At 73.0% G+C, this 41,170-nt stretch carries 37 protein-coding genes and 1 riboswitch (1 of these 38 cut by a window edge); of the genes, 27 read left to right on the top strand and 10 right to left on the bottom strand.

What is annotated here, in order from left to right; translation table 11 throughout:
* Window positions 1-1,192, top strand: a 1,192-nt coding sequence (locus AB4Y78_RS10565) for a peptidoglycan-binding domain-containing protein (RefSeq protein ID WP_441737112.1), incomplete at its 5' end; no start/stop codon positions are given.
* A gap of 38 nt (window positions 1,193-1,230) precedes the next feature.
* Here the strand turns inward: AB4Y78_RS10565 and AB4Y78_RS10560 are convergent.
* On the bottom strand, window positions 1,231-1,926 hold the full coding sequence (locus tag AB4Y78_RS10560) for a TIGR03089 family protein (RefSeq protein ID WP_007926630.1): 696 nt from the start codon (window positions 1,924-1,926) through the stop codon (window positions 1,231-1,233).
* On the opposite strand from AB4Y78_RS10560, the gene AB4Y78_RS10555 reads away from it, so the two are divergent.
* From AB4Y78_RS10555 to AB4Y78_RS10540, 4 genes are read left to right on the top strand one after another with little or no spacing between them, the layout of a single operon-like run.
* Entirely contained in the window at window positions 1,925-4,063 is a 2,139-nt protein-coding gene (locus tag AB4Y78_RS10555; RefSeq protein ID WP_441737109.1) for a hypothetical protein, read from the top strand. The genes AB4Y78_RS10560 and AB4Y78_RS10555 overlap by 2 nt on opposite strands.
* 28 nt (window positions 4,064-4,091) lie before the next feature.
* Window positions 4,092-6,029 carry a glycosyltransferase family 4 protein gene (locus tag AB4Y78_RS10550; protein WP_265229874.1) on the top strand — a complete coding sequence of 646 codons (1,938 nt, stop codon included), beginning with the start codon at window positions 4,092-4,094 and terminating at the stop codon, window positions 6,027-6,029.
* Window positions 6,026-7,021, top strand: coding sequence for a lysylphosphatidylglycerol synthase domain-containing protein (locus tag AB4Y78_RS10545; RefSeq protein WP_007929835.1), 996 nt, complete (start codon window positions 6,026-6,028; stop codon window positions 7,019-7,021). Before AB4Y78_RS10550 ends, AB4Y78_RS10545 begins: the two co-directional genes overlap by 4 nt.
* A gap of 11 nt (window positions 7,022-7,032) precedes the next feature.
* Complete coding sequence (locus AB4Y78_RS10540; RefSeq protein ID WP_265229873.1) at window positions 7,033-7,881, top strand: class I SAM-dependent methyltransferase; 849 nt, start codon at window positions 7,033-7,035, stop codon at window positions 7,879-7,881.
* 4 nt (window positions 7,882-7,885) lie between these two features.
* Here the strand turns inward: AB4Y78_RS10540 and AB4Y78_RS10535 are convergent, their stop codons facing one another.
* Window positions 7,886-8,701, bottom strand: coding sequence for an aminoglycoside phosphotransferase (locus tag AB4Y78_RS10535; RefSeq protein ID WP_265229872.1), 816 nt, complete (start codon window positions 8,699-8,701; stop codon window positions 7,886-7,888).
* 41 nt (window positions 8,702-8,742) lie between these two features.
* On the opposite strand from AB4Y78_RS10535, the gene AB4Y78_RS10530 reads away from it, so the two are divergent.
* Complete coding sequence (locus AB4Y78_RS10530; protein ID WP_265229871.1) at window positions 8,743-9,669, top strand: DNA-3-methyladenine glycosylase family protein; 927 nt, start codon at window positions 8,743-8,745, stop codon at window positions 9,667-9,669.
* A gap of 52 nt (window positions 9,670-9,721) precedes the next feature.
* On the opposite strand, the gene AB4Y78_RS10525 is transcribed toward AB4Y78_RS10530, so the two are convergent.
* Window positions 9,722-10,546, bottom strand: a complete 825-nt coding sequence (locus tag AB4Y78_RS10525; RefSeq protein ID WP_265229870.1) for a 2-phospho-L-lactate transferase CofD family protein — start codon at window positions 10,544-10,546, stop codon at window positions 9,722-9,724.
* Window positions 10,547-10,723: 177 nt separating this feature from the next.
* On the opposite strand from AB4Y78_RS10525, the gene AB4Y78_RS10520 reads away from it, so the two are divergent.
* From AB4Y78_RS10520 to AB4Y78_RS10510, 3 genes are read left to right on the top strand one after another with little or no spacing between them, the layout of a single operon-like run.
* Window positions 10,724-10,993, top strand: a complete 270-nt coding sequence (locus tag AB4Y78_RS10520; RefSeq protein WP_265229869.1) for a WhiB family transcriptional regulator — start codon at window positions 10,724-10,726, stop codon at window positions 10,991-10,993.
* 14 nt (window positions 10,994-11,007) lie between these two features.
* A complete protein-coding gene (locus AB4Y78_RS10515; protein WP_441713419.1) occupies window positions 11,008-14,070 on the top strand; it encodes a glycosyltransferase in 3,063 nt (1,020 codons plus the stop codon).
* Window positions 14,067-15,539, top strand: coding sequence for a DUF5719 family protein (locus AB4Y78_RS10510; protein WP_441713420.1), 1,473 nt, complete (start codon window positions 14,067-14,069; stop codon window positions 15,537-15,539). The genes AB4Y78_RS10515 and AB4Y78_RS10510 overlap by 4 nt, the downstream gene beginning before the upstream one ends.
* Window positions 15,540-15,575: 36 nt before the next feature.
* Here AB4Y78_RS10510 and AB4Y78_RS10505 read toward each other — a convergent pair whose 3' ends face one another.
* Window positions 15,576-15,905, bottom strand: coding sequence for a metallopeptidase family protein (locus AB4Y78_RS10505; protein ID WP_441713421.1), 330 nt, complete (start codon window positions 15,903-15,905; stop codon window positions 15,576-15,578).
* Between the two features lie 140 nt (window positions 15,906-16,045).
* On the opposite strand from AB4Y78_RS10505, the gene AB4Y78_RS10500 reads away from it, so the two are divergent.
* The 7 genes from AB4Y78_RS10500 to ahcY all read left to right on the top strand — a co-directional run bounded on the left by AB4Y78_RS10500 (window position 16,046) and on the right by ahcY (window position 23,734).
* Window positions 16,046-16,429 carry a DUF3499 domain-containing protein gene (locus AB4Y78_RS10500; RefSeq protein WP_259909496.1) on the top strand — a complete coding sequence of 128 codons (384 nt, stop codon included), beginning with the start codon at window positions 16,046-16,048 and terminating at the stop codon, window positions 16,427-16,429.
* A gap of 44 nt (window positions 16,430-16,473) precedes the next feature.
* Window positions 16,474-17,904: a phosphomannomutase/phosphoglucomutase gene (locus AB4Y78_RS10495; protein ID WP_265229863.1), complete on the top strand. Its 1,431-nt coding sequence runs from the start codon at window positions 16,474-16,476 to the stop codon at window positions 17,902-17,904.
* A 1-nt stretch (window position 17,905) separates the two neighbouring features.
* Window positions 17,906-18,097, top strand: coding sequence for a Trm112 family protein (locus AB4Y78_RS10490; protein ID WP_259909498.1), 192 nt, complete (start codon window positions 17,906-17,908; stop codon window positions 18,095-18,097).
* Between the two features lie 7 nt (window positions 18,098-18,104).
* Complete coding sequence (locus tag AB4Y78_RS10485) at window positions 18,105-19,283, top strand: SIS domain-containing protein (protein WP_441713422.1); 1,179 nt, start codon at window positions 18,105-18,107, stop codon at window positions 19,281-19,283.
* Entirely contained in the window at window positions 19,280-20,704 is a 1,425-nt protein-coding gene (locus tag AB4Y78_RS10480; protein ID WP_441713423.1) for a mycothione reductase, read from the top strand. Before AB4Y78_RS10485 ends, AB4Y78_RS10480 begins: the two co-directional genes overlap by 4 nt.
* Window positions 20,705-20,774: 70 nt before the next feature.
* Window positions 20,775-21,737, top strand: coding sequence for a DUF808 domain-containing protein (locus AB4Y78_RS10475; protein ID WP_441713424.1), 963 nt, complete (start codon window positions 20,775-20,777; stop codon window positions 21,735-21,737).
* A gap of 551 nt (window positions 21,738-22,288) precedes the next feature.
* The gene (gene ahcY / locus AB4Y78_RS10470) at window positions 22,289-23,734 is read left to right on the top strand and encodes an adenosylhomocysteinase (RefSeq protein WP_441713426.1); all 1,446 of its coding nucleotides are present in this window, start codon (window positions 22,289-22,291) and stop codon (window positions 23,732-23,734) included.
* A gap of 56 nt (window positions 23,735-23,790) precedes the next feature.
* Here the strand turns inward: ahcY and AB4Y78_RS10465 are convergent, their stop codons facing one another.
* The gene (locus AB4Y78_RS10465; RefSeq protein ID WP_441713427.1) at window positions 23,791-24,759 is read right to left on the bottom strand and encodes an MsnO8 family LLM class oxidoreductase; all 969 of its coding nucleotides are present in this window, start codon (window positions 24,757-24,759) and stop codon (window positions 23,791-23,793) included.
* A gap of 9 nt (window positions 24,760-24,768) precedes the next feature.
* Window positions 24,769-24,951, bottom strand: a complete 183-nt coding sequence (locus AB4Y78_RS10460) for an SMR family transporter (protein ID WP_128276791.1) — start codon at window positions 24,949-24,951, stop codon at window positions 24,769-24,771.
* Window positions 24,952-24,960: 9 nt separating this feature from the next.
* Window positions 24,961-25,027: riboswitch (guanidine-III (ykkC-III) riboswitch) on the bottom strand.
* An 88-nt stretch (window positions 25,028-25,115) separates the two neighbouring features.
* Between AB4Y78_RS10460 and mtrA the strand changes: the two genes are divergently transcribed.
* The 6 genes from mtrA to AB4Y78_RS10430 all read left to right on the top strand — a co-directional run bounded on the left by mtrA (window position 25,116) and on the right by AB4Y78_RS10430 (window position 32,413).
* Window positions 25,116-25,793, top strand: coding sequence for an MtrAB system response regulator MtrA (gene mtrA / locus AB4Y78_RS10455; RefSeq protein ID WP_007928874.1), 678 nt, complete (start codon window positions 25,116-25,118; stop codon window positions 25,791-25,793).
* A gap of 2 nt (window positions 25,794-25,795) precedes the next feature.
* A complete protein-coding gene (mtrB, locus tag AB4Y78_RS10450; RefSeq protein ID WP_441713430.1) occupies window positions 25,796-27,505 on the top strand; it encodes an MtrAB system histidine kinase MtrB in 1,710 nt (569 codons plus the stop codon).
* Window positions 27,502-29,283, top strand: coding sequence for a GerMN domain-containing protein (locus AB4Y78_RS10445; RefSeq protein WP_128276789.1), 1,782 nt, complete (start codon window positions 27,502-27,504; stop codon window positions 29,281-29,283). Before mtrB ends, AB4Y78_RS10445 begins: the two co-directional genes overlap by 4 nt.
* Before the next feature lie 86 nt (window positions 29,284-29,369).
* Entirely contained in the window at window positions 29,370-30,113 is a 744-nt protein-coding gene (locus tag AB4Y78_RS10440) for a ComF family protein (RefSeq protein ID WP_441713432.1), read from the top strand.
* A 173-nt stretch (window positions 30,114-30,286) separates the two neighbouring features.
* Window positions 30,287-30,970: a ribosome hibernation-promoting factor, HPF/YfiA family gene (gene hpf / locus AB4Y78_RS10435; protein WP_007928869.1), complete on the top strand. Its 684-nt coding sequence runs from the start codon at window positions 30,287-30,289 to the stop codon at window positions 30,968-30,970.
* Between the two features lie 252 nt (window positions 30,971-31,222).
* Window positions 31,223-32,413, top strand: coding sequence for a winged helix-turn-helix domain-containing protein (locus AB4Y78_RS10430; RefSeq protein ID WP_441713435.1), 1,191 nt, complete (start codon window positions 31,223-31,225; stop codon window positions 32,411-32,413).
* 50 nt (window positions 32,414-32,463) lie between these two features.
* Here AB4Y78_RS10430 and AB4Y78_RS10425 read toward each other — a convergent pair whose 3' ends face one another.
* Complete coding sequence (locus AB4Y78_RS10425) at window positions 32,464-32,808, bottom strand: hypothetical protein (RefSeq protein WP_441713436.1); 345 nt, start codon at window positions 32,806-32,808, stop codon at window positions 32,464-32,466.
* 382 nt (window positions 32,809-33,190) lie between these two features.
* On the opposite strand from AB4Y78_RS10425, the gene secA reads away from it, so the two are divergent.
* Window positions 33,191-35,953 carry a preprotein translocase subunit SecA gene (secA, locus tag AB4Y78_RS10420; protein ID WP_441713568.1) on the top strand — a complete coding sequence of 921 codons (2,763 nt, stop codon included), beginning with the start codon at window positions 33,191-33,193 and terminating at the stop codon, window positions 35,951-35,953.
* Between the two features lie 9 nt (window positions 35,954-35,962).
* Here the strand turns inward: secA and AB4Y78_RS10415 are convergent, their stop codons facing one another.
* Window positions 35,963-36,487, bottom strand: coding sequence for an Rv3235 family protein (locus AB4Y78_RS10415; RefSeq protein WP_441713438.1), 525 nt, complete (start codon window positions 36,485-36,487; stop codon window positions 35,963-35,965).
* Window positions 36,484-37,374, bottom strand: a complete 891-nt coding sequence (locus AB4Y78_RS10410) for a LysM peptidoglycan-binding domain-containing protein (RefSeq protein WP_128276787.1) — start codon at window positions 37,372-37,374, stop codon at window positions 36,484-36,486. The genes AB4Y78_RS10415 and AB4Y78_RS10410 overlap by 4 nt, the downstream gene beginning before the upstream one ends.
* Window positions 37,375-37,487: 113 nt before the next feature.
* Between AB4Y78_RS10410 and AB4Y78_RS10405 the strand changes: the two genes are divergently transcribed.
* Window positions 37,488-38,027, top strand: coding sequence for a hypothetical protein (locus AB4Y78_RS10405; protein WP_007928851.1), 540 nt, complete (start codon window positions 37,488-37,490; stop codon window positions 38,025-38,027).
* Window positions 38,028-38,034: 7 nt separating this feature from the next.
* On the opposite strand, the gene AB4Y78_RS10400 is transcribed toward AB4Y78_RS10405, so the two are convergent.
* The gene (locus AB4Y78_RS10400) at window positions 38,035-38,250 is read right to left on the bottom strand and encodes a helix-turn-helix domain-containing protein (protein ID WP_007928848.1); all 216 of its coding nucleotides are present in this window, start codon (window positions 38,248-38,250) and stop codon (window positions 38,035-38,037) included.
* A gap of 130 nt (window positions 38,251-38,380) precedes the next feature.
* Between AB4Y78_RS10400 and AB4Y78_RS10395 the strand changes: the two genes are divergently transcribed.
* From AB4Y78_RS10395 to AB4Y78_RS10385, 3 genes are all read left to right on the top strand, one after another.
* Window positions 38,381-39,055 carry an SAF domain-containing protein gene (locus AB4Y78_RS10395; protein ID WP_007928846.1) on the top strand — a complete coding sequence of 225 codons (675 nt, stop codon included), beginning with the start codon at window positions 38,381-38,383 and terminating at the stop codon, window positions 39,053-39,055.
* Window positions 39,055-40,362, top strand: coding sequence for an AAA family ATPase (locus tag AB4Y78_RS10390; protein WP_441713439.1), 1,308 nt, complete (start codon window positions 39,055-39,057; stop codon window positions 40,360-40,362). The genes AB4Y78_RS10395 and AB4Y78_RS10390 overlap by 1 nt, the downstream gene beginning before the upstream one ends.
* 61 nt (window positions 40,363-40,423) lie before the next feature.
* Window positions 40,424-41,170: the 5' portion of a WS/DGAT/MGAT family O-acyltransferase gene (locus tag AB4Y78_RS10385; protein WP_040881532.1), read on the top strand. It continues 681 nt past the right edge of the window; only the first 747 of its 1,428 coding nucleotides appear in the window; its start codon is at window positions 40,424-40,426; the stop codon falls past the right edge of the window.

Genomic DNA, 41,170 nt, shown 5'->3' with positions numbered 1-41,170 from the left:
TGCCGCCGTGACGGCGCTGCAGAAGAAGCTGAAGATCGACGCCGACGGCGTCTTCGGCTCCGGTACGGAGAAGGCCGTCAAGGCGTACCAGAAGTCGAAGGAGCTGGACCAGAACGGCATCGTCTCGCCGAACGTCTGGCGTGCCCTCGCSGGTCTGAAGTACACCAAGACCGACCCGGCCAAGCCGACCAAGCCGGCGACCCCGGGCGGTGACCTGGCGAAGTACCTGACCACGAAGATCCGCAAGGGCGACCGTGGTGCCGCCGTCACGGCCCTGCAGAAGAAGCTGAAGATCGACGCCGACGGCGTCTTCGGATCGGGCACGGAGCGGGCGGTCAAGGCGTACCAGAAGTCGAAGGAGCTGGACCAGAACGGCATCGTCTCGCCGAACGTCTGGCGCGCCCTCGCCGGTCTGAAGTACACCAAGACCGACCCGGCCAAGCCGACCAAGCCGGCGACCCCGGGCGGTGACCTGGCGAAGTACCTGACCACGAAGATCCGCAAGGGCGACCGAGGTGCGGCCGTCACGGCCCTGCAGAAAAAGCTGAAGATCGACGCCGACGGCGTCTTCGGATCGGGCACGGAGCGGGCGGTCAAGGCGTACCAGAAGTCCAAGCAGCTGGACCAGAACGGCATCGTCTCGCCGAACGTCTGGCTCGCCCTCGCCGGCAAGAGCTACACCAAGACCGGGGTGCGGGCTGCGGCGGCCAAGCCGGCGGCCGACCCCTCGCGCGGGGCCACCGTCTCGACGAGCACGCCCTACGACAGCGTCCGCTCGACGGTCCTGGCGAGCGGTGCCCGTGGCGCCCACGTCAAGACCCTGCAGCGTGCCCTCGGCGGCGTCGCCGTCGACGGCGTCTACGGCAGCGGCACGGTCAAGGCGGTGCGGTCCTTCCAGGCGAAGGAGGGGCTGCCGGTCACCGGGATCACCGACGACAAGGTCTGGGCTCGCCTCGAGAGCAAGGACCACCCGTCGGCCATGCACCGCACGGTGGTCCTCAAGCCGGGCTCGACCGGCGAGGCCGTGCGGGTCGTCCAGCGCACGCTGGGTCTGGAGGTCGACGGGGTCTTCTCCGACGAGACCCGTGACGCCGTCAAGGCGCTGCAGCGTCGCCACGGCCTGACGAGCACCGGCTACGTCGGGGGAGTCACCTGGCAGGCGATCGACCGAGAGGCCCGGGCCCGCCGCTGAGCGTGCACCCGGAGGGCGTCACCGTGACCGCGCATCGGTCAGGCGGTGACGCCCTCCGCCCGTGCCCGGCGCTCGAGAGTCGCCGCGTCGGTGGGGCCGAGGTGGACGACGAGCGAGCCGCCACGTGACCACACGTCGAGGGTCGTGCGCAGCAGGGCCTCGGCGGTCGGGTCGACGAGCTGGACCCGGGCCGCGGCGCCGCAGCCCGCCACGAGCTGGCCGTAGCTGCCCACCCCGCCCGCCGTGCGCAGGGCAGGGTCGTCGTCCTCGGGCTCGGCCCAGGGGGTGAAGTCATCGCCGTAGGACGCCAGGTCGGCCGCCTCGTCCATGACGCCCTCGGGCACGGGAGCGGGTGAGCGGCGGGCCAGCGAGGCCCGCGTCACGAGGACGCCCGGGCCGTCCGACGCCAGCTGCTCGAGGTCGTCGGTGACGACGAGGTCGACGGGACCGGTCCCGTCGAGGTCGACGCACGCGCCGACCGACCACACCGCCCAGGCCCAGTAGACGAGTCGCCAGTGCGGCCGCATCGCCAGCCGCACCGTCGACCCCGGCTCGAGGTCCCACTCCTCCTGCAGCGCATTGGCCGCCTTGCTCACCCAGGTGCCGATGACTCGGCCCGACAGCTCGATGCGTTCGCCGGCGGTGGGGCCGGGCACGTCGTCGTAGCAGGTGATCCGCGGGGCGGCGGAGTCGGTGCGGTTGATCTCGGCCAGGACGTGTGCGGGAGTCGGCATGGGCCCAGCCTACGAAGGGGGTGACCGCCCGCCGGATACCGTGGCCGCCGTGGAGACCCCGACGAGCACCCGCCCCGACCTCGCCCCGGCCCTGGAGCGGCTCGTCGTCGCGGCCGCTGCCTGGGTCGTGGTCCTCGGTTTCGTCGGGTCCCTCGCTGCCGCCGTCGGCGCGTGGACGCCCCTCGTCGGTGTGGTCGTCGCTGTCGTGAGCGCAGCGGGGGCGGTCGCCGTCTCGAGGTGGCTGCCCCGACCCTCAGGGCGGGCCATGGGACCCGTTGCTGCCGCCGCCCTCGTGCTCGGGGTCGTCGCGGTCACCCTGTGGACCGGTGCCACCCACTCCGAGCAGGTCATGCCCCGGCGGGACTCGGCGAGCTACCTCCAGGCGACGATCTACCTGGCCGAGACGGGCTCTCGTCCGGTCGCCGTGGACGCCGAGACCATCGGTGGTCCCGAGACCCTCGCGGAGGACGGGCTGACCCTCGAGGCGCCAGCCTTCTACGAGATCGGCTCGCCGGAGGAGCCGCAGGTCCAGCCGCAGTTCATGCCCGGGCCGGCGCTCGTGTACTCGCTGCCCTGGTGGGCCGGGGGGGCGACCCCCGTGCTGTGGGCGCCGGCCGTCGCCGGTGGCCTCGCGCTGCTCGCCATCGGTCTGCTCGTCTCGCGCGTGGTCGCGCCGGCCGCGGCGGCACCGGCGGCGGTGCTCGTCGGCGCCTGCTTCCCGTGGCTGCACACGGCCCGCTCGACCTACTCCGAGCCGCTCGCCGGCCTGACCCTCGGCGCCGGTTTCCTCGCGCTGACCCTCCTTGCTGGGGCGGGGGAGGAGGGCGAAGGGGGCCGCGCCCGGGCACTGCGCCTCGCCGCGCTCCTGGCCGGCGGCCTCGTCGGTGGCACCTCGATCGTGCGCATCGACGCGCTCCGCGAGACGATGCTGCTCGTCCCCGTGGCGGCGCTCCTCCTGGCGCGTGGGCGCGGCTGGGCCAAGCCCCTGCTCGTCGGCGCGAGCGTGACGACCCTCGCCGGCTTCGCGGTCGCCGGCGCGATGAGCTGGCGCTACCTCGGCGAGATCGGCGGCTCGCTCGTGCCGCTCGTCGGTCTCGTCGTCCTCATGTCCGGCGCCTCGTGGTGGCTGCTGCGGCGGGCCCGGGCCGGGATGAGCCTGCCGAGCGGTGTCGCCCGCCGGCTGCCCGACCTGCTCGCCGGGGCCGTGCTCGTCGTCGGGGTGCTCCTCCCCCTTCGCCCGCTCGTCATGACCACCCGGCAGGACCCGATGGACCCGGGGGCCATGTACGTCGCCCGGATGCAGGCCGAGCTCGGCCTGCCGATCGACGGCGGGCGGACCTACGCCGAGCACTCGGTGGACTGGCTCGCCTGGTGGGTCGGCCCCGCGGCGCTCGCCCTCGCCCTGCTCGCCCTCGCGGTGCTCTTCCGCCGGCTGGGCACCTGGTGGACGCGCGGTGGTGACCTGCCGGTCTGGGGTGCCGCACTCGTCGTCACGACGGGCTCGACCCTGCTCACCCTCGTGCGACCCGGCATCACGCCCGACCACCCCTGGGCGGACCGGCGGCTGCTCGTCGCGCTGCCGCTCGCCCTCGTGCTCGCCGTCGCCGCCGCCTGGTGGGGTGCCCGGCAGGCGCGGCAGCGATGGGGTCGGGTCGCCGCGGGCGGCGCCCTCGTCGCCCTGCTCGCGGCGACCGCCGTCCCGACCGGCCTGGCCACGTGGCCGCACCACGACGAGCGCGTCGAGGCCGGGGGGCTCGCGGCGGCGGAGGCCTACTGCGACGCCTTCGAGCCCGGCGACGTCGTCCTCGCCGTCGATGACTGGGCCGTCAACCACTGGACGCAGGTGACGCGCGGCATGTGCGGCGTACCCTCCGTCGCGACGACGGGACGACTGCGTGACGACCCGGAGCAGGTGCTCGCCGCGGCCCGGCGCCTCGACGAGCGGGTCCGCGCCCGCGGTGGCCAGCTCGTCCTGGTGGCCCACCGGGAGCCCGCGACGCTGCGTGACCTCGGCGCGACCGATGTCCGGACGGTCCTCGACACGGTGATCATGGAGGACCCGCACGTGCTCACCGAGCGACCCGAGGAGCTCGACCCCCTTCGCCTCGTCGTGTGGACCGGTCACGTCCCGCGATGAGTCGGGCCGGTCGCATAGGCTGCCCGCGATGAGCGCGCACCACGCCCCCGATCCCGACGGCCGTCCCGGTGACGCCTCGTTGAAGATCGCCGTCGTCGGCCCCACCCACCCCTACAAGGGGGGCGTCGCGTCGCACACGACCACCCTCGCCCACGAGCTCGAGGACGCCGGCCACGACGTCACCCTCGTGTCGTGGAGCCACCTCTACCCAAGCTTCTTCTACCCCGGCGAGCAGTCGGTGCCCAGCGCAGGGGACCCGGACGTCGAGCCCTTCCCGCGCACGGTGCGTGCCCTGTCCTGGGCTCGGCCCGACTCCCTCGTGCGTGCCGGGCGCAAGCTGCGCGACGTCGACCTCATCATCGTCGTCCACGTCATCCCGCCCGTCGTGCCGCTCCACCTCACCCTGCTGCGGGCCGCCGGTGTGGGGCGCACCGCGATGACCGGGCGCGGGCCGCGCAGCGTCGTCATCGCGCACAACGTCCTGCCCCACGAGCCGCACCCCGGTGACGCCGCGCTCATGCGCACCTTCTTTCGCCGGGTCGACGCCGTCGTCGTCCACTCCGCCGAGCAGTCGCGGCTGGCCCGTGAGCTCGACGCCGAGCACGTCGTCGTCACCGACCTGCCCCCGCACCTGCCCGGCGGCGATTCCGTGGAGCGCCGCGAGCACCGTGGACCTGCGCGGCTGCTCGCGCTCGGCCTCGTGCGCGGCTACAAGGGGATCGACGTGCTCATGCGGGCCATGCTCCGCGTGCCCGGGGTCACGCTCACGGTCGCCGGCGAGATCTGGGGCGACGCGGGCGACGAGATCCGCCGCCTCGCCGAGCACCGCGACCTGCGCGACCGCGTCGAGATCCACAGCGGCTACGTGCCCGCCGACCGCATCGCACCGCTCCTCGCCCAGCACGACGTGCTCTCCCTGACCTATCGCAGCGCGACGGCGAGCCAGAACGTGCTCCTCGCGCACCAGCACGGCCTCGCCGTGCTCGCCTCCGACGTGGGCACCTTCGGCGACCAGGTGCACGACGGCGTCGACGGCTACCTCGTGCCCCCCGAGGACGAGGACGCGATCGTCGAGGTGCTCCAGCGGCTCACCGACCCCGACGAGGTCGACCGGATCCGTCGCGGCGTCACCGCGCCCGACCTGCACGCGCCGTGGGCCCGGTACGTCGGCTCCCTCGAGGCGCTCAGCGCCGCCGGGATCGGCGCCGACCCGACCGCGCGCACCGTGCCGCGCCGTCGCTCGCGCCTTGGCCGGGTCGCCGACCGGGCAGAGGACCTCGTGGGCTTCGCGCGGGCCGCTCGGGCCAGCCGCCGCCCGCGGATCGACCTTGGCCCCGGTGACTTCCCGACCTGGGTGCGCCCGACCGACGCGCTCGTCCACGACGACGACGCGACCCGCGCGCGCGAGCTCGCCCGCGAGCTGGGCCTGCCCCGCGAGGGCGACGAGATCGCCGAGTGGGCGGCTCTGGGTGCCCTCGAGGTGCTCCTGGGGCTGCGCGACGGCGACCGGCGCGAGGCCCTCGTCGTCGACGCCTCGGGCAGCGGGTCCCCCTTCGGTCGGTGGGCCCGGTCCGTGGGCTACGCACCGGTCGAGGTCGAGCTGACCGGTGCCCGCTCCTCGATGTCCCTGCTCACCGTCGACACCGCGACCCTCGACCTCGTCACCCGGCTGCACCCGGACGACGCCAGCGCCGCAGACGTCGACGAGACTCTGACGCAGGCCGGGTGGGCGCTGCGCTCGGGCGGCCTGCTCTGCCTCACCCTGCCGGTCGGCGGCGTGGGTCAGGACGTCGTCGGGGGGCCCGCCGACCTGCAGGCCGTCGTCGCGCGGGCGGCGGACGCGGGCTTCGACCTCGTCGGGGACGTCGACGGCGACATCACCTCGCGGGTCCGTCATGCCTCCCGGGTCAGCCACGACCCGGACGCTGCGCACGCCCTCGTGCGACTGACCTTCCGGCGCCGATGACGGCGCCGACCACCCCGGTGCGGAGCGGACGCAAGCGGCTCCTCGACGTGCTGCGCATCGGCTTCCTCGTCGTCGTCCTCGTCGCCGTCGGGATCGCGCTGTGGAGCAACTGGGAAGAGGTGCAGGGCGACCTCGGCCGACTCGGGCCGGTGACGATCCTCGGGGCCGTCGTGCTGTCGCTGCTCTCACCCTTCTTCACGGTGCTCGGCTGGCGGGTCCTGCTCGCCGACCTCGGGTCGCGGCTGCACATCGCCCAGGCCAGCGGGGTCTTCTTCGTCGGCCAGCTCGGCAAGTACCTGCCCGGCTCGGTGTGGTCGGTCGTCGTGCAGACCGAGATGGCCGCCAAACTGGGCGTCCCGCGACGTCGGAGCGCGGTGGTCGGCCTGCTGTGCATCGCCCTGTCCGCGCTCACGGGCATGATCGCCGGGCTCCCGGCGCTCCCGGTGCTGCTCACCCGGGGTGACGCCGTCATCCCGTGGTGGGCGCTCCTGCTCATCGTCGCGGTCCTCGGCATCCTGCTGTGGCCCCCGCTGCTCAACCACGGCATCCGCACGCTGCTGCGCCTGCTGCGTCGCGAGCCGCTCGAGCACGACCTCAGCCACGCAGCCGTCGGGTTGTCGAGCCTGTGGTTCACCCTCTCCTGGCTGGTCGGCGGGTTGGCCGTGTGGGTCATGGCGCGCAACGTCGCCCCGGACGACGCCGATGCCTCACGCCTGCTGCTCGTCGCGGTCTCGGGCTACCTGCTGGCTGCCGGCATCGGGATGTTCAGCATCGTCGTGCCCGCAGGCGTCGGGGTCCGCGACGGCGTCATGGTCCTGCTCCTCACCACCCAGATGTCCGTCTCGGCGGCCACCGCCGTCGTCGTCGTCGCCCGCTTCCTCACCGTGCTCGCCGATGTCGTCTGGGCTGCTCTCGGCTGGCTGTGGGCGAAGTCCCACGACCTCCTCCCGGACGGTGGCACACCCACCACTGACCGCGACCCGTCCCCGTAAGGTGATGCCTCATGTCTGACTCCACCCCCGGCGGCCAGATCGCCGCACCTCCCGGCGGCCGCCTGCTCGCCGTCGCCAAGCGCGGCGCCGAGCACCTCCTGTGGGGCCGGGTGGCCCTCCAGCGGCGGCTCGAGGCGCGGACGCAGGGCGCCCGTCCCGCTCCGACGAGCGTCTCACCGACCGGCGTGCTCACCGACGCCGCGACGTGGCGACGGGCGACCGACGAGGCCAAGCGCCTGCGTCTGCCGCTCCACCGCGACCTCCCCAAGAACTGGGACGCCCTCGGCGCGGTCGCCGCGGTGCTCGACCTCGTCGACGACGGGTCCCGCAGCGCGCGGGTCATGGACGCCGGCAGCGCGCGCTACTCGCCGGTGCTGCCGTGGCTGCGGCTCTACGGCTTCGGTGCCGCGGCCGGGTCGCTCATCGGCATCAACCTCGAGTTCGGGTCGCAGGTGACGCGTGACGGCGTCGTCTTCCGCTATGGCGACGTCACCGACACCGGTCTGCCGACCGGGCACCTCGACGCCATCACCTGCATGTCGGTCATCGAGCACGGCGTACCCCTCGAGGGCTTCGTCGCCGAGTCGGCGCGCCTGCTGCGCCCCGGTGGCGTGCTCGTCGTCTCGACGGACTACGACCAGGACCCGCCGGACACGACGGGCAAGGTGATCTACGGCTCGCAGGTCCACATCTTCTCGCCGGACGAGATCCGCGACCTCGTGGCCATGGCCGACCGCCACGGCCTCGAGCTCGTCGGCACGATCGACGACGCGACGCTGGCGCACAGCGAGCGCCCGGTCCACTGGTCGAGGGTCGACCTCGACTACACCTTCATCCTGCTGACCTTCCGCAAGCGCTGACGGCTCAGCGCAGATCCCGCGCGAGCAGCGGCTCGAGCGCTGCCGCGTAGACGGGCAGGTCAGCCGGCCGGTCGCCGAGGACGCGGAAGATCGCGGCCCGCACCATCGCCTGCCCGCGCGGGCCGCTGACCCACTCGTCCATGGCGAAGGGGTCAGCGTGACCGCGCACGACGCCGTCGAGCACCGCTGTCGCCTCCGCCCACAGGGCCGGCTGCCAGTACGGGGCGAGGTCGATCACGACCGGAGCGCCATGCGGGTCGAGCAGGATGTTGCCGGCGAGTTCGCCGTGGACGAGCTGTGCGGGGCCGAGGTCGGTGTCGTCACGGGCCGCGGCGAGGTGATCGAGCAGGCCCTGCACCTGGGGGTCGAGACCGTCGGGGAGCGGGTCCTCGCCGAAGGCCACTCGCTCGGCCACGGACCACCGCCCCACCGGGGGCTCCTGAGCCGGGGGCCAGCAGGTGATGGCCCGCGAGAGCTCCGCGTGCAGCACGGCGCCCACCGCCCGGGTCGCGGCGGGGTCGGTGAGCTCACGCGCCGCGGGCTCGAAGCGCGTGGCGGCCCAGCCGTCGACGACCCAGCTGCCGTCGCGAGCGGGCACCGGCATCGCGATCCGCAGGTCCCGGTGGTCGCGCCCCGGGCGGGTGTCGAGGTCGACCGCGAGCCGGGCGAGCATCGGGCTGAGCAGATCCTGGACGCGAGGATCTCGCCCGGGGGAGAGGACGAGGTCGCCCGCGCGCACGCTCCGGCCGCGCCCTCCCGGTGCCGGCTCGAGGTCCCCGGGCACGGCAAACATGTCGAGCACGTGCTCCGTCGGTCGCATGCCGTCACGCTATGTCACCCCTGACCGGCACAATCGGCTGCGTGAGCACGTCCACCGGCCCGACGACGCGACGCCACCGGCCGCCCGAGCCCGTCGACCTCGCCCTGGTGCTGCCCCGCTTCGTCCGTGGCTCCGGCGACCCGACGAGCCATCGCATCAGCGACGACTGGTGGTTCGCCTGGACCACGCCCGACGGTCCCGTGACCCTCCACCTGACGAGCGAAGGGAGCGACGTCCTCGCCTCCGCCTGGGGCGACGGCGCCGACTGGATGCTCGAGCGCCTGCCGGACCTCGTCGGCGGGCGGGACGACCCGAGCGACTTCACCCCCCGCCACGACCTCGTGGCTCGGGGGTGGCCGCGGATGCGGACCTGGCGGGTGCCGGCCAACGGGCTCGTCGCCCAGATGCTCGTCTGCTCGGTGCTCGAGCAGAAGGTCACCGGCCGCGAGGCCTTCAGCAGCCAGCGCCAGCTCGTCCGGCGCTTCGGCAGTCCGGCCCCGGGCCCGGGGGAGCAGCTCGGCCTGGTCTGCCCACCGAGCCCTGCCGACTGGGCCCGCATCCCCTCGTGGGCCTGGCTGCGCGCCGGCGTCGACGGCGCCCGCTCCCGCGTCGTCGTCCGGGCGATGCGGGTGGCCGGCCGCCTCGACGAGTGCGCCGACCTGTCGCTGAAGCAGGCGCACTCGCGGATGCGCTCCCTGCCCGGCATCGGGGTCTGGACCGCCGCCGAGGTCGCCCAGCGTGCCCTCGGCGACCCCGACTCACCGAGCTTCGGCGACTACCACGTCGCCAAGGACGTCACCCTCGCCCTCGACGGGGTCGTCGGCGACGACTCCCGCATGGCGGAGCTGCTCGAGCCGTATGCGGGCCACCGCTACCGCGCACAGGTCGTCATCACCGCGACCGCCGGGCACCGCCCTCGCCGCGGCCCCCGTCGCTCGCTGCCCACGCACCTGCCGACGCGCTTCTGAGCGCACCGGTCGTCGTCTGCGACGGTCGACGACCCGCGGGGCATCACGTGCGTCAGACGCGAGCGAGGGCGTCGGCGGGGGAGGCGTCGGAGGGGAGCCAGGTGGCGCGGAGGTCGCGGTAGAGCGCGGCGACGGCATCGGCCGTGGGCTCGACACCGACGGCGGCGAGGGAGGGACCGAGGTCGTCGAGCTCGGGGGTGATGCCGACGACCGGGGCGGAGGTGCCGCGCAGCGCGTCACGGATGCCGGGCACGCCGAGGACGATGCCGATGGAGAGCACCGGGTCGCCGGGCGCGAGGAGGACGAGGTCGGCCTCACGGATCGCCTCGAGCACGCCGGGGGCCGCGGCGGCGCGGTCCATGCCGGCGACGATGAAGCGGGTCGCGGGCGGGCAGCCGAGCTCGTGGCGCCACTGCTGGACGTGCACCGCCTGCTGCTGCTCCTCGCCGTCGAGCACGGCGTGCGTCTCGACCGGGACGTCGCTCATGGGGAGCAGGCGCACCCCGCGGTCGGCGAGGCCCTGGCGCTCGGCGAGTCGGGCGGTGACCTCGGACGGGGTGGCACCCATGCCGAGCCAGGCCGTGCGGGCGAGGTGGGTCGCGACCTGGCGGTCGGTGACGGGGAACCACTGCGGGCCGACGTCGAGCGCGCTGATCTCGCGGGCCACGCTGTCGGAGCCGTCGTCGGGCTCGTCGGCGAGCGCGGCGAGCACGGCGTCGACGTCGGGTGACATGCGCAGACCCCACAGCGAGATGTCGTCGCCAGTGTTGGCGATGACGCTGATCTCGGCGGGGGTGGGGGAGGCGGAGGCGTGGTCGACGAGGTCGCGGACAAATCGGGCGCCGGGACGTCCCCCGGTGATGACGGTGATGCGCATGGGGGACATCGTCTCAGCCCCGTGACGAAGGGGAGTGCCCGCCCGACCGTTCAACGCTCCATAGCCTCCCCGGCTTGACGACGCACGCATGACACGCATGTAATTACAGACATGTCACGTGGTCACGGCCACGCGGCACGAAGTCCGGGTCGAGTGTGTCGAGGTCGAGGAGGGACCATGCACGAACTTCAGCTGATCATGGGTGGTGAGACCACCGAAGAGGCATCGGAGATGTCCTGGCAGGAGCGATCGCTCTGCGCCCAGACGGATCCCGAGGCCTTCTTCCCCGAAAAGGGCGGGTCCACCCGCGAGGCCAAGAAGGTCTGCGTCGGGTGCGAGGTCCGCCAGGAGTGCCTCGAGTACGCGCTCGAGCACGACGAACGTTTCGGCATCTGGGGCGGTCTGTCCGAGCGCGAGCGCCGCAAGCTCAAGAAGCGCGCAGTCTGACTGTCGGCGAGGTCGTGACGCAGCGCAGCCTCCCGTCGACCTCCGCCACCCCCTCCCGGCGGACGACGACGCCTCCGGTCACCGTCACCGCCGTCGTCGTGGCGCGCAGCCGTGACGACGCAGGACAGGTCCTCAGCTCCCTCCTCGCCCAGGACCGTCTCCCCGATCGACTCCTCCTCGTCGACGGGGCCCTCGACGGTCTCGGCGACACGAGCGACCTCCTCGCTCCCGTGGCCGACGCCGGGATCGAGGTCTTGACGAGCACCCTCGGCCCGCGCCGTGGCATCCGCAGGATCCTGCCGGCCATGGTCGAGCGGCTGCCGCGCGAAGGATCCGGGCGCGACCTCGTGTGGGTCCTCACCTCCCGGACCCGACCCCACCCCGAGGCCCTGCGACTGCTCGTCGCGGCGAGCGGTCGGGGCGTCGGCATGGTGGGGCCGAAGCTCGTCGACGAGCGCGACCCCTCGCGCATCGTCCGCCTCGGGCTGCAGGTGACCCGCACGGGTCGGATCGTCCCGACGCCCGTGGCAGGCACGACCGACCAGGGGCAGCACGACGGTGACGTCGACGCGGTCGCCGCGCCCCTCGACGGGCTGCTCATCGACCGCGACACCTACGAGGCCCTCGACGGGCACGACCCGGCGCTCGGGGACCTCGGGGGCGACCTCGACCTCGGCTGGCGCTCGCAGCGGGCCGGCCGTCGCGTGGTGCTCGCGCCTCGTGCGGCCGTCGCCGTGCGACCGACCGCCGCCGAGCGTCGCCCCACCCCTGACCACCGGCGCCAGGCCCGCCGCGCGGCCCTGGCCCGGGCCCACTTCGCCGCCGCCCCCTTCGTCGCGCTGTGGATCGCCCTGAGCAGTCTCGTGGGTGGTCTGGCGCTCGTCGTCCTCAAGCGCCCCGGCATGGGTGCCGACGAGCTGGCCAGCCTCCCGGCGGCCCTCGACGTGCGCACCCTGCGCTCTCGCCTGCGGGGCAGGGCCCCGCGCGAGGTCGCCCGTGGCGACCTCGATGCCCTCTTCGTCACCCCGCGCGAGGCGCGCCGTCGTCTCGTCGACGAGGCCCGGGGGTCGACCGGGCCGGGCGCCGCGGTCGAGGCGCGCTCGCTCGAGGTCGAGCGGGGCGGTGGGTGGCTGACGCATCCCCTCCTGTGGCTCCTCGTCTCGACGTGCGCGCTGTCGGCCTGGTCGGCCCGTCACGTCACGGCGCAGCTGCGCCACCGCATCGACTCCGGCCTCGTCGGGGGTGAGCTGCTCGGCGGCCGCGCGACGGCGGGCCAGCTCTGGGACTCGTGGTGGATGGCCTGGCACGGACCCGGCTGGGGCGGTGCCGCGGAGCAGAGCCCGGCCGTCGTCGTCCTCGCGGCGCTCAGCGGTCTCGTCGGCTGGGTGCCCGGGCTCGGCTCGGGCCACTCGCCCGCCGGCATGGTGCTCACCCTCCTCGTCGTCACCGCCCTGCCCCTGGCAGCCCTCACCGCGTACGGCGCGGCCGGCACCTTCACCGATCGTCGCTGGCTGCGCGCCGCTGCCGCCCTCGCCTGGGTGACGACGGCCCCGGCCGCCGCCGCCGTGGGTGAGGGACGGATCGGGGCCATCGCCCTGCTCGTGCTGCTGCCCCGCGTCGGTGCCGGCGTCGTCCGGGCGACCCGGCGCACCGCGGCCCCGAGCGCCACGGTGCGGACCGCGCTGTGGGCCGCACTGCTCGCGAGCCTCGTGCCGCTCGCCGGGGTGGTCGTCGTCGCGGCCGGTCTCGGTCTGCTCCTGGTCGGTGACGCCCGCAGGCGCTGGGCCGGCGTGGCCCTCGTCGCCGTCCCGCTCCTGCTCGCGGGCCCGTGGCTGCTCACGCTGCAGGCTGCACCGCGCCGGCTGCTGGCCGGCTGGGGCATGACCGCCACCCAGGACCCGACCGCCGTCGACCGCCTCGCGCTCGGCCAGCTCGCCGGCGGTGCCACGACGACCTGGTGGACCGCGGCCCTGCTCGCCCTCGGCGCGATCGCCCTGCTGGTGCCCGGGCGCCGCCCGGCCTCGTGGGCCGCCGCGGTCTGCGCCCTCGTCGGCCTCGCCTGGACGCTGGGGGCGCCCCACCTCGTCATCGGTCACCGAGCACAGGGCGAGCCCGGCGCCGGGGCAGCGCTCACCCCCTGGGTGGGTGCCGGTCAGCTGCTGCTCGTCGCCGGGGCGCTCGTCGCGGTGCTCGTCGCGGCCGACACGCTGCCTCGCGCCTGGCGCGGCGCCGGGCACCGGCGCTGGCTCGTGCTCCCGGCGCTCGTGCTGCCGGTGGTCGCGATCGGCAGCGGCGTCGTCGTCGGCCAGCACTCCTACGGGGACCAGCTGGCGACCTGGCGCGAGCCCCGCCCCCTCGTGGCGGTCGCTGCCGCCGAGGGGCCGACCGCCTCCCGGACCCTCGTCGTCGAGACCACCGACAGCGGCGTCTCCTACCGCCTCGTCGGCTCCGAGCCCGGTCCGCTCGTGCGCGACCTGCCCGAGTCGTCGCCGCCCGTCCCGGGCGAGGAGCAGGTGGCTGCCGCGGTGGCCCAGGTGCTCGGTGCGGGCGAAGGGGGCCGCACCCCCAGCGAGGTCTTCGCCGAGCACGGCGTCTCGCACGTGGTCATCGTCTCACCCACCGACGCCCAGCGGCGCCTCGTCGACGCCTCGCCCGGGCTGGCCAGGCTCGGTTCGAGCGCGGGCACGATCACCTGGGCGGTGCGCTCCGACGTCACCGGTGGCGCGGTGCCCTCGAGGGCGCGACTCGAGGCTGGCGACACCAGCACGACCGTCGCCACGGGTGCCCATGCCGACACCGACGGCGACGTCGACGCGGTCGGCGGCGACACGTTGGTCGTCGCCGAGTCCCTCGACTGGAGCGACCGCGCGGTGGTGCGGGCCGACGGGCGCCGGCTCGAGGCCGCCACGCACAGCGCCATCCCGACCTACGAGCTCCCGGACGACACCGAGGACGTGAGCATCGACGTCGGTGCCGGTCACCCGGTGTGGAAGGCGGGCCAGGCCCTGGCCCTCGTGCTCGCCCTCTACCTCGCACTCCCCACGGAGCGGCGCGTCGACCCCGAGGAGGACGAGTGAGTCCACGTCCCTCGACCAACGGATGGGTCCCCCCGGTGGTCCGGGTCGCCGCCGTCGGGCTGGCTGCCGCCGGCCTCGTCGTCGGTGCCGGCCGCGTGGGCGAGGTGTCGACGGGCACCGCGGCCCCGCCGACGGCAGCCCGGGTCGCCGCCACCCAGTCCACCTCGTACTGCACGGGGGACCCCTTCGCCGGTGGCGACGACGAGACGCCGACGGTCGACGTGGCCGGGTCGGTGATCGCGCACGCCGCTCCCGCAGAAGTGCTCGACGGGCTCGTGGAGCCGTCGGACGAGCCGGGTGACATCACCGTCGAGGCCCTCACCGGCGAGCCGGCGACACCCGAGGAGGGCACCCCGCGCAGCGGCCCGACGACCCGCACCCTCGACGAGCTCGACGAGCACGCCGTGCGGGTGCAGGCCACGCAGGAGCGGGCCCCGGGGCTGCTCGCCGGCCAGAGTCTCGAGGCCGGCGGCAAGCAGGTGCGAGGTCTCGCCGCGACGCCCTGCCCGACCGCGACCGCCGACGCCTGGCTCGTCGCGGGCGGTGGTGAGGCGGGACGCCAGGAGCGCCTCGTCCTCGCCAACCCCGGCGGCAACTCCGTGAGCGTCCAGCTCGACCTCGTCGGCACCTCCGGTGACGACGCCGAGCGCTCGGTGGTCGTCCCCGCGCACGGGCGCAGCGTCGTCCTGCTCGACGGCATCGGTGGCACCCAGCACCCGCAGGCGGTGCACGTCACGGTGACGGGCGGGCTCGTCGTGCCCACCCTCGTCGACCACCACCGCGACGGTCTCGACCCCGCGGGTGTCGAGATCGTGCCCCCGACGGCGGCGCCGGCCCGCCGCCTCGTCGTCCCCGGCTGGGCTGGGGGCAGCGCGCGCACGCTCGTCCTGGCCGCCCCGGGCGAGCGCGACGCCGTCGTCCAGGTGCGACGGCTCGGCGAAGGGCCCGCGACGAGCATCGAGGTCGTCACCGTGCCCGCCGACGAGATGGTCGAGGTCGAGCTGCCCGCCGACGCCGCGCTCGCCGGGTGGGAGATCGAGTCCGACGAACCCGTCGTCGCAGCGGCCGCGACGACCGTGCAGGACGACCGCGACCGCGAGGACCATGCGTGGTCGGTCGCGACACCACCGGCAGGCACCCTCGCCGGGGCGGTGCTGCCCGTCGACGCCGACAGCGGCCTGCGCCGACTCGTGCAGGTCGTCGCCCCGGAGGACGCGGCGTCCGCCGAGCTCTTCGTACAGCGCGAGGGCGAGGTGACCACGGAGAGCATCGACCTCGAGGCCCGCAGCGGGACCACGGTGCAGGTCGATGGGGCCGAGGCGGTCTGGCTGCGACCGACCCGGGGGAGGCTGCACGGCGCCGTGGTGCTCGCCGCGCCGTCGTCCGACCCGCGCGCCGAGACGACCTCGATCCCGCTGCTGCCCACGCGGGTCTCCGTCCGCGACGTGCCCGTCACCCAGGTGCGCTGACCGCCCTTCGTCCCGGCCGTCGGTGACCGCGGCGCCCTAGCGGCGGTCCGGGTCGACCTCGTCGGGGTCGACCCCGAGCAGCAGCGCCACCTGCTCGACCATGACCTCGTGCACGAGGTCGACGGACTCGACACCTCGGGCGGCGGTCTCCACCGGGCGCCGGTAGACGACGATCCGCGCGGGCAGGGCGCCCTCGGCCGGCCACATGCGGGCCAGCGGGACCCCGTCCTCCCAGCCGGCCGGGTCCGACGGGGGGATGTCCTCGACGGCGAACTCGACCGCCTCCCACCGGCGGCCCAGCACCCCGCGGAAGCGCTGCGCCGTGTCGACCACGAGGTCGTCGAAGGCCGCGGCTCGGGTCGTCATGGCGGGGACCCCCGGCACGGCCAGCGGACCGCGCAGGCCCCGTCCACGACGATCCCGATGACGACTCACGAGCACGATCGTAGGGGGAGGCGGTCGGCGTGCCTTCGTGCATCCGGTCCCTCGTGGCCTAGCCTGCACGGGTGACTCTCTCCCGCCAGTGCTCCCGTGCCGCCTGCGCACGACCGGCCGCCGGGACGCTCACGTACGTCTACTCCGACTCGACGGTCGTCCTTGGTCCGCTCGCCACCTACGCCGAGCCGCACGCCTACGACCTCTGCGACGAGCACGCCCAGCGGCTCACTGCTCCCCGCGGGTGGGACGTCGTGCGCCTGGCGACCGACCAGCCCGCCCCGGCCACCTACGACGACCTCGTCGCCGTCGCCGAGGCGGTCCGCCGCCGCCCCGAGCCGGCGACCGACTCCGAGCGGACCGCCAGCGTGCCGACGAGGGCCCGCCCCGAGCCGACGACGGTCACCGAGACCGGCCGCCGCGGCCACCTGCGCGTCCTGCGCGACCGCGACTGACGACCCCTGCCCACGAGACGTCGTGGGCGAACTAGGCTGACGGCGTGACCACCACGCTCTCCGACTTCGTCAAGGCCTACGACGTGCGCGGCGTCGTCCCGGACCAGCTGAACATCGACGTCGCCCACGCGCTCGGGGCGGCCTTCGCCGAGGTCGTCGCCCTCGCCGAGGGGGCCACCGCCGTGGTCATCGGCCACGACATGCGCCCGAGCTCGCCGGAGCTCGTCGACGCCCTCGCCCGCGGCATCACCGCCCGGGGCGTGGACGCCGTCCTCATCGGGCTCGCGAGCACCGACGGTCTGTACTACGCCAGTGGTGCCCTCGGTCTGCCCGGCGCGATGTTCACCGCCAGCCACAACCCGGCCAGGTACAACGGCATCAAGTTCTGCCGCGCCGGGGCCCGACCGGTCGGGCAGGACAGCGGCCTCGCCGACATCCGTGACCTCGCCCAGCAGCACCTCGACGCCGGCGTCTCCGCCTTCGACGGGGTGCGCCCGGGCACGGTCACCGAGCGCGACGTCCTCGCCGACTACGCGGGCTTCCTGCGCGAGCTCGTCGACCTCTCCGGCTCCCGGTCGCTCCGGGTCACCGTCGACGCCGGCAACGGCATGGGCGGCCTCACCGTCCCCGCCGTCCTCGGCACCGGCTCGGGCCTGCCCGAGCTGCCCCTGACGATCGACCCGATGTACTTCGAGCTCGACGGCACCTTCCCCAACCACGAGGCCAACCCGCTCGACCCCAAGAACCTCGTCGACCTCCAGGAGCGCGTGCGCACCCACGGTGCCGACATCGGCATCGCCTTCGACGGGGACGCCGACCGCTGCTTCGTCGTCGACGAGCAGGGCACCCCGGTGAGCCCGAGCGCGATCACCGCGATGATCGCCCGTCGGGAGATCGCCCGGGAGGTCGCCGCCGGTCGCGACGCGGCCGACGTCGCGGTCGTGCACAACGCGATCACCTCCGCCGCCGTGCCGGAGATCATCGCCGAAGGGGGCGCCCGCCCCGTGCGCACCCGCGTCGGCCACTCCTACGTCAAGGCCGTCATGAGCGACCACGACGCGGTCTTCGGCGGCGAGCACTCGGCGCACTACTACTTCCGTGACTTCTGGTTCGCCGACACGGGCATGCTCGCGGCGATGCACGTGCTCGCCGCGCTGGGGGAGAGCGATGCCCCGCTCAGCGAGGTCATGGCCCCGTACGAGCGCTACGTCGCCTCCGGCGAGATCAACTCGACGGTCGCGGACGCGGCCGCGGTGACCGAGGTCGTCCGGGAGCGCTTCGTCACCGACGCGACGGTCGTCGACGAGCTCGACGGGCTGACCGTCACCCACGCGGGAGCAGACGGCCCGATGTGGTGGTTCAACCTGCGCCCCAGCAACACCGAGCCGCTCCTGCGGCTCAACGTCGAGGCCGCGGACGAGGCGACGATGGCCCGCGTGCGCGACGACGTCCTGACGACCATCCGAGAGGCCTGACATGAGCGACCCCGTCATCGAGCCCTGGCTGCGGGAGATCCTGCGCTGCCCCGCGTGCCGCAGCGAGCTGCGCGACGAGACCGGCACCGCAGGCCCCGAGCTCGTGTGCACCGGCGGCGACTGCGGCCTGGCCTACCGGGTCGAGGACGGCATCCCCGTCCTGCTCGTCGACGAGGCCCGTCCGCGGGCCTGAGGCGACGATGGCCCCCTTCGACGAGACCCTGCTCGACGACGAGGGACGCCGCCACGCCGTCGACCGCAGCGACGTGCTGCGCAGCCTGGCCGGAGCCGGGGCGCAGGTCCGTCGAGCGGTCGCCATCGCCGCGGAGACCGACCTCGGGCTCGTGGCCGGGGGAGAGCGGCCACGAGCGGTGCACGTCGCCGCGGTCGGTGGGGCCGAGGTCGTGGGGACGGTGCTCGACCTATTCGCCGCCCGCACCGGGCCGGTGCTGCTGACCGCCGACGGGTCCGGGCCGCTGCCCGGCTGGGTCGGCACGCTGGACCTCGTCGTCGCCGTCTCCCTCTCCGGTCGCGCCGACGGTCCCGTGCGGCAGGCCCGTGAGGCTGCCCGGCGTGGGGCCCACGTGCTGACGATCGGGGCGCCGGACAGCCCACTCGCCGAGGCGGCGCACGCGGCGCGCGGCGTGCACCTGCCGATCGAGCCGGGCAGCGGGCACTCGCGGGCGGCCCTGTGGGGGATGGTCGCTCGCGCCGTCCTGGCCGTGGCCGCCTGCGGCGTCGTCGACGTGCCCGGCGACGTCCTCGGCGACGTGGCTGACCGGCTGGACGCGCAGGCCGAGGCCTGTCGGCCCGACGCCGAGTACTTCGTCAACCCCGCCAAGACCCTCGCGCTCGACCTCTCGAGCCGGGTGCCCGTCGTCCTCGGTGACGGCCCGGTCACCGGGGTCGCCGCGCGCCGTGCGAGCGCGATGCTCGCCCGCACGGCACGCACCCCGTCGACCTGGGGGCGGCTGCCCGATGCGGCAGCTCAGGTCCTCGCCTGCCTCTCCGGCCCCTTCACCGGCGCCGCGAGCGCTCCTGGCGGCGGCCGCGACGTCTTCGCCGACCCCTACATCGACGGTCCCGCCGGGCCGGAGCTCGGCCTGCTCCTGCTGCGCGACCCGCGACCGACCGCGGACGGGCGGCCGGAGGAGGTCGAGCGGCACAACACCGCCCAGTCCATCGCCGACCACGCGCAGTCGGCCGGGGTGCGGGTGCTCGAGCACTGGGCGGGCCCGGGTCACGACCTCGCCCGGCTCGCTGAGCTCGTGGCACTCACCGACTACGCCGCCACCTACCTGGCGATCGGCCACGGGCTCGACCCGGCGTCGGCGCCGGGCATCTCCGAGCTGCACCTCCCACGGAAGGCCCCAGCGTGATCGACGTCGACATCGCAGTCATCGGCAGCGGATCGGGCAACAGCCTGCTCACCGATGAGCTGTCGGATCGCACCTTCGCGATGATCGAAGGGGGAGCCGTCTTCGGCGGAACCTGCCTCAACGTCGGGTGCATCCCGACGAAGATGTACGTCCACGTCGCCGAGATCGCCACCGCGGTGCGCGAAGGGGGCCGCCTGGGTGTCGACGCGACCCTCGAGCGGGTGCGTTTCACCGACGTGCGCGACCGCGTCTTCGGTCGGATCGACCTGATCTCCGCCGCCGGAGAGGCCTACCGCCGCGACGGGGACGGGGTGCACTTGCTGCGCGGTCGGGCACGTTTCACCGGGCCGCGCGAGCTCGAGGTCGAGATGCGCGACGGCACGACCGAGCACGTGCGGGCCGGACAGGTCGTCATCGCGACCGGGGCCCATGCGACGTGGCCGGAGGACCTCGGCGCGGCAGCGGCGCGTGAGGACGTCACGATCCACACCTCTGACACCGTCATGCGCCTGCCCGAGCTGCCGGCGCGGATGCTCGTCGTCGGAGGTGGCTACATCGCGATGGAGATGGCCCACGTCTTCTCCGCCTTCGGGAGCCAGGTCGTCGTCTCCGCCCGAGGAGACCGCCTGCTGCGTCATCTCGACGGCGACATCTCGGCGGCCTTCACCGCGGCGGCCGTGGAGCAGTGGGACGTGCGGCTCGGGACGACGGTCACGGACCTGCGACGGGGTGGCGACGGCATCACCGTCACCCTCTCCGACGGCTCGAGCGTCGTCACCGACGTCGTGCTCGCCGCGACCGGCCGCCGCCCGAGCACGCAGCACATGGGACTCGACCTCGCCGGTGTCGAGGTGCGCGACGACGACCGGATCGTCGTCGACGAGCACGGCCGCACCACCGCCGACGGGGTGTGGTCCCTCGGGGACGCCAGCTCCCCCTTCCAGCTCAAGCACGTCGCCAACCACGAGGCCCGCGTCGTCGCGCACAACCTCGCGCACCCCGACGACCTGCAGTCCTTCACCCACACCGCCGTGCCGGCCGCGGTCTTCACGCACCCGCAGGTCGCCTCCGTCGGGCTCACCGAGGAGGAGGCCCGCGCGCAGGGGCTCGACATCAGCGTCAAGGTGCAGCGGTACGGCGACACCGCCTACGGCTGGGCCATGGAGGACACGAGCAGCATCTGCAAGGTCATCGCCGACCGTCGCACCGGGCGGCTCGTCGGCGGCCACCTCCTGGGCCCCGAGGCCTCGACCCTCGTCCAGCCGCTCATCCAGATGATGGCCTTCGACCAACCGGTCGCCGAGATGGTCCGCGGCCAGTACTGGATCCACCCGGCGCTCACCGAGGTCGTCGAAAATGCGCTGCTCGGGCTCGACTTCAACCTGCCCGAGGACCACGTGGAGTCGCCGCCGCTCGCCTGAGCGCACCGACCGCCGGGCTCCCATACGCTGTCCCCGTGCAGACGACCCACACGATGACCGGATCCCGGCGATGAGCGGCGGTCTCTTCGCCCTGCTCGACGACATCTCGGTGCTGGCCCGCGCCGCCGCGGCGTCCATCGACGACGTGGCCGCAGCCTCCGGGCGCGCCAGCGTCAAGGCCGCCGGCGTCGTCGTGGACGACACAGCGGTCACCCCGCGCTACGTCGAAGGGCTCGACCCCAAGCGCGAGCTGCCGATCATCAAGCGGATCACGATCGGGTCGCTGCGCAACAAGCTCGTCGTCATCGTGCCCGCGATCCTGCTGCTCAACGCCTTCATCCCGTGGTTGCTCTCGCCGCTGCTCATGCTCGGCGGCACCTACCTGTGCTTCGAGGGCGCCGAGAAGATCTGGGAGAAGGTCTCCGGCCACGGCCACCACGCTGAGGAAGAGGGGCAGGTCGGTGACGAGGACTCGATCGTCAAGGGCGCGGTGACGACCGACTTCATCCTCTCCGCCGAGATCATGGTCATCTCGCTCAAGGCGGTCCTCGACGAAGGGCTCGACGACTCCTTCTGGTACCTGCTCGCCGTCATGGTCGTCGTCGCCATCGTCATCACGCTCGTCGTCTACGGGACCGTCGGGCTCATCGTCAAGATGGACGACATCGGTCTGGCGCTCTCCAAGCGAGAGTCCGGCCTGTCGCAGAGGATCGGCCAGGGCCTCGTCTCCGGCATGCCGAAGCTGCTCAGCGTGCTGTCCGTCGTCGGTGTCGCCGCGATGCTCTGGGTCGGTGGCCACATCATCCTCGTGGGCCTGGAGGAGACCGGCTGGCTGCCGCAGCCCTACGAGTTCGTCCACCACCTCGAGGAGCTCGTCCACGAGGCGACCGGCGCCCTCGGCGGCGTGCTCGGCTGGCTGACCAACACCGTCGCCTCGGCGATCCTCGGCCTGCTCGTCGGTGCCGTCGTCGTCGCGGTCATGCACGTGCTGCCCTTCGGCAAGGACGAAGGGGAGACCGCCGAGGCCCACTGAAGCCCTACGCGGCGCGGAGCCAGCCGTCGAGGAGGACCTCGACGCGGGATGTGGTGTGGAGGTCCCGCCCGTGGCCGAGGATCGGCGCGCGTGCGAGTGGACCGTGCGCCCGGTGGGCGTGGTCAGCGTGATCGCGTGCGGCCCTCCGCCGGGGTCGGGACCGTCTGCATCGAAGGCCGGTCGACTCGACCCGGACGGTGAACCCCGTGGCCTCCATGTCGAGGTTGTGGCGCTGACAGACCCCGAGGCCATTGCCCGCGGAGGTGGGTCCGCCGTGTGCTGCGGCAGATCTGGTCGCGCAGCTCGATGAGGCGTCGCAGCCCACCCGTGTGCACGCGCTGTCGGGAGATCATGGCGACCAGGTCGCGTCCGTCTGCCCCGGTCCTTTCCCCCTTGACGACATCGAACAGGTGTTCGATGTCGTCAAGGGGTCCGGGCGAGATGGTGGACCACGGGCACTAGACTGTCGGCGCCGGCGTGGGTGATACCCCGCGACAGACCCAGAAGGGTCGCGCCGGGTCCGATCCCACACCTGTCACAGGAGTTTTCACGTGTCCTTCGACTACAAGGTCGCCGACCTGGGCCTCGCCGAGGCCGGCCGTCACCAGATCCGCCTCGCCGAGCACGAGATGCCCGGCCTGATGAGCCTGCGCGAGGAGTACGGCGAGAGCCAGCCGCTCAAGGGCGCGCGCATCGCCGGCTCGCTGCACATGACCGTCCAGACGGCCGTGCTCATCGAGACCCTCACCGCGCTCGGCGCGGAGGTCCGCTGGGCCAGCTGCAACATCTATTCGACGCAGGACGAGGCCGCCGCCGCGATCGTCGTCGGCAGCGGCACGCCCGACAACCCGCAGGGCGTCCCCGTCTTCGCGTGGAAGGGCGAGACCCTCGAGGAGTACTGGGACTGCACCGAGCAGATCCTCACCTGGGCCGACGGCGGTCCCAACATGATCCTCGACGACGGTGGCGACGCCACGATGCTCGTCCACAAGGGCAAGGAGTGGGAGGCGGCCGGCCAGGTGCCGCCCACGACCGAGGACGACTCCGAGGAGTTCACCGTCTTCAAGGCGCTCGTGCGCCGCACCCTCGCCGCCGACCCGCAGAAGTGGACGAAGGTCGCCGAGCAGATCAAGGGCGTCACCGAGGAGACCACGACCGGTGTCCACCGCCTCTACCAGCTCGCCGAGGCCGGCGAGCTGCTCTTCCCGGCGATCAACGTCAACGACGCGGTGACCAAGAGCAAGTTCGACAACAAGTACGGCACCCGCCACTCCGTCCTCGACGGCCTCAACCGCGCCACCGACGTGCTCGTCGGCGGCAAGGTCGCCGTCGTCGCGGGCTACGGCGACGTCGGCAAGGGCGTCGCCAGCGCGCTGGCCGGCCAGGGCGCCCGCGTCGTCGTCACCGAGGTCGACCCCATCTGCGCCCTGCAGGCCGCGATGGAGGGCTTCGAGGTCACGACGATGGACAAGGCCGCCACCTACGGCGACATCTTCGTCACGACGACCGGCTGCTACGACGTCATCACCGCCGAGCACATGTCGTCGATGAAGAACAAGGCGATCGTCTCCAACATCGGCCACTTCGACAACGAGATCGACATGGCCGGCCTCGCGCGGATCGAGGGCGTCACCAAGACCGAGATCAAGCCGCAGGTCCACGAGTGGACCTTCGGCGACGGTCACTCGATCATCGTGCTGTCGGAGGGTCGCCTGATGAACCTCGGCAATGCCACCGGCCACCCGAGCTTCGTCATGAGCAACTCCTTCGCCAACCAGACGATCGCCCAGATCGAGCTCTTTGCCAAGGCGGACGAGTACGTCGACGAGGAGGGCCGACCCAGCGTCACGACGCTGCCCAAGCACCTCGACGAAAAGGTCGCCCGCCTCCACCTCGACGCCCTCGGCGTCGAGCTGACCGAACTGACCAAGGGGCAGGCCGAGTACCTCGGCGTCGACGTCGCCGGGCCGTACAAGCCGGAGCACTACCGCTACTGAGTCCAGGGACGAAGGGGCCCGGAGACGCACGTGTCTCCGGGCCCCTTCCTGCTACCTCAGCGCAGGGAGGCGAGGGCGGCGTCGCTGTCGGCCAGGGCGGCGCGGTCGTGGGTGGATGAGAAGGCGAGGACTTCGTCGGCGCCGGTGCGCTCGACGATCGCGGTGAGCTGGTCGGCGACGTCGGTCGCGGTGCCGTGGACCACCTGGTCGAGGTGCTGCTCGACCTGCTCCTGCTGGCGGGCGGTGAGGCGCATCGCCGGCTCGGGACGAAGGGGAGGGAAGGCGCCGGTCGTGCGTGACTCCAACATCGCCCAGGCCTCCGGCATCGCCAACTCGCGGGCCTGCTCGCGGCTGTCGGCGACGAGGACGTCGACGCTGACGAGCACGCGCGGGACGTCGTCGGGGCGGTGCGGGCGGAAGCCCGCTCGGTAGTCGTCGAGGGGGACGAGGTCGCCTCGCAGGAGGGGGCCACCGACGACCACGGGCAGCCCGAGCCGCGCCGCGACGGCCAGCCCGGAGCCGGTCGCCAGCACCAGGAGCGGGGGAGCGGGCACTCCCTTCGGCATGGCAGTGACGGCCGCGGTGCCCGCGAGCAGGGCGGTGAGCTCCTCGAGGTCTCTCGCGAAGTGCTCCGGTCCGTAGTCGTGGACGCCGAGGGCATCGCGCACCGGCGCCGTGAAGCCGAGCGACCTGCCCACGCCCAGGTCGATGCGGTCGGGGTGGAGGGCAGCGAGCATCTTCGCCTGCTCGGCCACGACGATCGGCCGGTGGTTGGGGAGCATGACCCCTCCGGAACCGACCCGGATCCGCGCGGTCCGGGCAGCGATCGCCGCCATGAGCAGCGGCGGGCTCCCGCTGGCGATACCGGGGACGGCGTGGTGCTCGGCCACCCAGATGCGGCCGAAGCCGAGCTCCTCCGCCCGGCGCGCCCGCTCCACGGTGTCGCGCAGCGCACGGGCGGCCGGCTCCCCGGCGCGGGTGCGCGAGCGGTCGAGCAGGCTGATCAGGACGGGCAGGGTGGTCACCACCCGAGCCTAGGCCGCGCCGGTGTCGTCAGGGTCGTCGGGCGAAGGGAGGAGCTTCAGCCCGATGACCGCGCCGACGATGCCGACGAGGAGCAGGGTGGGGCGTGGGCGGGTGAATCCGTGGGAGGCGGCCAGCGCGGCCGCCCAGACGGCCTCGAGCATCCCCGAGACGATGAGCACGAACCAGGACATGGGACTCCTCACGAGTCCGTCTTGTCGTGGTACGGGTACGGCTCCCTCGTCCGCAGGGCCGGTCGTGGGCCTCGCCGCCAGCCTACGTCGTGGCGCGCAGGTGGGCACGTCCGCCTGTGTGATGATGGGCGGGCAGCTGCCGCACCCGTGGGAAAGGGAACACCGTGAAGGGACGTGTCCTCGTCGTCGACGACGACCAGGCGCTGGCCGAGATGCTCGGGATCGTCCTGCGCAAGGAGGGCCTCGACGTCGCACACGTCGCCGACGGCGCCCGCGCGATCGACGCCTTCCACGAGGCCCGCCCCGACCTCGTCCTGCTCGACGTCATGCTCCCGGGCATGGACGGCATCGAGATCTGCCGCCGACTGCGGCAGGAGTCCGGTGTCCCCATCGTCATGCTGACCGCCCGCACCGACACCGTCGACGTCGTCGTCGGGCTGGAGTCGGGCGCCGACGACTACATCGTCAAGCCCTTCAAGCCCCAGGAGCTCATCGCCCGGCTGCGCGCCCGCCTGCGCCGTGGGGACGAGCCCGAGCCCGAGCGGTTGACCATCGGTGACCTGACGATCGACGTCGCCGGCCACTCGGTCAAGCGGGGCGAGCAGTCGTTGAGCCTCACGCCGCTCGAGTTCGACCTCCTCGTGGCGCTGGCCCGCAAGCCCTGGCAGGTCTTCAGCCGCGAGGTGCTGCTCGAGCAGGTGTGGGGGTACCGGCACGCGGGTGACACCCGTCTGGTCAACGTGCACGTGCAGCGCCTGCGCAGCAAGATCGAGCACGACCCGGAGAACCCGCAGATCGTCGTCACCGTCCGCGGGGTCGGGTACAAGGCCGGGCCGTCCTGACGATGGCCTCGGCCCCTGCCACGGAGACCGAGGACCCGGCACCCACGCACTCCGCGTCGGCCCCGGAGTCCACGGACTCCGGTGACGGCTTCCTCGTCCGGCAGGCCAAGGCGGTCGTCGGCCTGTGGCGGCGGTCGCTGCGCTTCCGTGTCGTCACGAGCACCCTGATCCTCGGTCTCGTCGTCGTCTCGATCATCAGCCTGACGATGTACCGCTCGATCGCCGACGGTCTCGTCGACAACCGGATCAACCTGGCGCAGGCCGAGTCCCGCAAGCTCACCGATGACGCGCAGGCCGGCTTCAACGGGTACACGGGGACACCGGAGCTGCCGGTCTTCGCCAGCAACCTCGTCAACCGCACGCTCAAGGCGCCGGCGGGCGACGAGAGCCGGTACGTCATCTTCACCCGAAGCATCGACAACTCATCGGACGTACGGATCCCATCGGAGGAGTCCGACCACGTCAACCTCGAGTCCATCCCGAGCTCGCTTCGGCAGGCGGTCTCGGCCGACCCGAGCCGCCAGCAGACGATGGTCATCGAGCTGGACCGGCCGACGACCGACGCGGTGGGCACATCCTTCCCGGGCAGGTCCGACTCCGAGACCGTCCCCGCCGTCGTCGTCGGCTCGCAGATCGAGGTGCCGAGCGCGGAGAGCTACGACATCTACTTCATCTACCCGATGGACCAGGAGGAAGCGACTCTCGGGACGATCTCGCGCTCCTTCATCCTCGGCGCCCTCTTCCTCATCGCCCTGGTCTCGGCGATCGCCTACATCGTGACGAGCATGATCGTCACCCCGGTGCGCCGAGCGGCGGCTGCGGCAGAGCGTCTCTCGTCGGGCCACCTCAACGAGCGGATGTCCGCGCGCGGGCACGACGACCTGGCCCTGCTCGGCCAGTCCTTCAACGAGATGGCCGACAACCTCCAGACACAGATCCGCCAGCTCGAGGGGCTCTCCCGCGTGCAGCAGAGATTTGTCTCAGACGTCTCGCACGAGCTGCGCACCCCGCTGACGACGATCCGCATGGCCGCCGACCTCCTCCACTCCTCGCGCGACGAGATGGACGCGGTGACCGGCCGGTCCGCCGAGCTGCTGCACGACGAGCTCGACCGCTTCGAGGAGCTGCTCGCCGACCTGCTCGAGATCAGTCGGTACGACGCCGGTGCCGCGGTCCTCGAGCAGGACCCGGTCGACCTCTTCGCGATCATCGACCGGGTCGTGGACTCGACGGCCTCCATCGCCGACGCCAGGGGCAGTGACGTCACGGTCCACCGTGAGGCCGGTCAGACCGCGGTCGCCGAGGTCGACGCCCGGCGCATCGAGCGCGTCCTGCGCAACCTCGTGGTCAACGCGATCGAGCACGGAGAGGGGCGCCCGGTCGACATCTGGGTCGGTGGCGACGACGAGGCGGCCGCCGTGCTCGTCGAGGACCACGGCGTGGGGCTCAAGGCGGGGGAGGCCTCGCTCGTCTTCAACCGCTTCTGGCGTGCCGACCCGGCGCGCACCCGGACCACGGGCGGGTCCGGGCTGGGTCTGGCCATCGCCCTCGAGGACGCTCGCCTGCACCACGGGTGGCTCCAGGCCTGGGGCGAGCCGGGGTCCGGCTCGCGCTTCCGGCTCACCGTGCCCCGGACGGCCGGCGGACCGCTCACCACCTCGCCGCTGCCGCTCACTCCCCGCGAGGGGGACCTGCCCGGAGGCACGGCGTGACCGCGTCGCGGGGGGTCTCCCGGCGCGCCGTGCTCGGTGTCGCCGCCGCGGGCGCGCTCTCCGGCTGCGGACTCGGTGCGGACACCACGGTGCGTCCGGGGCTCAAGGTCGACGGCGAGCCTCCGGTGCCGCTCAACCGCATCCCCAACAAGCCGGACGAGGGAGCGAGTCCCGAGCAGATCATCGTCGGCTTCCTCCACGCCGGGGCGACGAGCGGCGAGCGGCTCGACATCACCCGCTCGTACCTCACCGACACCCTCGCCCGCGCGTGGATCCCCGACAGCCAGACGGTGATCTACGACGGCAACGAGCCGAAGGTCCGCCCCGTCAAGGGGGCCGCGGACACCTACCGGGTCAAGGTCCACGTGCGGGCGACGATCGACACCGAGGGCCGCTACACCGTCGCACCGCCCAACCTCTGGGAGATCTTCGACTTCAAGATGACGCAGGTCGGTGGCGAGTGGCGCATCGACCAGCTCGAGGAGGGCTTCGGTCGGGTCCTGCAGGAGCAGGAGGTCGGCTTCATCTTCCGGGACTACCCGGTCCACTACCCGGCGATCGGGTGGAACACCCTCGTCGTCGACCAGCGGTGGTTCCCGCAGGACCAGCTCGCGACCCGCCTCGTCCGAGCCCAGCTGGGACGGGTGCCGGACTACCTCGAGGACGCCGTCTCGACCGACAACGGCGCCCGGCTCGTCGTCGACGCCGTGCCCGTCCGTGACGGGGTCGCCCGCGTCGACCTGGACAGCGAGTCCGTGGCCGACGACGCGACGACCCGCAAGCAGCTCGCCGCGCAGCTCGTCGCGACGCTCATGTCGCTGCCCGCGGTCACCGAGGTCGTCATCACGCTCTCGGGCAACGAGCTCGACCTCGGCATCAGCGACCCGCTGACGACACCCGAGCAGCTGGGCTTCGTCGACCGCACCCGCTCGAGCACCCCGGTCGTGCTGGCCCGCCGTGGGACCAAGCTCGTCACCGTGGGCGACCGGCTCGCCTCGGTGTCGACGCAGCACCTCAAGGCGGCGTCATCTCCCTTCGCCCCGATCCCGAAGACGTCGGTGCGACTGGGGTTGCGTCTGGACGGCAAGGAGGTGGCGGCTGTCTCCGGTGACGGGCAGGACCTCGTGCGCTATCGCGACGACGGGAGCCAGATCTCCGTGGCGACCTTCGCCGCGGACATGAGCGATCCCTGCTACGACTACGGCGGGGTCCTGTGGATCGGCGGCTCCGGTCTGGGGCGCGAGAGCGGGCACCGGCTCTGGGCGATCAATGCGACGGTCGACGCCGACGACGAGGACGCCGCTGCGCCGCAGCACGTCCCGACCCCGTGGCTGGGCCAGCGGCTCGTGCAGGCTGCGGTCGTCTCGCCCGAAGGGAGCCGGGTCGCCGTGATCTCGGAGGTGCGGCGGGGCTCGGGCAGCACCCTCGAGATCGCAGGCGTCGTCCGGCGGGCCAACGGGTTGCCCATCAAGACCTCGCCCCAGACCTTCCGCATCGGGGCCGAGCTCGTCGAGATGATCGAGGCGGTGTGGGTCGGCCCGACGACTCTCGCCGTCATCGGTCGTCGCGACAAGCAGGCGGTGCTGCAGCCCTACCTCGTGCACGTCGGTGGTCAGGTCGAGGCGATGACCGAGCGCCCCGGCGCCGTCGGCATCACGACGACGGGCGACGACAAGGACGTGGTGCTCATCAGCGACAAGCAGCGCGTCTTCCAGCGCTCGGGCGGTCGGTGGCAGGAGCTCAAGCCGCTCACCGGGGCCGTCGTCGCCGGCAAGTGACCCACAGGGTCCCCACCCGGGCGCTGCCAACACACAGCTCGCCGGCTCGGCCAGGGCCCGCCCCCGAGGCAGGGCAGTCTCGGAGCATGGCACTCGCGTCCCGCCTCGGGCCTCTGCACGCGGCTCTCGACCTCGTCCTGACCCGGACGTGCGCAGCCTGTAACCTGCCGGGCGAGGTGATCTGTGCCGCGTGCCGGCAGGATCTGGCGGCGCTCGCCCTCGGCGAGCTCGGCCGCGTCGCCCCGCAGCCGGTGCCCGCGGGCTGGCCCGGGTGCACGGGCACCGTCAGCTACGCCGGGGTCGCTGCCCGCCTGGTCCGGGCCTTCAAGGACGGGGACCGACGTGACCTGGCCCGCCCGCTGGGACGGCTGCTCGCCGACGCCGTCCGTCGTGAGGTGACCTCCGTTCCCTTCGCCCCTGACCGGCGCACGGTGCGGGTCGTGCCCATCCCGTCGTCGCCCGCAGCCGTCCGGCAGCGAGGGGACCGCCCGACCGTGCTCCTCGCGCGAGAGGTCACGCGCGCACTGGGTCCGGCCGTACGTCTGACCCCGGTCCTCGGCATGGCGCGGGGGACCGCTGACCAGGCGGGGCTGGACCGGTCCGGGCGACAGGCGAACCTGCGCGCAGCGATGTCCGTCGGTCGCCCGCAGGTGGTCCGTGGCCATGACTGCGTGCTCGTCGACGACGTGCTCACCTCGGGCGCCACCCTGGCCGAAGGGAGACGCGCCCTGCTCGAGGCCGGTGCCGCGCACGTCGGCATGGCGGTGTGCGCGGTGACCCCCCGCAGATTCCCAGCGCGTGACCTACCTTTACCCGGCCCCACGGACTAACGTGTCGTCATGGGTCCCTCGTTCGACCGGCACAGCCGGCACGACGCAGGGGCCTCTCGCGTTCCCGGGCGGCAGCCCGCGACGAGACCGTCCCCAGTGGAGGTGGTGCCCTGAGCCCGACGCCCTCGCCAGGCGTAACCCCACCGCAGTACCGACGTCCCCAGGAGGACTCCGTGGAAATTGCCATCACCGGACGCCATGTCAACGTCTCCGACCGGCTGCGCGACTACCTCGACACCAAGCTGTCGAAGGTCACGCAGCTCGATCCCCGCGTCCAGCGCATCGAGGTCATGGTGAGTCACGAGGCCAACCCACGTCAGGCCAAGGCGAGCGAGCGCGTCGAGATCACGTGCCGCTCCAAGGGGCCGGTGATCCGTGCCGAGGCCTGCCACGACGACCGGCAGGCCGCCGTCGACCTTGCCGTCGACAAGCTCCTCGAGCGCCTGCGCCGCGCCCACGACAAGCGCAACGTGCTGCGCGGTCGTCGGCGCCGGTCGGTCAGCGAGGCGACCGCCACGCTCACCGAGCCGCTTGCGACCGACCTGCCCACCGAGGAGACGGCCGAGGAGCCCGACCAGTTCGGCACCATCGGCGACAGCCCGATCGAGGTGCGCGAAAAGGTCCACGAGAGCGCGCCGATGACCCTCGCCGAGGCCGTGCGCCGCATGGAGCTCGTCGGGCACGACTTCTTCCTCTTCCACGACTCCGACAACGACCGTCCGAGCGTCGTCTACCGCCGCCGCGGCTGGTCCTACGGCGTCATCCACCTCGACGTCCAGGACGGTGCCAACGGCACCTCCGTCGACGGCGCAGCCATCAACGGCACCCGCGTCGAGGAGCCCGTCTCCGTCCGCTGAACCGGCGCAGCTCCCGCCCGGCTCCACGCGACCGTGCCCTGACCTGATCCGGGCACGGTGACGGCGCGGACGAAGGTCGGGGCGGCCCGACTCATGGAAAAGTCCGGACTGCCTCCTCGACGTGACGTCGAGGACCAGCGGTCCGGACTTTTCCTTAGGGCCGTCCGAGCCTTCGTCCGCGCCACCCAACCACGCCGGTCGTGCCGGCCGCGTATCGCGCGGGCTGTCGGTGGGGTGGGGCAGTCTGGGCTCGTGCGCACACTGACGGAGGCCGCGGCGCGGCGGATCGCCATCGCGGCCCAAGGGCTCGCGCGGCCGCGGCCGGAGCGGGAGCCGACGACGCGCGACCTGCAGCGAGTCGTCGACACCGTCGGCCTCGTCCAGATCGACAGCGTCAACGTGCTGACCCGCAGCCACTACCTGCCCTTCTTCTCGCGCGTCGGGCCCTACGACACCGCCCTGCTCGACCGGATGCGTGACCGGGCGCCGCGACGGCTCGTCGAGTACTGGGCGCACGAGGCGAGTCTCCTGCCGCCCGGCACGTGGCCGCTCATGGAGTACCCGCGGATGCGTCGGGCGCGGGAGGAGTCATGGGGCGGTATGCAGGCCGTCGCACGCGACCAGCCGGACGTCGTCGCTGCGGTCCTGGCCGAGGTCCGGGCCGGCCGTCCGCGCACGGCCCGCGAGATCGAGGCGGCGCTGGGGCACGAGCGCACGGGGGACAAGGAGCACTGGGGCTGGAACTGGTCGCAGGTCAAGCACGCTCTCGAGCACCTCTTCTGGGCGGGGGAGATCAGCTCTGCCGGGCGGACCACGCAGTTCGAGCGCCGCTATGCGGCTCTCGAGCGCGTCGTGCCAGCGGCACACGCCGCGACCTGGCTCGACCCCGAGACCCGTCCGTCACACGAGCAGGCCTATGTCGAGCTCGTGCGCATCTCCGCGCGCGCCACGGGCGTGGCGACCGAGGCGGACCTCGCAGACTACTTCCGGCTCAAGCGCGTGCACGTGCGGCCGGCGATCGGGCGGCTCGTCGAGACCGGCGAGCTCGAGCCGGTCGAGGTCCGTGGGTGGGACCAGCCGGCGTGGCTGCACGTCGGGGCCCGCCGTCCTCGGTCCGTGCACGCCCGGGCGCTGCTGTCCCCCTTCGACAGCCTCGTGTGGTGCCGGCCTCGGGTGGAGCGGATCTTCGACTTCCACTACCGGATCGAGATCTACACGCCGGCGGAGCAGCGGGTCCACGGCTACTACGTGCTGCCCTTACTGCTCGGCGACGAGCTCGTCGGCCGGGTCGACCTCAAGGCGGACCGTACCGCCGGGGCGCTGCTCGCCCGCCAGATCACCTGGGAGCCGGGCCGCGGGGGAGCGCAGGACCGTGGCGAGCTGGACGACGAGCTCGGGCAGATGGCCACCTGGCTGGGCCTCGGCGAGGTCGTCGGCGCCTGAGCGCAGGTCAGGCCAGCCGCTCCCAGTGCAGTGCGGGGCCGACCGAGCCGTCAGGGGCCTCGGCAGCCTCCTCGCGGCCCCACCGCGTGAACCCGGCGCCGGCGAGCATCCTGTTGCTCGCCTCGTTGTCCGCGACCGTGCGCGCTCGGCCGGACGGAGTCGCCGAGCTCCGCCGTCCCGCCCTCGGCGAGCTCACCGCCCCGGGTGAAGACGAGGACCTCGCCGAGCGGGTCGTCGGACGCGACATCGGCGATGGCCCGGTCGTCGTCGCGCAGGGGGCGCAGACGCAGCCCGCCGACCTCGACGAGCGGCGGCACGACCCACGTGTGCCGCGGGGTCATCGGCTCCCCGGGCAGGAGCGAGGCGCGCCAGGCGTCGGCGGTGCCGTCGCGCACCGGCACCCGCTGGGGGAGGCTGCCGTGGTGGGTGAACCCGCAGGCGTGGGCGACGCGCCAGTAGGCGAGGTTGCGCCGTGCGGCGTACCAGTCGAGGCTCGGCGCGCCGTGCGTGAAGGCCCAGCCCCGCGGCTGGGACCACTCGTCGACGTGGCTCTGCAGGAAGGTCTCCGCGGTGGCGAGGTCGTAGGGCTGGGACGATGTCGGGGAAGGGGTCGTGCGGAACCTCGCTGTCAGCGTGCTCGTTCACCCGGGTCACAGTGCCCGGTCGGTCACCGGCCCGGCAAACGATTAGCCTGTGGGTTGACCCTGCCGGTCGCGGCGACCTGTCGTGCCCGGATGGACCATGTCAGGAGTGAAGTTCGTGAAGATCGTCGAGCGCATGCTGCGCGCCGGAGAGGGCCGCGCCGTCAGGCGGCTCGAAGGCATCGCCGCCCAGGTCAACGCCATCGAGGAGGACTTCGAAAAGCTGACCGATGCCGAGCTGCGTGCCGAGACCGACGTCTTCCGCAAGCGCCTCAAGGACGGCGAGACCCTCGACGACATCCTCCCCGAGGCCTTCGCCGCGGTCCGCGAGGCGAGCCGACGCACCATCGGCAAGCGGCACTTCGACGTGCAGATCATGGGTGGTGCGGCCCTGCACCAGGGCAACGTCGCCGAGATGAAGACCGGTGAGGGCAAGACCCTCGTCGCGACGCTCCCGTCGTACCTCAACGCCATCGAGGGCAAGGGCGTGCACGTCGTCACGGTCAACGACTACCTCGCCGAGTACCAGGCCGACCTCATGGGCCGCGTCCACCGGGCCCTCGGTCTCGAGACCGGTGTCATCCTCGCGTCGATGAACCCCGAGCAGCGCCGGGCCGAGTACGCCAAGGACATCACCTACGGCACCAACAACGAGTTCGGCTTCGACTACCTGCGCGACAACATGGCGTGGAACACCGACGAGCTCGTCCAGCGCGGTCACAACTTCGCCATCGTCGACGAGGTCGACTCCATCCTCATCGACGAAGCCCGCACTCCGCTCATCATCTCGGGCCCGGCCGACCAGCCGACGAAGTGGTACTCCGAGTTCGCCAAGATGGTCCGCAAGCTCGAGCGCGGCCACGGTGCCGACCCCATGCGTGGCATCGAGGCCGAGGGCGACTACGAGGTCGACGAGAAGAAGCGCACCGTCGGCATCCTCGAGCCGGGCATCGAGAAGATCGAGGACATGCTCGGCATCGACAACCTCTACGAGAGCGTCAACACCCCGCTCATCGGGTACCTCAACAACGCGATCAAGGCCAAGGAGCTCTTCACCCGCGACAAGGACTACGTCGTGATGAACGGCGAGGTCCTCATCGTCGACGAGCACACCGGACGCATGCTCGCCGGGCGTCGCTACAACGAGGGCATGCACCAGGCTATCGAGGCCAAGGAGGGGGTGGAGATCAAGAACGAGAACCAGACCCTGGCGACGATCACCCTCCAGAACTACTTCCGCATGTACGACACCCTCTCGGGCATGACGGGTACCGCTCAGACCGAGGCCGGCGAGCTCAACTCGATCTACCAGCTCGGCGTCGTTCCGATCCGGACCAACAAGCCGATGATCCGCAAGGACCAGCCGGACCTCGTCTACCGGACCGAGCAGGCGAAGTTCAACGCCGTCGTCGACGACATCGCCGAGCGCCACGCCAAGGGCCAGCCGGTACTCGTCGGCACGACGAGCGTGGAGAAGAGCGAGTACCTGTCGCAGGAGCTGAAGAAGCGCAAGATCAAGCACGCGGTGCTCAACGCCAAGCACCACGAGCGCGAGGCTGCCATCGTCGCCGACGCCGGGCGCAAGGGCGCCGTCACCGTCGCCACCAACATGGCGGGTCGAGGCACCGACATCATGCTCGGTGGCAACCCGGAGTTCCGTGCCGTCGCCGAGCTCAAGGCGCGAGGGCTGGACCCGGAGGAGACACCGGAGGAGTACGAGGCCGCCTGGGACGAGGCACTCGCCGAGGCCGAGAAGGCCGTCGAGGCGGAGCACGAGGAGGTCATCGAGCTCGGTGGTCTGTACGTGCTGGGTACCGAGCGCCACGAGTCGCGACGGATCGACAACCAGCTGCGCGGCCGCTCCGGCCGTCAGGGCGACCCGGGTGAGTCCCGCTTCTACCTGTCCCTCGAGGATAGCCTGATGCGCCTCTTCAACGCCGGCTTCGTCGACCGCGTCATGCAGACGGCGAAGATCGACGACGAGACGCCCATCGCCGGCAAGATGCTCACCCGCTCCATCGAGGGGGCCCAGAGCCAGCTCGAGGGGCAGAACTACGAGACCCGCAAGAACGTGCTCAAGTACGACGACGTCCTCAACCGGCAGCGCACGGTCGTCTACGACGAGCGTCGTCGGGTCCTTGAGGGGGAGGACCTCGAGGAGCAGGTCCGGCACTTCATGACGGACGTCGTCGGTGGGTACGTCGACAGCGAGACCGCGAGCGGTTTTTCGGAGGACTGGGACCTCAAGCGGCTCTTCACGGCCCTCAAGGCGATCTACCCCACCACCCTCGGCCCCGAGCAGGTCATCGAGGCGGCGGGCGGTCTGGCCCGGCTCAACGCCGAGAGCCTGCGCGAGGAGATCATCACCGACATCCACGAGGCCTACGACCGTCGCGAGGCCGAGCTCGGCGAGCCCGTGGCCCGCGAGCTCGAGCGCCGCGTCGTCCTGTCGGTGCTCGACCGCAAGTGGCGTGAGCACCTGTACGAGATGGACTACCTCAAGGAGGGCATCGGCCTGCGGGCGATGGCCCAGCGCGACCCGCTCGTCGAGTACCAGCGCGAGGGCTTCCAGCTCTTCGAGGCGATGAACGAGGCGATCAAGGAGGAGTCGGTCGGCTACCTCTTCAACTCCGAGGTCCAGGTGCCGACGGTGCCCGAGTCCTCGACCCAGCCCAAGAGCGTGGACGCCCTGCTCGGCGGCGAGGGGGAGGAGCGGCCGCAGGTGACCGCCAAGGGCCTGGAGGACGGGTCCCGCCAGCGTCGGCTGCACTACTCCGCGCCGTCCGAGGACGGCGGTGTCGAGGAGCGCGACGAAGGGGGCTCCGCCCGTGGTCAGGGGTCCCGCTCCGAGCGTCGGGCCGCCGCCAAGCAGGCGAAGAAGGCCAAGAAGGGCCGCTGACCCGGCCGGTCACCCGACCTGGAGAGCCTCGACGACCCACCTGCCGTCGCGGCCGGCCAGGCGGAGCGCGAGGGCTCGAACGCGCGTCCCGTCGACGAGCACGACCGATGCCTCGACGACGTCGGTGGCGGGCTCGCACAGGTGGACCGAGACCACTCGCGTGCGGTGTGCCGAGCTGCGCTGGTCACGTCGGCGTGCGGCGCGGGAGCCGCGGCGAGCCACGACGGCGTACACCTCCGGGCTGGTCCATCGCATGACCTGGCTCGGCGGGCGCACGCCGTGCATGACCTCGACGACGCCTTGGGCGATGTGCGCGGCCCACTGGCGGGCGTCGGGCAGGTCGCAGGTCCGGGTCGGCTGCGGGCCGAAGATCTGCTCGTCGCTGGCCGCGGCGAAGTCGACGGCGAGGGCGTCCTGCACGTAGGGGGTCGGCTGGGCGAGTTGCTCGTCGCGGCCCTGGTCGTGGGTCGGGAGCGGGATCCCGACGGGCGTGTGACGCGGGGCCGGCAGCACCCGCAGTGTGGTGGTGGTCATGGCGTCCCCTTCGTCGTCGGGCTGGTACCCGGCTCGTGTCGGTCGGTGGGCGGGACGAGTCGCGTCCCGGGCAGCAGCAGGTGGGGGTCTGGCCCGACGCGTCGCGCGTTGGCGGCGTGCCACCGGGGCCAGGCGTCGGCGATCTCGGCGTCGGTCGCTCCGGGGCCGAGTTGGGCGCGCACGATGGACCACAGGCTGTCGCCCCGCCGGACCACGACCTCGGCGCTCGCTGCCGTGCGGTCGCGTCCGACGAGCAGGTCCGGGGCGATGCGCTGACGGGCCGGCGGCCGTCGTGGCGTCCAGCCGGGCCCGTGCGGCGCCGTGGTGGCAGTCGCCGTGGGTGACGGGGCCGTGGTCGCGGTCGCCGTGGGTGAGGGGGCGGCGGGCGAAGGGAGCGAGCTCCATCCGGGCTCGGGTGCGCCGGACGAGCCGCTCGTCGGACTGCTCGTCGCACCGCCGGTCGATCCCGGCGTGGGTGTGCCGGTCGAGGCGGCCGACCATCCGGGTCCGCGGAGGCTGGCCGCGACGGCGGTCCCGGGGAGCACGGAGGCGGTGAGCGATGCGCCGAGGGCGACGGCGGCCCAGCGGCGCACGACGGCGGGCGTCACCCGCTCGTGGGCCCGACGGGCGGCGGCACCGACGGCGCCGGGGAGGTGGGCGACGAGGGCGAGCGCGAGCGCGAGGGTCGCCCACGTGGCGATGAGCACGACGGCGAGGGCGGCAAGCCCGGCGACGGCGGCGTCGGGAGGTCCGCCCGGGGCCGCGGCCTCACGGAGCAGGCGGTGGGCGCCCGCCGCGGTGGCAGACGCCAGGGCGAGCCCGCCGAGCAGGCCGGTGGTCGTCAGGACCACGGCCGGGATGCGCTTCATCGCGTCGATATCATTCATCGTCGATCCATGTCGTTTGATGTCGTTTGCTGGTGTTTGACAGCAAAGCATGCAATTCGCGTGGTGGCAACGGGTGGCGGTCATCTCGTCGGCGGACGGCCTAAATTGGGTCCATGCGCTGGGACCGGCTCTTCGACGACCTCGAGGCACAGCTCGCTGCCCAGACCCGCCTCGAGCTCGACGCCGAGGTGGCCGAGCGGACCCGCACGGAGCGGTCGAAGATCACGCTGGGGGAGCAGCTCGCCGGTGCCGTCGGGTCCCGGGTCGTCGTGCGGGTGCGCGGTGGTGTGACGGCTCGTGGGGTCCTCGAGGACTGCGGTGACGGGTGGCTGCTCGTCGTCGAGGAGACGGGCCGTCAGCTCGTCGTGCCGACCCCGGCGGTGCTCGGGGTCTCGGGCCTGGGCCGGCCGCGGGACGACACCCGGGCCCGCCGCTTCGGGTTGGGGTCAGCGCTGCGGGGGATCAGCCGCGACCGTCGGGCCGTGGCGGTCACGGACGTCGACGGCGGCCTCGTGCACGGGACGATCGACAGGGTGGGGGCCGATGCCTTCGGCATCGCCGAGCACCCGCTCGATGCGCCGCGGCGCCCGCACAACGTCACCGGCGAGCGGGTCGTCCCCTTCGCCGCCGTCGCGCTCGTCGCCTCGGCGTGAGCGGCGCTCAGCCCTCGGTGCCCCCGCGCTGGACGAACTCGCGCGTCTGCGCGTACATCCGCTCGATGTAGGCGTCGAGCTCGGCCACCTCGACGCGCCACTGACCACGGCCGCCCACCTTGATCGCGGGCAGCTCACCGCTGCGGACGAGCGCATAGGTCTGCGCAGCCGAGACGCCGAGGACCTCGGCGACCTCGGTGAGCGGGACGAATCTGCGGGCCATGGGACCAGTCTGCCACCGGGCCGTCTCCTCCCCGACCGGCGGGACGGAGCCTGTGGACGGTCGACGGGCGAAGGGGGCTACCTCCGTGCATGATCGTCTGCGAGAGCGCCGTCGACACGTCAGGAGCGCCGTGACCACTCTGCCCACCCCGTCCGCCCGGCGGCTGACCAAGCCGTCGTGGAAGGACGCGCGCCTGATCATCGGCGTCCTGCTCGTCCTGCTGTCCGTCGTCATCGGGGCCCTGGCCTTCCGGGCGGCGGACGATCGCATCGGCGTCTGGGCCGCCAGCACGACGCTCACACCGGGGGAGCCGATCGAGGAGGGGGACCTCCAGCGGGTCGACGTCCAGCTGGGTGACGCCTCGTCCGGCTACATCCCCACGAGCCAGCAGATCCCGGTGGGCGCGGTCGTCGACCGTGCTCTCGGCCCCGGCGAGCTGCTGCCGCGCGCGGCGGTCGTCAACGCGGCCGACCTCGACGTGCAGCGCGTGCCGGTGCGGGTCGACCCCGTCTCGCTCAGCAACCTGACGAAGGGCTCGACGGTGACCGTGCTCGCGCCGGCCGCACCGGAGCGTGATGAGGACGGCCGTCGCACCGACGAGGACACCCCCTACGAGGTCGTCGCCGAGGGAGTGCCCGTGCACTCCCTCCCGAAGAGCTCGGGTGGGGTCATCAGCTCGGGGTCGACCGCGGCGGCCATCCTCGTCATCCCCAAGGACCAGGTGCCGCAGATCCTCTCCCTCGACGACTCGAAGCGCCCGATCAAGCTCGTCGTCGAGGCGGGCAGCCCGGAGAAGCAGGACTGATGGCCGCTGTCGTGCTCACCGCGCTCGACCACGGCTGGGAGGGGCGCATGGTCGAGGTCGTCGACCGGCTGCCGGGCATCACCGTCGGGCGCCGCTGCGTCGACCTCGCCGACCTGCTCGCAGCGGCAGCGGCCGGGCTGGGCGACGTGGCACTGGTCTCCGCCGACCTGCGCGGCCTCGACCGGGATGCGCTCACCCACCTCGCCGCGCACGGGGTGCTCGTCGTCGGCGCGAGTGCCGACGGGGACGAGGCGCAGGAGCGTCGGCTGCGCCAGCTCGGCATCGGTCGCCACGTGCACGTCGGCACGCCGGCGACCGACCTGCTCGACGTGCTCACGGCTGCGTCGACGGGGGCGGTCCCCTTCGGCACGGAGGTGCCCTGGGGCGACGAGGACCCGCCGACCGCACCGATCGAGCCCGTCACCGAGGCCACGCCGCCACCGCCGGTCGCACCGACGCGCGGTCGGGTCGTCGCCGTCTGGGGTCCCACCGGGGCGCCGGGGCGCACGACCCTGGCCGCCAACCTCGCGAGCGAGATCGCGATGGCGGGAGGAGCCGCTGTCCTGCTCGACCTCGACACCTACGGTGCCGCGACGGCGCAGCTGCTCAGCGTCCTGGACGAGGCGCCGGGGCTGGCCGCGGCAGCGCGGGCCTCAGAGCTCGGCACGCTCGACCTGCACGCCCTGGCCCGGCTGGCCCTCGAGGTCGCACCCCGCTTCCGCGTCCTCACCGGCCTGCCCACCCCCAGCCGCTGGACCGAGGTACGACCCGCCGCCGTGCAGCAGATCATCGAGCTGGCGCGCTCGCTCGCCCCCTTCGTCGTGCTCGACCTCGGCTTCGCCATCGAGGACGACGAGGAGCTCAGCTACGACACGCTGGCCCCCCGTCGCAACGCGGCGACGCTGACCGGTCTGGCCGAGGCGGATGACCTCCTCCTCGTCGGGGCGGCGGACCCCATCGGCCTGCAGCGCATGGTGCGCGCCGCGCAGACCGTGGGGCAGGTCCCCTCGCCGACGCCCCGGCCGGTGGTCAACCGGCTGCGCGCGTCGTCGGTCGGGCCCGACCCGGAACGCCGGGTCGCCGAGTCGCTCGCCCGGTTCGCCGGCCTCGAGTCCATCACCTTCCTGCCCGACGACCCTGCCGCGACCGACACGGCGGTCCTGGCCGGGCAGACCCTGGCGGAGTGTGCACCGGACAGCCCGCTGCGGTCGGCGATCGCCGACCTGGCCAGCCGGATCGCCGGCGCACCCGTGCCGCAGGAGCGACGTGCAGGCGGTCGGCGTCTGCTGCGACGTCGCTCATCGTGACGGTCGTCATCACAGCGCCGGCAGGGGTGCTCCCTTCGCCGGGTCGTGCCACGATGACCTCGTGGTGAACAGACTCGGCAACCTGGACGCGGCCTTCCTCTACGTCGAGGAGCCGACCCTGCCCATGCACGTCGGCTCGGTCATGGTCTTCGACCCGCCGGCCGAGGGCTTCGACTACGACCGCTTCGTCTCGGTGGTGGGCGACCGCGTCGCGCGCCACGGGCGCTACCGGCAGCGCATCCGCGAAGTGCCCGGGCGGCTGGACAACCCGGTGTGGGTCGACGACGCGCAGTTCGACCTCGCCTACCACGTGCGCCGGTCGGCGCTGCCCACGCCCGGGGCGCGGTCGGACCTCGAGGACTTCGTCGCCCGCATCATGGCTCGTCCGCTCGACCGGGACCGCCCCCTGTGGGAGGCGTACTTCGTCGAGGGCCTGGAGGGTGGGCGCTTCGCCGTCGTCACCAAGGCACACCAGGCCATGGTCGACGGCATCCACGCCGTCGATCTGGCCCACCTGCTCATGGACCCCGCCGCGGTGCCCGCCGACGACAGCACGGTCGCCCCGCGGCCGGAACCCTCCAGCCTCCGGCTGCTCACCGACGCCATGCTCGGCTCCTTGCTCAACCCGGCGCGCGTCGTCACCACCGTCGGCGCCGGGCTGCGGGACATCTCGGCGACCGGCCGGCGCGCCTCCGAGACGGCCGTTCGGGTCGTCTCGACCCTGGCGAAGGTCGGTACCCGGCCAGCACCCGACTCTCCCCTCAACGCCCACGTCGGCGCCGCCCGCCGCTACGTCATGGTCGACACC

Source organism: Janibacter sp. RAF52 (assembly GCF_052114035.1).
GTDB classification, from domain to species: domain Bacteria; phylum Actinomycetota; class Actinomycetes; order Actinomycetales; family Dermatophilaceae; genus Janibacter; species Janibacter hoylei.
Note: the sequence above shows the minus strand (reverse complement) of the source record. Positions and strands in the feature narration are given on the sequence as shown.

Bases quoted from the DNA above. Each gene is read 5' to 3' on its own strand.
- AB4Y78_RS10390 (WP_441713439.1), top strand. From the start codon at position 39,055: ATGGCCGCTGTCGTGCTCACCGCGCTCGACCACGGCTGGGAGGGGCGC.
- AB4Y78_RS10410 (WP_128276787.1), bottom strand. From the start codon at position 37,374: ATGAATGATATCGACGCGATGAAGCGCATCCCGGCCGTGGTCCTGACG.
- AB4Y78_RS10405 (WP_007928851.1), top strand. From the start codon at position 37,488: ATGCGCTGGGACCGGCTCTTCGACGACCTCGAGGCACAGCTCGCTGCC.
- AB4Y78_RS10550 (WP_265229874.1), top strand. From the start codon at position 4,092: ATGAGCGCGCACCACGCCCCCGATCCCGACGGCCGTCCCGGTGACGCC.
- AB4Y78_RS10525 (WP_265229870.1), bottom strand. From the start codon at position 10,546: ATGCGCATCACCGTCATCACCGGGGGACGTCCCGGCGCCCGATTTGTC.
- AB4Y78_RS10400 (WP_007928848.1), bottom strand. From the start codon at position 38,250: ATGGCCCGCAGATTCGTCCCGCTCACCGAGGTCGCCGAGGTCCTCGGC.
- AB4Y78_RS10440 (WP_441713432.1), top strand. From the start codon at position 29,370: ATGGCACTCGCGTCCCGCCTCGGGCCTCTGCACGCGGCTCTCGACCTC.
- secA (WP_441713568.1), top strand. From the start codon at position 33,191: ATGCTGCGCGCCGGAGAGGGCCGCGCCGTCAGGCGGCTCGAAGGCATC.
- AB4Y78_RS10520 (WP_265229869.1), top strand. From the start codon at position 10,724: ATGCACGAACTTCAGCTGATCATGGGTGGTGAGACCACCGAAGAGGCA.
- mtrB (WP_441713430.1), top strand. From the start codon at position 25,796: ATGGCCTCGGCCCCTGCCACGGAGACCGAGGACCCGGCACCCACGCAC.
- AB4Y78_RS10490 (WP_259909498.1), top strand. From the start codon at position 17,906: ATGAGCGACCCCGTCATCGAGCCCTGGCTGCGGGAGATCCTGCGCTGC.
- AB4Y78_RS10460 (WP_128276791.1), bottom strand. From the start codon at position 24,951: ATGTCCTGGTTCGTGCTCATCGTCTCGGGGATGCTCGAGGCCGTCTGG.
- AB4Y78_RS10485 (WP_441713422.1), top strand. From the start codon at position 18,105: ATGGCCCCCTTCGACGAGACCCTGCTCGACGACGAGGGACGCCGCCAC.
- AB4Y78_RS10475 (WP_441713424.1), top strand. From the start codon at position 20,775: ATGAGCGGCGGTCTCTTCGCCCTGCTCGACGACATCTCGGTGCTGGCC.
- AB4Y78_RS10540 (WP_265229873.1), top strand. From the start codon at position 7,033: ATGTCTGACTCCACCCCCGGCGGCCAGATCGCCGCACCTCCCGGCGGC.
- AB4Y78_RS10535 (WP_265229872.1), bottom strand. From the start codon at position 8,701: ATGCGACCGACGGAGCACGTGCTCGACATGTTTGCCGTGCCCGGGGAC.
- AB4Y78_RS10560 (WP_007926630.1), bottom strand. From the start codon at position 1,926: ATGCCGACTCCCGCACACGTCCTGGCCGAGATCAACCGCACCGACTCC.
- AB4Y78_RS10555 (WP_441737109.1), top strand. From the start codon at position 1,925: ATGGGCCCAGCCTACGAAGGGGGTGACCGCCCGCCGGATACCGTGGCC.
- AB4Y78_RS10505 (WP_441713421.1), bottom strand. From the start codon at position 15,905: ATGACGACCCGAGCCGCGGCCTTCGACGACCTCGTGGTCGACACGGCG.
- AB4Y78_RS10415 (WP_441713438.1), bottom strand. From the start codon at position 36,487: ATGACCACCACCACACTGCGGGTGCTGCCGGCCCCGCGTCACACGCCC.
- AB4Y78_RS10545 (WP_007929835.1), top strand. From the start codon at position 6,026: ATGACGGCGCCGACCACCCCGGTGCGGAGCGGACGCAAGCGGCTCCTC.